This is a genomic window from Microbulbifer sp. THAF38 (assembly GCF_009363535.1).
Lineage (GTDB): Bacteria > Pseudomonadota > Gammaproteobacteria > Pseudomonadales > Cellvibrionaceae > Microbulbifer.
The window spans coordinates 3,619,714-3,677,384 of the sequence record NZ_CP045369.1; the positions used below are offsets into that span (position 1 = coordinate 3,619,714).

52 protein-coding genes and 1 pseudogene (2 of these 53 only partly in view) are annotated in these 57,671 nt (G+C 51.4%); 18 read left to right on the forward strand and 35 right to left on the reverse strand.

The annotated features are described in order from the left end of the window. From FIU95_RS15670 to FIU95_RS15685, 4 genes are all read right to left on the reverse strand, one after another. Nucleotides 1–377, reverse strand: the 5' end (the start) of a protein-coding gene (locus tag FIU95_RS15670) for an aminotransferase class I/II-fold pyridoxal phosphate-dependent enzyme (protein ID WP_152454654.1). The gene continues 1,687 nt to the left of window position 1, outside the view; 377 of the gene's 2,064 nt are visible here — the first part of the coding sequence; the start codon lies at nucleotides 375–377; its stop codon lies beyond the left edge, outside the window. A gap of 227 nt (nucleotides 378–604) precedes the next feature. Next, entirely contained in the window at nucleotides 605–1,009 is a 405-nt protein-coding gene (locus tag FIU95_RS15675; protein ID WP_152454655.1) for an NUDIX hydrolase, read from the reverse strand. Nucleotides 1,010–1,083: 74 nt separating this feature from the next. Continuing rightward, nucleotides 1,084–2,199 (reverse strand): phospholipase A, encoded by a 1,116-nt coding sequence (locus FIU95_RS15680; RefSeq protein WP_253868684.1) that lies wholly within the window; start codon nucleotides 2,197–2,199, stop codon nucleotides 1,084–1,086. 315 nt (nucleotides 2,200–2,514) lie between these two features. Continuing rightward, nucleotides 2,515–3,240: a hypothetical protein gene (locus FIU95_RS15685; protein ID WP_152454657.1), complete on the reverse strand. Its 726-nt coding sequence runs from the start codon at nucleotides 3,238–3,240 to the stop codon at nucleotides 2,515–2,517. A gap of 624 nt (nucleotides 3,241–3,864) precedes the next feature. Between FIU95_RS15685 and FIU95_RS15690 the strand changes: the two genes are divergently transcribed. Beyond that, nucleotides 3,865–4,803, forward strand: coding sequence for a hypothetical protein (locus FIU95_RS15690; protein WP_152454658.1), 939 nt, complete (start codon nucleotides 3,865–3,867; stop codon nucleotides 4,801–4,803). Between the two features lie 106 nt (nucleotides 4,804–4,909). On the opposite strand, the gene FIU95_RS15695 is transcribed toward FIU95_RS15690, so the two are convergent. Genes FIU95_RS15695 through FIU95_RS15710 form a run of 4 tightly spaced genes read right to left on the reverse strand, consistent with a single transcriptional unit; the run spans nucleotide 4,910 to nucleotide 10,917 of the window. Then, entirely contained in the window at nucleotides 4,910–6,223 is a 1,314-nt protein-coding gene (locus FIU95_RS15695) for a lysine N(6)-hydroxylase/L-ornithine N(5)-oxygenase family protein (protein WP_152454659.1), read from the reverse strand. Nucleotides 6,224–6,225: 2 nt separating this feature from the next. Continuing rightward, nucleotides 6,226–8,040: an IucA/IucC family siderophore biosynthesis protein gene (locus FIU95_RS15700; RefSeq protein ID WP_152454660.1), complete on the reverse strand. Its 1,815-nt coding sequence runs from the start codon at nucleotides 8,038–8,040 to the stop codon at nucleotides 6,226–6,228. After that, nucleotides 8,037–9,017 carry a GNAT family N-acetyltransferase gene (locus FIU95_RS15705; RefSeq protein ID WP_152454661.1) on the reverse strand — a complete coding sequence of 327 codons (981 nt, stop codon included), beginning with the start codon at nucleotides 9,015–9,017 and terminating at the stop codon, nucleotides 8,037–8,039. Before FIU95_RS15705 ends, FIU95_RS15700 begins: the two co-directional genes overlap by 4 nt. Before the next feature lie 34 nt (nucleotides 9,018–9,051). After that, nucleotides 9,052–10,917 (reverse strand): IucA/IucC family siderophore biosynthesis protein, encoded by a 1,866-nt coding sequence (locus FIU95_RS15710; RefSeq protein ID WP_172975427.1) that lies wholly within the window; start codon nucleotides 10,915–10,917, stop codon nucleotides 9,052–9,054. A gap of 177 nt (nucleotides 10,918–11,094) precedes the next feature. On the opposite strand from FIU95_RS15710, the gene FIU95_RS15715 reads away from it, so the two are divergent. Further along, complete coding sequence (locus tag FIU95_RS15715) at nucleotides 11,095–12,312, forward strand: MFS transporter (RefSeq protein WP_152454663.1); 1,218 nt, start codon at nucleotides 11,095–11,097, stop codon at nucleotides 12,310–12,312. A gap of 71 nt (nucleotides 12,313–12,383) precedes the next feature. On the opposite strand, the gene FIU95_RS15720 is transcribed toward FIU95_RS15715, so the two are convergent. Both FIU95_RS15720 and FIU95_RS15725 read right to left on the reverse strand, forming a co-directional pair. After that, nucleotides 12,384–12,893 (reverse strand): GNAT family N-acetyltransferase, encoded by a 510-nt coding sequence (locus FIU95_RS15720; RefSeq protein WP_152454664.1) that lies wholly within the window; start codon nucleotides 12,891–12,893, stop codon nucleotides 12,384–12,386. 163 nt (nucleotides 12,894–13,056) lie between these two features. Next, nucleotides 13,057–13,275, reverse strand: a complete 219-nt coding sequence (locus FIU95_RS15725) for a hypothetical protein (RefSeq protein WP_152454665.1) — start codon at nucleotides 13,273–13,275, stop codon at nucleotides 13,057–13,059. A gap of 135 nt (nucleotides 13,276–13,410) precedes the next feature. Here FIU95_RS15725 and can point away from each other — a divergent pair, with 135 nt between their 5' ends. The 4 genes from can (at nucleotide 13,411) to FIU95_RS15745 (ending at nucleotide 17,394) form a co-directional block, all read left to right on the forward strand. Continuing rightward, nucleotides 13,411–14,067, forward strand: coding sequence for a carbonate dehydratase (gene can, locus FIU95_RS15730; protein WP_152454666.1), 657 nt, complete (start codon nucleotides 13,411–13,413; stop codon nucleotides 14,065–14,067). A 108-nt stretch (nucleotides 14,068–14,175) separates the two neighbouring features. After that, nucleotides 14,176–15,843, forward strand: coding sequence for an FAD-dependent oxidoreductase (locus tag FIU95_RS15735; protein WP_152454667.1), 1,668 nt, complete (start codon nucleotides 14,176–14,178; stop codon nucleotides 15,841–15,843). A 105-nt stretch (nucleotides 15,844–15,948) separates the two neighbouring features. Further along, nucleotides 15,949–16,461 (forward strand): flavin reductase family protein, encoded by a 513-nt coding sequence (locus FIU95_RS15740; RefSeq protein WP_152454668.1) that lies wholly within the window; start codon nucleotides 15,949–15,951, stop codon nucleotides 16,459–16,461. 201 nt (nucleotides 16,462–16,662) lie between these two features. Beyond that, nucleotides 16,663–17,394: a glycerophosphodiester phosphodiesterase gene (locus tag FIU95_RS15745; RefSeq protein WP_152454669.1), complete on the forward strand. Its 732-nt coding sequence runs from the start codon at nucleotides 16,663–16,665 to the stop codon at nucleotides 17,392–17,394. 157 nt (nucleotides 17,395–17,551) lie between these two features. Here the strand turns inward: FIU95_RS15745 and FIU95_RS15750 are convergent, their stop codons facing one another. Further along, nucleotides 17,552–20,173 carry a TonB-dependent siderophore receptor gene (locus tag FIU95_RS15750; protein WP_152454670.1) on the reverse strand — a complete coding sequence of 874 codons (2,622 nt, stop codon included), beginning with the start codon at nucleotides 20,171–20,173 and terminating at the stop codon, nucleotides 17,552–17,554. 376 nt (nucleotides 20,174–20,549) lie between these two features. After that, entirely contained in the window at nucleotides 20,550–22,100 is a 1,551-nt protein-coding gene (locus tag FIU95_RS15755) for a M20/M25/M40 family metallo-hydrolase (protein WP_152454671.1), read from the reverse strand. Between the two features lie 735 nt (nucleotides 22,101–22,835). Here FIU95_RS15755 and FIU95_RS15760 point away from each other — a divergent pair. After that, entirely contained in the window at nucleotides 22,836–23,465 is a 630-nt protein-coding gene (locus tag FIU95_RS15760; RefSeq protein ID WP_152454672.1) for a DUF2799 domain-containing protein, read from the forward strand. Nucleotides 23,466–23,788: 323 nt separating this feature from the next. Here the strand turns inward: FIU95_RS15760 and arfB are convergent, their stop codons facing one another. Then, nucleotides 23,789–24,196, reverse strand: a complete 408-nt coding sequence (gene arfB, locus FIU95_RS15765) for an alternative ribosome rescue aminoacyl-tRNA hydrolase ArfB (RefSeq protein WP_152454673.1) — start codon at nucleotides 24,194–24,196, stop codon at nucleotides 23,789–23,791. 437 nt (nucleotides 24,197–24,633) lie between these two features. Here arfB and FIU95_RS15770 point away from each other — a divergent pair, with 437 nt between their 5' ends. From FIU95_RS15770 to FIU95_RS15780, 3 genes are all read left to right on the forward strand, one after another. Continuing rightward, nucleotides 24,634–26,988: an autotransporter domain-containing protein gene (locus tag FIU95_RS15770; RefSeq protein WP_152454674.1), complete on the forward strand. Its 2,355-nt coding sequence runs from the start codon at nucleotides 24,634–24,636 to the stop codon at nucleotides 26,986–26,988. 142 nt (nucleotides 26,989–27,130) lie between these two features. Then, nucleotides 27,131–27,637, forward strand: coding sequence for a GNAT family N-acetyltransferase (locus tag FIU95_RS15775; protein ID WP_152454675.1), 507 nt, complete (start codon nucleotides 27,131–27,133; stop codon nucleotides 27,635–27,637). 214 nt (nucleotides 27,638–27,851) lie between these two features. Then, nucleotides 27,852–28,142, forward strand: a complete 291-nt coding sequence (locus FIU95_RS15780) for a DUF1540 domain-containing protein (RefSeq protein ID WP_152454676.1) — start codon at nucleotides 27,852–27,854, stop codon at nucleotides 28,140–28,142. 85 nt (nucleotides 28,143–28,227) lie between these two features. On the opposite strand, the gene FIU95_RS15785 is transcribed toward FIU95_RS15780, so the two are convergent. From FIU95_RS15785 to FIU95_RS15850, 14 genes are all read right to left on the reverse strand, one after another. Further along, a complete protein-coding gene (locus tag FIU95_RS15785) occupies nucleotides 28,228–29,943 on the reverse strand; it encodes an AMP-binding protein (protein ID WP_172975428.1) in 1,716 nt (571 codons plus the stop codon). A gap of 927 nt (nucleotides 29,944–30,870) precedes the next feature. Then, nucleotides 30,871–31,854: a lipoyl synthase gene (gene lipA / locus FIU95_RS15790; RefSeq protein ID WP_152454678.1), complete on the reverse strand. Its 984-nt coding sequence runs from the start codon at nucleotides 31,852–31,854 to the stop codon at nucleotides 30,871–30,873. Beyond that, the gene (lipB, locus tag FIU95_RS15795; RefSeq protein ID WP_152454679.1) at nucleotides 31,847–32,548 is read right to left on the reverse strand and encodes a lipoyl(octanoyl) transferase LipB; all 702 of its coding nucleotides are present in this window, start codon (nucleotides 32,546–32,548) and stop codon (nucleotides 31,847–31,849) included. The genes lipA and lipB overlap by 8 nt, the downstream gene beginning before the upstream one ends. Continuing rightward, a complete protein-coding gene (locus tag FIU95_RS15800; protein WP_152454680.1) occupies nucleotides 32,548–32,829 on the reverse strand; it encodes a YbeD family protein in 282 nt (93 codons plus the stop codon). Before FIU95_RS15800 ends, lipB begins: the two co-directional genes overlap by 1 nt. A 174-nt stretch (nucleotides 32,830–33,003) precedes the next feature. Beyond that, on the reverse strand, nucleotides 33,004–34,149 hold the full coding sequence (locus FIU95_RS15805; protein WP_152456418.1) for a D-alanyl-D-alanine carboxypeptidase family protein: 1,146 nt from the start codon (nucleotides 34,147–34,149) through the stop codon (nucleotides 33,004–33,006). Between the two features lie 366 nt (nucleotides 34,150–34,515). Beyond that, nucleotides 34,516–35,382 carry a septal ring lytic transglycosylase RlpA family protein gene (locus FIU95_RS21635; RefSeq protein ID WP_152454681.1) on the reverse strand — a complete coding sequence of 289 codons (867 nt, stop codon included), beginning with the start codon at nucleotides 35,380–35,382 and terminating at the stop codon, nucleotides 34,516–34,518. Between the two features lie 149 nt (nucleotides 35,383–35,531). Continuing rightward, the gene (gene mltB / locus FIU95_RS15815; protein WP_152454682.1) at nucleotides 35,532–36,542 is read right to left on the reverse strand and encodes a lytic murein transglycosylase B; all 1,011 of its coding nucleotides are present in this window, start codon (nucleotides 36,540–36,542) and stop codon (nucleotides 35,532–35,534) included. A gap of 43 nt (nucleotides 36,543–36,585) precedes the next feature. Further along, nucleotides 36,586–37,731, reverse strand: coding sequence for a rod shape-determining protein RodA (gene rodA / locus FIU95_RS15820; protein ID WP_152454683.1), 1,146 nt, complete (start codon nucleotides 37,729–37,731; stop codon nucleotides 36,586–36,588). After that, a complete protein-coding gene (gene mrdA, locus FIU95_RS15825) occupies nucleotides 37,724–39,616 on the reverse strand; it encodes a penicillin-binding protein 2 (protein WP_152454684.1) in 1,893 nt (630 codons plus the stop codon). The genes rodA and mrdA overlap by 8 nt, the downstream gene beginning before the upstream one ends. A 122-nt stretch (nucleotides 39,617–39,738) precedes the next feature. Beyond that, on the reverse strand, nucleotides 39,739–40,215 hold the full coding sequence (rlmH, locus tag FIU95_RS15830) for a 23S rRNA (pseudouridine(1915)-N(3))-methyltransferase RlmH (protein WP_152454685.1): 477 nt from the start codon (nucleotides 40,213–40,215) through the stop codon (nucleotides 39,739–39,741). A gap of 5 nt (nucleotides 40,216–40,220) precedes the next feature. Further along, nucleotides 40,221–40,598, reverse strand: coding sequence for a ribosome silencing factor (gene rsfS, locus FIU95_RS15835; protein ID WP_172975429.1), 378 nt, complete (start codon nucleotides 40,596–40,598; stop codon nucleotides 40,221–40,223). Further along, nucleotides 40,598–41,284, reverse strand: coding sequence for a nicotinate-nucleotide adenylyltransferase (nadD, locus tag FIU95_RS15840; RefSeq protein ID WP_152454686.1), 687 nt, complete (start codon nucleotides 41,282–41,284; stop codon nucleotides 40,598–40,600). The genes rsfS and nadD overlap by 1 nt, the downstream gene beginning before the upstream one ends. Nucleotides 41,285–41,317: 33 nt before the next feature. After that, nucleotides 41,318–42,601, reverse strand: a complete 1,284-nt coding sequence (locus FIU95_RS15845) for a glutamate-5-semialdehyde dehydrogenase (RefSeq protein ID WP_152454687.1) — start codon at nucleotides 42,599–42,601, stop codon at nucleotides 41,318–41,320. A 102-nt stretch (nucleotides 42,602–42,703) separates the two neighbouring features. Beyond that, a complete protein-coding gene (locus tag FIU95_RS15850) occupies nucleotides 42,704–43,279 on the reverse strand; it encodes an LON peptidase substrate-binding domain-containing protein (RefSeq protein ID WP_152454688.1) in 576 nt (191 codons plus the stop codon). Between the two features lie 195 nt (nucleotides 43,280–43,474). Between FIU95_RS15850 and FIU95_RS15855 the strand changes: the two genes are divergently transcribed. Continuing rightward, nucleotides 43,475–43,756, forward strand: a complete 282-nt coding sequence (locus FIU95_RS15855) for a peptidylprolyl isomerase (RefSeq protein WP_152454689.1) — start codon at nucleotides 43,475–43,477, stop codon at nucleotides 43,754–43,756. A gap of 245 nt (nucleotides 43,757–44,001) precedes the next feature. Here the strand turns inward: FIU95_RS15855 and FIU95_RS15860 are convergent, their stop codons facing one another. Further along, entirely contained in the window at nucleotides 44,002–44,649 is a 648-nt protein-coding gene (locus FIU95_RS15860; protein ID WP_152454690.1) for a 3'-5' exonuclease, read from the reverse strand. A gap of 462 nt (nucleotides 44,650–45,111) precedes the next feature. Here FIU95_RS15860 and FIU95_RS15865 point away from each other — a divergent pair, with 462 nt between their 5' ends. The 6 genes and pseudogenes from FIU95_RS15865 to FIU95_RS21810 all read left to right on the forward strand — a co-directional run. Beyond that, a complete protein-coding gene (locus tag FIU95_RS15865) occupies nucleotides 45,112–46,137 on the forward strand; it encodes an asparagine synthetase A (protein WP_216646261.1) in 1,026 nt (341 codons plus the stop codon). Continuing rightward, entirely contained in the window at nucleotides 46,134–47,024 is an 891-nt protein-coding gene (locus FIU95_RS15870) for a hypothetical protein (RefSeq protein WP_152454691.1), read from the forward strand. The genes FIU95_RS15865 and FIU95_RS15870 overlap by 4 nt, the downstream gene beginning before the upstream one ends. 42 nt (nucleotides 47,025–47,066) lie before the next feature. Beyond that, nucleotides 47,067–48,074, forward strand: coding sequence for a S66 peptidase family protein (locus FIU95_RS15875; RefSeq protein ID WP_152454692.1), 1,008 nt, complete (start codon nucleotides 47,067–47,069; stop codon nucleotides 48,072–48,074). Next, nucleotides 48,067–48,531, forward strand: coding sequence for an HIT family protein (locus FIU95_RS15880; RefSeq protein ID WP_152454693.1), 465 nt, complete (start codon nucleotides 48,067–48,069; stop codon nucleotides 48,529–48,531). Before FIU95_RS15875 ends, FIU95_RS15880 begins: the two co-directional genes overlap by 8 nt. 187 nt (nucleotides 48,532–48,718) lie before the next feature. Further along, nucleotides 48,719–49,114 carry an HIT family protein gene (locus FIU95_RS15885; RefSeq protein ID WP_152454694.1) on the forward strand — a complete coding sequence of 132 codons (396 nt, stop codon included), beginning with the start codon at nucleotides 48,719–48,721 and terminating at the stop codon, nucleotides 49,112–49,114. A gap of 16 nt (nucleotides 49,115–49,130) precedes the next feature. Beyond that, a pseudogene (locus FIU95_RS21810) lies at nucleotides 49,131–49,249 on the forward strand (peptidylprolyl isomerase); the annotation flags it as partial. Between the two features lie 77 nt (nucleotides 49,250–49,326). Here FIU95_RS21810 and FIU95_RS15895 read toward each other — a convergent pair. From FIU95_RS15895 to mpl, 4 genes are all read right to left on the reverse strand, one after another. Beyond that, entirely contained in the window at nucleotides 49,327–51,909 is a 2,583-nt protein-coding gene (locus FIU95_RS15895) for an RND family transporter (protein WP_152454695.1), read from the reverse strand. Nucleotides 51,910–52,027: 118 nt separating this feature from the next. After that, a complete protein-coding gene (locus FIU95_RS15900; protein ID WP_152454696.1) occupies nucleotides 52,028–52,303 on the reverse strand; it encodes a SelT/SelW/SelH family protein in 276 nt (91 codons plus the stop codon). Between the two features lie 21 nt (nucleotides 52,304–52,324). After that, nucleotides 52,325–52,951 carry a flavin prenyltransferase UbiX gene (locus FIU95_RS15905; protein WP_152454697.1) on the reverse strand — a complete coding sequence of 209 codons (627 nt, stop codon included), beginning with the start codon at nucleotides 52,949–52,951 and terminating at the stop codon, nucleotides 52,325–52,327. 29 nt (nucleotides 52,952–52,980) lie between these two features. After that, the gene (mpl, locus tag FIU95_RS15910) at nucleotides 52,981–54,369 is read right to left on the reverse strand and encodes a UDP-N-acetylmuramate:L-alanyl-gamma-D-glutamyl-meso-diaminopimelate ligase (RefSeq protein ID WP_152456421.1); all 1,389 of its coding nucleotides are present in this window, start codon (nucleotides 54,367–54,369) and stop codon (nucleotides 52,981–52,983) included. Nucleotides 54,370–54,650: 281 nt separating this feature from the next. Between mpl and FIU95_RS15915 the strand changes: the two genes are divergently transcribed. Next, complete coding sequence (locus tag FIU95_RS15915) at nucleotides 54,651–55,913, forward strand: 6-phosphofructokinase (RefSeq protein ID WP_152454698.1); 1,263 nt, start codon at nucleotides 54,651–54,653, stop codon at nucleotides 55,911–55,913. An 85-nt stretch (nucleotides 55,914–55,998) separates the two neighbouring features. Here FIU95_RS15915 and FIU95_RS15920 read toward each other — a convergent pair whose 3' ends face one another. The 3 genes from FIU95_RS15920 to FIU95_RS15930 all read right to left on the reverse strand — a co-directional run. Then, nucleotides 55,999–56,355 carry a VOC family protein gene (locus FIU95_RS15920; protein WP_152454699.1) on the reverse strand — a complete coding sequence of 119 codons (357 nt, stop codon included), beginning with the start codon at nucleotides 56,353–56,355 and terminating at the stop codon, nucleotides 55,999–56,001. Nucleotides 56,356–56,393: 38 nt separating this feature from the next. Next, nucleotides 56,394–56,765: a hypothetical protein gene (locus FIU95_RS15925; RefSeq protein WP_172975431.1), complete on the reverse strand. Its 372-nt coding sequence runs from the start codon at nucleotides 56,763–56,765 to the stop codon at nucleotides 56,394–56,396. Between the two features lie 258 nt (nucleotides 56,766–57,023). After that, on the reverse strand, nucleotides 57,024–57,671 hold the final stretch of the coding sequence (locus tag FIU95_RS15930; protein WP_152454700.1) for an ExeM/NucH family extracellular endonuclease. Its footprint extends 2,217 nt past the window's final position; 648 of the gene's 2,865 nt are visible here — the last part of the coding sequence; its start codon lies beyond the right edge, outside the window; the stop codon is at nucleotides 57,024–57,026.

Genomic DNA, 57,671 nt, shown 5'->3' on the forward strand with positions numbered 1-57,671 from the left:
GGTGTGCCGCCAGCGACATCACTCTGGGCCACCAGAAAAATATTGAGCTGGGAACGAAGTGCATGTATCTGGTCGGCAAGCATATCAGCGGCTTCCAGCCCCTGAGCATCAGTACCACCATCCACGATCATCGCTTGCAGGCGGCCTTCCTGCAGCGCCAGATTTTCAACCTCCGCAGGAACCACCGCCTCAAAAACCAGACCGAAGGGATTCTCATGCAGAGCTGCGGTATTGTTGAGGGCGCTAACCCAGTCTCCCGCTAATTTGCTGTCTGCGCTCACCAGCGCTACGTGGCATTCCAGCTTCTGTACGCTGTGCTTCAGGTTGCCCAATTCAGGCATCTTCATGTCCAAACCCATATTCTTATCCACCAGCATAGCCCGCAACTTCTCGAGGGCCGCTGCTTTAATTATTCAACTGTTTGATTTTATTAACTTTTATTAAGTCCCCCGGCAATAGCGGAGAATCTGGAGTTCTTGGGTAAAAAACCAGGGGGCAAATACTAATAGAGAGAACTAGGGAATTCCGCGATGTCAGTGCTTTTGGCGAAAATCGCCAAAAGCGTGCTGACCGACCAGATCTATTGCCAAGGAAGGGGATAAAGTTAGAACTTTGCGCTGCGAACAACGCCATCGAACTCGAGGCAGTCCCTGACTCTCTGCCGCTGCACCTCGGAGAGGCGCTCAAGGGGAAAATACGCTACCTCTGAGTGCTCACTAGATAGGGTGATGTGCCTTCTATCGGTGAAGCGGGCGCGAAAAATAAAAACATGGGAGTTATAAACCTTGTGGTAATAGACACCACTGAGGTATTCGATACCCACCTCCCGGCCCAACTCCTCACGGCACTCTCTCCGCAGGGCCTCGTGGATAGTCTCTCCCGGGTCCAGGGCGCCACCGGGAAGCCCCCAGCTGCGATTGGCATATGTTGCCAGCAACTGTAAGACTTCCCCCGCATCATTGGTAATCACCGCATGCGCGCTGAGTCGGTAACTGTCTTCAAATCCCATCGGTCCCTTCCCTGAACCACCTCTCCCTGAACCACCTCTCCCTGAACCACTTCTGACTCACCCTTTAACAGGGGCTAGAACCCCTGAGCCAGGGTGAAACCGAAGCCAAGAGTCTGCACTGACTCATCGTAGTCAATCAGGCTTTCTCCGTAACCGTTAAAGTAGCGAATATAGCCATCCACGCGGTCACCAAGGGGGAAGCCCCAGGTGAGCTCAAAGGCACCGTGGTTATCTGAGCGCAAATTGTTGCGCACCATAACGGCTATGGTGTGATCGCCATCCCGGTAACGCCCACCCAGCTCAAAATGCCCCATGTAATGCTCTATATCCGGGTTGTCATCATCGTCACGGTCCTCCGGGAGGCGATACCAGGGCTTGATGCCAAGGGAAAAATTATCCTTCTCAAACAGGAAGTTAGCGTATACCCGGTTCCAGCTTCGGGAATAGGGCTCATTGCGGCCATTGGACTGGTGATTGAAGGCAATCTGGTTCGCCACATTTTGCCAGCCAAACAAACTCCAATCATTGAGCCAGGTAAGAATCAATTCCGGTTCGTGGTTGGTTTCACGAAAGGGTGATGAGTTATCGGAGTTATAGGCCTGCCAAAAACTGCGGTTGGTGTAGGCCACACTCATAAATGAGGCACTGCCGAGAAAGCCCCGCCACACAGGTACCTGCACCGACAGCTGGAATTGCACCTCGATATTATCCAAGTCTTTGCCTTCACCTTCATAATCCGACAAACCGCCCTTCTCGGGAGACGGGTTATAGGTAAATGGCAATATATAGTTGGTCTTATGGGAGGCCAGCGTAAAGGGATTGCTGGCAGCATCGCGAATAGCTTGGGCACGGCCACCGAGCAGGACCTTATCCGTCGGCAGTTCCTCTGAGTACTCCTCCACCACCGGATCGACCTCAAAGAAATCCTCCTCCAGCCCCAGCTGAGCCCTGACCCGGTCAGCACAGAGCAAGCGAATCTCCCTCAGAGTGGTCTCGGCAGAAGAAATCAACAGTTGCTCTTGCAAACACTGCTCCTGCTGTTTTTCCGGTGCTTTATCCAGCTCCTTGAGCTCTACCTCTGTCTCTTCATCGATACTGGCCAGAGCGACATTAAAGGGTAACTGTGAAGTCACAACTAAGGCAATCGCCAGTGGCATCCCCCAACGGGAATTGGATTTGATAAAAGGCAAAATGGCTCCCCCATTAGCACAATAGTGACGCAAGCTTACACTGCGGTTCTGAAAAAATCCCGCCGTATAAATTTGTCAGTACTTTCTCAAAGACCTGTTACGGGCGGTTGACTAGGATGCCCACTGGAGACTAAAAGTTCAAAACACTGGGGAAGGAAGGCATTTTGGGATAATTTTCACGAGTCGTAGAAACCCTGAAATCTTATCAAGATGAATGAGACGTCAATCAATATTCATTATTCACTGGACTGATAATTCAGTTGTGTTCACAAACTTCAGCCTAAGTGAACACAACCACAGATAAGAGAAGGGATATTAAAAAAGCAGGCTGGTTAGACTGGGGGACCACTCCAGGTCTCTGAGCCGAACCTGCCACAGGCGACCAGTACTGGAAGGCCAATCATAACCAACCAGCAAACTGCGGTTATCGACATAGCAGTGCGCATCCCGCTCAGCTTCATCGCCCTGATAAATATAACCGCTAATATCCGAACCCAGGTCCTGGGTGCGCTGGCTAGCCTGGTCTCCGGCCATAATTCGTGCAGTGCGGTGACTCACTCTTGGGGACAATAATTTGCCCCGCTGGGAGGGATCCACAATATCCGGAGAAACAACCTCTAGGCCTGCTGGGTGTTTTATCAGTGTTTTCAATAGCGGCCCCATAAAAACTCGCATCAGAGGAAACAGCAGACGGTTATTACCACCCACCTGCAATTCCTGCGGGCCATTGGGCCCACTCCAGCTTGCCTTTATTTCATCACCTAAACGGGGAGAGTGCCCCTCAGGAGAGCATAAACGATACTGGGCAGTGACTTCGTCAACCTCATCGCGCCAGCTCACTTGGCACTCACTCACCAAACCATTACTTAAGAGCGCAAAGACCTCTATGCCGAAGCCCTGATCGCCCACCAGCCTCTGACTGACCAGAGAGCGGCGCCCCTGGGCGTCAAAGCCCAACTGCCAGCTGTCCTGTACGGGCATTTCGCGTCCGTCGCAGCTGTAGTGATAACGCCCTTGTGCAAGGGTTGAGTTCAAACGCATTACAGATTTCCTCCCTGCTCACTGCATGCACTAGACCAATGGTTCAGTACCCAAAAAGTATTGCACAAGGAGTATTGGGCACACCGGCTTTGGCACTTTATTCAGCTATATATTTATAGTTTTTTTAAGAGGTTATGATCACAAATAAGGGGTTTTAAAATAGATATATCCCAACGCTATCAAAACGAAGAACTTGAGGATTTACTGAGACTATTCAGCTCTCACCTAGACCATTTCCAGAGGAAATACAGAAATAATTGATGAAAAAATCAGCCTTTGAAAGAATTCGTTAATAAACTCCAAGTTAATGACAAGCTTGGAAACAGGAAAAACAATCTCAAAGGCCGAGCAGTGTTTTTAAACAATTGCTTTAATTGCGATTAAAAAACACAGAAGTTAAGTCCGACATTTACCACCAGAACCTGAAAGTGATTTTTCAGCCGTCATAAACGCTTTGAAGATCAGTCAGAAATCCTGAGTTAAAAAATAATATCGCGCCAATTTTTAGCGAAAAATGCCTGGACCTACCAAGCCATATTTACAAAGAAGGCTGGCTTTTCTTATTAAGAAACGGTATTAAAGAATAAATCTGATTCGACGATTCAATAAAAATGAGTAGCCGATATGCCAACCTTTGCCTACCAATCCATTAACTCTAACGCCAGTACCAATCGTGGTGTGAGTGCCTCCAATAGCCAACACTTCACTCGCGTCACCCACAATCACCAAGCTGCTCAACAAAGCCCCTGGTTTTTGGTAATGCCAACAGCCGAAAGCCTGGAACCCCACATTCCGATCTGTGGCCCAGCCCAGCTGGTTGCTCAAGCACCACAAGGTTATATGGCCAAAGGCCAACACAATAACGGTCAGTTTCTTAGCATGATTGAAGGTAAGGCGCGGCAAACCCACCAACATCTCTATCGCTCACTCAGGAAGCCTTGTGACCTGCTGGTATATGGCGAAATGGATGGAGCCCATAGCGAATGGGGTTCCATGCAGCAGCACGCAGGCGATTTGGTAGGATCAAGCTCTACCGGTAAAGCCTGTAACAGCTTTAGCGTTCATGCTGCCAATACCACTCAACACCAGATTCTGGGTTCGGGCATGGGCTGGATCGCGGTAAAGACAGGTAATGTGAATGCTGTATTTGTGCATGTCCCCAACAGCATTGCCAAAAGTGAAGGACAGGCAACATTGTTCTACCAAAATATTAATAAATTTTTATTACAACAAGGGCACGGTGCTATTGATCTCCTGATGGGAGATACCAACCAAGGCAGCAACAGCTTTACCCCATCAGTAATTAGCCGAGCAACAAACAATATATTTCGTGACGCTCACCCCGCTACTGAGTTGACGCCTTCGGACTCTTATCAACGCAGTTTTTCCGGCACCAATAGTACCGCTAGTCAAAAATATGATGTAGCTGTCTACAACACTGCAACCATCAAAATTGTTAATGTGGACTATCTATCTCAAAGCACGGTGGTCAGCATTAATGGAGCCAATAAAGCCGCTGCGGTTACTGACCATATGGGTATTTTTATTGACGTTGCCAAATGATACTTGGGACGATGATATTCAGAGGAAGGATTGTAGAAAAATAGTTCTTCCGTGACCGGCCTCTCTGGTGGGCACCAGAAGGTCGGTCACGGTTTCCCCTATAAACTTACGCTACAGCAGCTTGCTGAGTTTGAGGGGTAACCCATTTCATAAAGTTGCTGGTTTGCTGGTTGTCATACACAGCACTGCCATGCAAGTCATTCACCACTTGCGCAGCACGCCAGGACGATAGACTCAGCTGTGGTTCAGCAATTCCATGGCTGGTACGGCCCGTGCCAAGGAAATACAAACGGCGACCACTCTCATCACCGCTGAGTTTTGCCGCAAAGGCATCATCCAGTAACAAACGACCCTCTGCATCACGGGCGATATGTTCCTGTAAGGGCGCCAGGCAAGGGGGCAAAGCCTCGCAAAGGCCGGTGCACAAAATAACGATATCGGCATTTATCCATTCGGTACCGTCCGCCTCTCCCAGCAGGTGATTTTCCAGCTGCAACTGGTAGTCACCACGGTGAGACATATCCATCAGTTCGCGGTTAGGCATTAATGCCACTCGCTCAGCATCTTTTTCCAGGTGCACAAGGCGATAGAATAACTGGTAAAGCTCCTTGAGAGTCTCCGGGGAAATACCATCGGAAGCCAGCTTTTGCTCTGCGACAACTTCTTCACGACGCTGTGGGCTCAATTGACGGAAAACATCGACATATTCCGGGGTAAACCAGTCATTGGTAAACGGTGTCTCATCCAACGGCAAGTAGTTGCTGCGGCGGGACACCCAGGTTACCTGCTGCGGGCGACCCCAGTGTTTGCTCAGAAGATTAATAACCACTTCTGCACCTGTCTGACCGCCACCGACCACGGCTACACGCTTACCACTGACATCTGGATTCCGCAGGGCAATTTCCAGTGCATGGAAACAGTTGTCTGACAGGAATGGGCGACTGCACTCCGGGATATTCGGTTTTTTACCAGCGGCAACACATAAATTCTTGGCAAGCACTTGCTCGCGGCCATTGGGTCCATGTACATCCAGCTCAAAGTATTCACCATTATCCACTACGCTTTGGACACGGCTACTCATTTGAATGGAATCCAGGCGACGCGCAGCCCAAGCCAGGTAATCGGCAAACTCACGGCGAGTTACGGTGCGCTGCTCCGCATGCAGGAAGTCATAGAAACGCTTATTTTCCACCAGGTACGCCAGAAAGCTGCAAGGGTTGGTGGGATCGACCGGTGTCACCAGATCCTTCAGATAAGAAGTCTGCATCATAGCGCCCGGCAACATTAAACCCGGGTGCCAGGAGAATTCCGCTTTAGCATCAAAAAAGCGATGGCTCAAAGATTTGTTCCGCATTAGGGCGGCAACGGCCAAATTAAAAGGACCGGCTCCGATACCGGCGAGATCTAGGATATTACTCATAATTAAGCCTCTAAAGCGGAAGCGGTTTCAGGTTGGTTTTGTTGTGACTCTTGTTCAGCGAGCCAAAGTGGATTGGTCAGGTCTCCACCGACAATGGGGACAGGACGCTCGGCACTGTCATCGTAGCCCTGGCGCAAACGCACGCGATTAATACAGACACGTTCAATATGGGGACGGAATAAATTAAATTGCTGGAAACGCTCTGTCATATCAGCGTTATCCTGTTGCGCAGATTTTTGATAGCGGCGCAAAACCTTAGCTAAAACGCCGTAGAACTCCAGCTCACCCAAACCGATCTCTGTCATCAATTGGGCAGATAAATAGCGCAGCACTGTGACAAAGTGGCCAGTGAACAGGTCGTGAATAATATAATTCGCTGGCAACTGATCGAGGACCTGTGCCGCAGACTCTGGCAGGTCTGCACGGTCCGGGAACTCACCCTGGGCTAGGCGTAGGTCTCCCTGGAAATCTTTTAAAAGAACGCGCACCACTTTGTTATCGCGCAATACTAGTGTCAGATTTTGTGAGTGCGCCACCAGGCCTATGCCATAGCGGCTAAGCAGGTGATAAAGCGGCACCACCGTAGCGTCGAACAGGTGCGTGAGCCAGGCTTCTACAGAGAGACCGGAAGCCTCTATCAAAGCGGCAGCCACAGATTTACCGCCAGCATCTTTTTGCAGTAGCGCAGCCATTAAAAGGTGGCGCTCACCTTCTGCACACAAGCCCGCCGGACTCTGCCGCCAAGTGGCTCCCAGTAATTCACGGTAACGATAAGGCGTGCCCTCAACCGACTCTTGATGTGAGTGCGGCACATGTAGTCCGGCTACTTCCTGTAGAATCCCTGTACCGCGCAACTGCAGTTGCTCATCACGATCACAAAGTGACTGCATCCACTCTGATAATGCCGGCCCGCAGCGCATAAACTTGCCCGGAATCCCACGGTAGCAAGAAGTATTTAATACCGTTAACGGCAGCTTTACATGCAAGGCGCGCGGGCGCTCAAGGTTTGACAGAGTGCGCAGTGATACCTGAGGCAGGTAGCTATCGCCAAATTCACCGAGCAGGACCAGATCGCCGCGGAAAATTTGTTGTGCATAATGCTGGCGGATATGATGCTGCCACTGCCATGGATGTACAGGCAATGGCAAAAACTCTTGCCAGCTGACCCCTTTTTCACGGCAAGCACGATCCAGCTGCTGCAGCTGTGCCTCATCCAAGCTCTCAGCTAATAGCTGTGGCCAATCCCATTGCTCACTATTGCCACTCACGGCCAAATCCCGACGAACGGCTAACCATAAAAGCCGAACCCCCTGAGCCGCCTCCGTGCCGTAAGCATTAAATTCCTGTGCTCCCCAACCGATACGCCCTTTATTCACCATGGCCTTGGGGTGCCCATCCAACAGGCATTGCAATTGTTCATCTGGCAATGTGGCCAGAGCCTGAGCATCCAGCCCTTCGCGCTTTTGCAGTAGGACGACATCAGCAACCAGAGTATTGGCAAGTTCGTGCAATAAATTGCCCAGTGTGCTGGAAGTAGCCTCTAAATCTTCGCTAGCATCGATAAAAAACTGTGCCGCATCATCTGCAGGCAATGCCTGCCCTTCAAATTGCCGCTCGATGGTTTGCGCGTCAATCAACAGCCAGTCCCAAACTGTCAGCTGGCCCTTAAAGCTATAAATAACACCTGATTTAAGAGTCACAGAGTAACGGCCTGCACCCTCGTCCTTAGCGATAAGTGCCTGCTCGTAGCAGAGCTCCGCTAATGACTTTACCAACAGAGTCCTGTTGACCTGCTTCCAGTATTTATCCGTGCTCATACTCCCCCCATGCTCCGGAAAAATTCATCCCGCTTGCACATCACCAGTGCAGCGCGCTTGTGCGGAAAATCAAACTCTTTAATTTTTTTCCAGCCAAAGGTGCCGTTGATATACTTGAGTAAGGCGCGGTTATCTGCGCGCGGCTCTCCAACTAAACTTTCGGTGCGCGCATCGTCCAGAAACATAAAATGACTAACACCATTGAACCAAGCCTGGGCAAAGCGCCCGCCCAAAAAACGCTGGTTGCCAACTAACATATGCGCGCCGCGATCAAATGGCTGGCAGTCGTAGTAGGGTGCAATACGATCTTCGAGAGCCCAATAAATTTCAAAGTAGGCAAAGGGCTCATCGTCAAAGCAGGCAATTAACGGGTGCTTGTGGGGGTCCTGCATCACAGAGTCGATAAACTGTCTCTGTTTCTCGGCATCGCCCTCTTCCTCCCAAAAAAGCGCAACACGTTCCTGGTTCATCCAGTCCGTAAAACGCTCCAAATCCTCCTGGGGGTCCAGATGACGCAAACTAAAATCCACTCCCAAGGAGTGGAAGTGGCGACGGTAAACCTCTCCTTTTGGCGGTTCTGCACGGAGAGGGTGACGAACCCCCTGCTCATTCACCACCCACTGCAGTGGAAACTTGCCACCATTGTTGCCGCAATACCAAAGCTCGGTCCGTTGATAAAAGCCACTGCGGGATACACGGCTAACGACAGTACCTTCTTCAGCGATATCAATAGCTTGTAGTGCCGCATTCAGTGAAAAAAACCAGTCGAACCAAAGGTCCAACTCTGCCAGTTGATTATCACCGGACAGCAGAATAAAACGCGCAGTTTCTTGTCCGGGGGTATATTCAATCTGAAAATAATTTTCGCCACTTGAATGGCAACGATATCCGCCCGCAATAGTTTGCCATGCGCGCCCATCGGGGAGCTGACCGCGCTCCCCTGAAGAAATTTCAAGCGCAGCTGTTGAGCTGGTCATAATTCTTTCCTTTCAATTTTCATCGACACAGGTTTCAGGCTTCCGCAGTTTCAGCTTCTACTGCCGTTTGCAGTGGATTCACCATGGTGTGATAGATGGAAAGCGGGTCATCGGTGGTCGTTTCATTCATACCGATCACCGCACATTGAAAATTGCCCTTAGCCCAAATTTCATCGGCGGTGAGCAAATACTCCAGACAACTGCGGTCACGTCTCTGCCCCTCATAAAGCAATTGCAGGCGTTCACGCAACTGACGTAACAACGCATGCTCAGATAATAATCCCGCAGCGGAAAGCGCACAGATCAAACCAAAGCAGCTATTAACAATCAGGTAATAAACAAACAGGCGATTGGCCATCTCTTCATCAATGACATTCTCACTGTCCTGGGCCAGATCAGGCAAGTAAGGTTTAAGCAGTTCCTCGCCCAGACGGCTATAGCCACTGCCCTGGCAGTCTCTGAAATAACCTGCCACAGGCAGAGCACCATCGAATGACAAAATCAGGTTTTGCTGGTGAGCACCAAATAAAATGCCAAAATCGGCCTGGGCGATTAGCAAAGGTTCGATCACTGCATCGAGAAAAGCGTTGAACCAACGCTTGGTAGCGGCTTCTGTGGAAATTTTTTCCTCTTCAGCAAGACGCTGCACCAACTGTGCAGCCCGACAGGGATCACCATTGGGATGATCCTGGGTCAGAGTGGCCAGCAAGCAAGTATTTTCTGCAGAGGATTCCAGGAATGGGTTTTCCCTGAACATTACCAGGCTTTCTATAATCTGCTCGCCACTGCTATCCGCAAGCATCAGATAAGCGGGTTCCGCCAATACCTGAAAGCGCGGGTAGCGGCTGGCAAACTCCTGTCCCAGTGGCGTATTGCGAACTTTTAAAACTTCGAGACCGCGCACCATTTCTTTTGGCTGCAAGGTGCGCACCGAATTTGTCAGTCGCAAGCTGAGGGAAAACTTCAGCATATAAGGGCTTTTGCCACTATAAATAGCGCGCAGTGAGGAGGTCGCCCGCCATGGCTCACACCCTTCGCCCAGCTCAATAATTTTTCCGCTCGCAACTAACTCTGCAACACGAGGATCTTCACCGAGTTGACGCCACTGCCAGGGATGTGCCGGGATAGCTACAAACCCCTGCGGGGCTGCCGGAGCAGCATCTGTTGCACGGACCAGTTCGGCAAACTGCGCTTCACTGATTTCCGCCCCACTGGCTCCGCGTAAATAATCCGGGTCCACCCCCAACCACACCAGGGCAAAGCTATTGCCAAATTCTGGTGCAAAACGTTCGGCATCCTCATCGGTGAATGGATCACGGCTTTTAGGGGTCGGGTGAATAGAGTGGCCACACAAAAGTGCCTGCTCCGCCTCGGCAAAAGTCAACGGCTGCGTAAATAGCTTTTCAGTATCGGTTCTGCGTGCTGCCAGCGCCTGAGCCATGTTTTTTACGCTGGCCGAGACCCGGCGGGTAAACTGCACTCTCGACTCTGTGGTAGCGCCGGAAAAAAACGCGGGCTCCTGTGCAACCAGCTGTGCCGCTTCGGCTAGCTCAATAGCTTTGCTGGCGCCATCCGCAGTTTTCCATACCATAGGCAAGGCGAATTGATGCCTGCCACATTTACTGCGGTAAGAGGCATTCAACCAAAGTTCTTCACCACTGGCGGGCAGAGGAATACTCACCGCTGGCAGGCTGATGCCTTCGGGGAGTTGCTCGCCAGTCAGCTCATGCCAGACAGCACTATCCGTTTCCCGGATTAGCGCATTGAAGAAACAGTTGGCTGACATTCTTTCCGCAGCCATATTGACCTCGGTAAGCCCGGCAGTCATAACTGGGTTTTGAGCAAAAGCATCGCCATCAATGCAGCCGGCATTAGCCGCATCGGATTGAGGATTATTCATGGTGGTGATTCTTTTTTGAGCTAAATCTAAGTGAGAATGGTTTGCATTAGCCTTATGATGCAGGTAAATTTCTCGCACTTCAAGCCCGCTGCTAGAGAAATTATCTGGCTGTGAACTCATGCACAGGAAAGGGTCGCACTTTTTGTGCATTCTTATTTATTTGTTGTGGAGCCCCGGATGCGGAAACCCCAGAACCGCTCAAAAAATCACCAGTGTAAAATCAATATGGTGGTGGCCAGCCAGGGAGCCGCCCAGGTTGTCCTTCTGACTCAAATTCCGCTCATAGTCGAGCGCTGCGGCCTAAGCCTGGCCAGTATTGGGGGGCTTGTAGCCCTGGGGACTTTTTGCCTGATGATTGCCGGGCCACTCTGGGGGGAAATGGGTGACAGGATTGGCCGCAAGCCAGTACTACTCGCAGGCTTAACCGGTGCCCTACTGGCCCAGTGCCTTTTTGTTGCACTGCTAATAGCCATGTCCCAGGGATATCTTGACGAAGGCAACGCTCTTATCGCACTGGCGATCAGCCGAATTATTTATGGATTAAATGCCGCGGCCATCTATCCCTGCTGCCAGGCTTGGGCCATCGACTTGGGAGAAGCGGATAAGCGCTTATCCATTCTTTCAGGCTTGAGTGCGGCAGCCAATCTGGGACGAGGTCTCGGCCCCCTGCTTGCCCTGCCGGCACTTCTGGCTGGTGCACTGTGGCCGTTGGCCTGGTTAATCCTGTTACCGTTAAGTGCCCTGCTGCTAACTGCCGGATTACCCAAAGGCGAGAGTCATGTGCCGGAAGTACAATCCCCTGATAATTCTTCTCTTCCCCCCGGCGCTATTGCGCTTTTTGCCACCGCTCTGCTGGGTACCGTTAGTGTCGGTCAGCTACAGGTGGTTATGGGCCCTGCTCTTCAGGATCTCTATGGTCTCAGCGCTATGGGGGCTTCGTCGACCACCGCCGTATTGTTGGCTGCGGTGGCGATTTGTGGGTTCCTGGTTCAAGTGGGGTTGGTGCGAAAGCTCAAAGCGCCACAAGTGAGTTTTATGCTAGGAGTGACCTCCCTGTGCACGGGCACTATATTGCTAGCTAGTACTTTGGGTAGCCTGTTCGCCGCTGCCGGACTACTGATCTTTGTGGTGGGGGTCGCTTTTTTGGTGCCGGGCTACAGCGCGCTTTTAAGCCAATCGCAACAGCGTGGCGGCAGGCTGTTTGGGCTGCTGTCACTGATGCATACCGGTGGCTACACCATCGGCTTTGCTGTCGGTGGCTGGCTGTATGAGAGAGAACCACAGCAACCCTTACTTGGATTGCTGATCAGCGTCTCCTTAATCGCGCTTTTTGCCGTAGTCGCCAGCTTGATCGGCAAGAGGAAAAAACTGCAGCAGGCGCAATACGATTGTTAAATCTGTATCTAATGGATCGAGAGGAGGGGTGGCTAGATGCCCCCCCAAAACTTACCAAAATTTACTAAAGCTCAAAGGTACCGTTGCCAAAATTCTGCCTGACCAAATTCTTCCTCTAAGGTGTAGGGTTTGAAGCCCACCCTGCGGTAAGCATTCTTTGCCGCAAGATTTTTTTCCAACACCTCCATCGTCAGTTTGCAACACCCTCTCTTTTTTGCCTCTTGCGCCACAAAATCTATCATTGCGGCACAAACGCCCTGGCCCCGGGCACGCTCGCTAACGATAACATCGTGAATATTCACCAGGGGCAGACACGCAAAAGTCGAAAAACCAGTAAAACAATTCACCAGGCCTAAGGCTTTATCATCGTCATAGGCCAGTACACTGAAAGCACCGGGAAAATCCGCGAGTTTAGATACCAATTCATTGCGGCACTGCTCCGGTAATGGCCCCCCGCCACCAAAGGGATGACGGGAGTATTCTTCCATTAAAGTAATGATATCTTCAGCATGGCGGCGGTCTGAATAATTCGCCAGAACCACGTGAACTGCAGTGGAGGTCTCCTGGGTAACCAAGGCCATTTTTATTTCTCCGAAATTTTTTCTGCAGGAAAAGCGCGCAACGGCTCATTGGACCCTATGTAAACAAATTTCTGATAATTTGGCGATTAATACTCAAAATTTAAGTTGGTCGAGCTTTTCTGCTCATTTCTTTCTTTTCTGGAATCCAACAGAGAAGAGAAAATCAAACCAAGGGCTCCCTTTCCAGCTCTTGATTAAGTGGAATATCCACCTCGCCCGCAGCATCAACAACATCTGTCTCTTCAGAGTTAGAGAGGTAGCCACGCAAGCGGGTTCGCCGGGCCTGCAGCTGTCGCATACGCAAACGGTGCCGATCGACAAATCCAGAACGCACGGGTCTACGTTGTCGTCTGCTGGGACCCGAGTGATTTCGCCTCGCCATTATTCTTCCCTTTATAAGACCCAAACCTAAAAACTAGTCATCCTTGAGGTTAGTTCAAACCCCCTTGGCCCGCAGGAATAAAGTCGCTATCCTGCCAACATAATGTCCAATTGGTCATCTCAGGATACAACAGCATTGCACCCGCTAGATCATCTATTAAAAAATAACCACCACTGGTCCGAGGCCACCCGCAAGGAAAACCCGGACTTTTTCCTCAAGCTGTCTAAGCAGCAATCACCAGAATATCTTTGGATAGGCTGCGCAGATAGTCGCGTGCCGGCTAATGAAATTGTCGGCCTGCTGCCCGGTGAACTGTTTGTACACCGCAACGTCGCCAATGTAGTGGTGCATTCAGACCTCAACTGCTTATCTGTTTTGCAGTACGCCGTAGAGATTTTGAAGGTGAAGCACATTATTGTTTGCGGCCATTACGGCTGTGGCGGTGTACAGGCAGCCCTACACAACGAACAACTCGGTTTAATCGACAATTGGTTACGCCACATTCAAGACGTGCGCGACAAGCATCACACTCTGGTCGACCTATTCCAGGAGCAGCAGCGCACTGACCTACTGTGCGAGCTCAATGTCCTTGAGCAAGTCATCCATATCTGCCAAACCACAATCGTGCGCGACGCTTGGCGCTCAGGGCAGCCACTCTCCGTCAACGGCTGGGTCTATGGATTGAAAGACGGCTTGGTACACGACCTGGGAATATCCATTCGCCACCCCGGAGAGATCGCGGATGTGTATCAGAATGCGCTGGCCACTATTTCCCAGGGCAATAACGAATAGCAGCGCCCTCCTACAGTCTCCCTTATATTTGCCTAGGGTCTGTTAACAATAAGTACCCAACCCCGGCTGCCTTAACAGCCGGAGACTGCCAGTTAACGCGGGGGTGCCATGCCTAAATATCGCCAGTGGGAATGCCAAAACTGTGGCTGGATCTATGATGAGGCCAAAGGCTGGCCGGAGGACGGTATTGCTCCAGGAACCCGCTGGGAGGATATCCCCGAGGACTGGTGCTGCCCCCAGTGCGGTGCCAGTAAACAGGATTTTTCAATGCGCGAGCTGGGTACACCGGAAGGTGGCGCAGCTTCCCCTGAAACATGCCCTAGCTCCCCTTCGCCATCCCATAAAAGCACCATCACTTTTCGCATTTGGGAGTGCATGGTTTGCGGGTGGGTCTACGACGAAGCCCAGGGCTGTCCGGAAGAGGGCATAGCGCCCGGCACCCGCTGGGAGGATATCCCGGAGGACTGGTGCTGCCCGCAATGTGGTGTGGGCAAGGAAGACTTCGATATGGTGCTGGTATCTTCGGCACCGGAGCAAATAAAAAGCGACAAAGAGCCGAGCCGCCACAAAGCCTCCACCGCTCTTACGGAAAATCGGGGCCCACTAGTGATTATCGGCACCGGCCTGGCCGGATATAACCTGGCACTGGAATTCCGCAAACACGACCGCACCAGCCCCCTAATGCTGATCTCCAGTGACGATGGCACCTTTTACTCAAAGCCCCTATTGTCCGCTTCTCTTTCCCATGGCAAAACAGCCTCGCAATTATGCCAAGCCAGTGCCGAGGAAATGGCCCGCAGGTTGAACGCGCAAATTCTGGTGCATACCCATGTCATTTCCATATCTCCCCATTCCAGAGCACTGACCCTGCGGCAGGAAGCCGGGGGCCACACAGCAAACATGCATTACGACCGACTGGTATTGGCCACAGGAGCCCAGTGTCGCAAACTGCCAGCTATCGCTGGTGATGCCCACGCGCGGCTATTTCGAATCAATAACCTGACTGACTACCATCGCTTTCGCACCGCGCTCGTCGGGTGTCAACGGGTGCTATTGATGGGCGCAGGTCTCATAGGCTGTGAATTTGCCAACGATTTGGTACAAGCTGGCTTTAACGTAACGGTAGTTGACCCACAAGACTGGCCACTCGCCTCTCTGCTGCCAGAGGCCGCTGGTCGCGATCTTCAGGGGGTACTGAGTGATAATGGGGTGCGTTTTAATCTGGGCAGGTCCATACGTTCACTGAGTCACAGTACAAACGGCATTGAGGCCAAGCTCGATAACGGTAAAATATTAGAAGCTGATATTGCCCTGGCAGCATTGGGCCTGGAAGCCGATACCACTTTGGCCAAAACTGCGGGACTCAAAACTCAACGGGGAATTACCGTCGACCGAAGCTTACAGACCAGTGACCCATATATATTTGCTATCGGCGACTGTGCAGAACTGGAAGGCCACCAGCTCTTTTATGTCGCCCCTCTAATGACTTGTGCCCGCGCACTGGCGCTAACTTTAAGCGGTGAACCCTGCCCTGTATGCTATGGGGTTATCCCCGTTGCGGTTAAAACGACACTGCGCCCAACTACCGTATGTCCACCCCAGCTAGGTGCCGAGGGCAGCTGGCAAATTTCTTCTGACAATGATGGCGTCTGCGCCGAGTTTCGCAATCACCATGGAGAACTGCTGGGCTTCGCCCTAATAGGTGCCGCAATCGCAGAGAGAGAGCGGCTCGCCAGCGAATGTGCGCCACTTATGAACGATAAGTCATTTGAATAGCTGTATTCGAGCATCTTTCACTAGCTTGCGAGGCAAGACGCGCAATCAGTGCGCTTTTGCCGTAAAATGGTCGGCTAGCACAGTTTTTGTACAAGCAACCATCGTATGTCGACAGAAAGAAGCCCTATTATCACGCCCTCCCCTCAACAAAGCCGCCTGTTACGCGATACTCTGGGGCAATTCGCTACCGGAGTCACGGTGATTACCACCCGGGATTCAAAGGGCCAACCTGCGGGAATGACCGCCAACAGCTTTAATTCTGTATCCCTAGACCCCGCTCTAGTGTTGTGGAGTATCGACAAACAGTCTCTAGGCTATGAGGCCTTCACCACTCGCGAACACTTCGCCGTACACGTACTGCGCGCTGACCAACAGCACGTTTCCAACCTGTTTGCCGGTCGTGGGGCCGATAAATTTGGACAGATTCAATGGAAAGAGGGCCCCGATGGCATACCTCGGCTGGAAGAGTGCGCCGCCTATTTCCATTGCCGTCGAGCCCAATGTATTGAGGGCGGTGATCACACCATTCTATTGGGAGAGGTACTGGAGTTTTGCGCTTACGGCGGCGAACCCTTGGTTTTCCACCGGGGGCGCTACCGCGCCTTGGCTGGGGAATAGGAATCTATAGAAGGATTCCACAAGCAATTTTTCGAAGAGGGCCAAGGGCCCTCTTCCTTTATCCTGTTTCTATTCATTAAGTTTGTACAAAATATTTAGAATCCTACCAAAGTTAGCAGCCGATAAACTTTGGTACCCCAATCATCCCATCGTCATAATTCCATGACAGACTCAAAAAATTCTCCGGGGAGTTTAGCGACAGTGAATCCAGGCACTCTTTTTTGCTTCGCCCATCGTGGATACCAGCTTCGAGCCAGTGAAAACACGCTGCAGGCCATAAGCCAGGCTCTGGAATTAGCCATCGGCGGTATTGAAATTGATGTCTGGAATATCGGCGGACAATTGCTAGTTACACACGATAGGCGCTTGGGAAGGCTGCTTTCCGGCAACGAATTGATAACCGATCTTCACCCGGATACTTTACGTGAGCGTACCTTACCCTGTGGCAACAAAATTCCGACCCTACGGGAGGTATTGGAATTAGTCGGCAGCAGTGCCCAACTCAATATAGAGATCAAGGGCCCCAACTCAGCAGCGCTGATAGCGAAAGAAATCCGAATGTTCGTCAGCGACGAAGGAGCGAGCTTCGAACAATATATTGTTTCCTCTTTTGATCATCGCCAGCTGCACGAGTGCTTACATCTAATACCAGAGGTGCGCCGCGGTGTTTTATTCAGCGGTATTCCCCTGGATCTGGCCGCGAGTACAGAGCCTCTCAAAGCTTACTCATTACACACCTGCCTGGATTTTCTCGAGGCCGATTTGATCGCCGATGCGAAACGCAGGGGTTTAAAAAACTATGTTTTTACCGTTAACAACCCAGACGACTTATTACTGCTAGCCACCCAGGGTGTGGATGGTGTCTTTACCGATAAGCCACAAATAGTACTGGACTTCAATACGCAGGTTCTTGCGGGTACAAAATCCAGCTGAGGATTTCTCCCTAATGAGGGTGACGAATCGGCAACAAAAAACCCGGCATCCGCCGGGTTTTTTGTTGCCGATTTGAAGCTATGGAAAAGTTAGATTGGCAATGATCATCCTTTAAAGAAAACTAGGGAAACCGCCCCAATAAAAACACTCTGCCTCGTTAAAATTCTGCACTCGCACGCAGATACCAGAAGCCTCCGTTAAAACCAAACGGTGAAGTCAGAGCATGGCGTATGCCCAAGGATTGCATAGCTTCGTTTCTCTCACTATCCGGCTGTATATCGAAGATGTTTTCACCACCTATAGCTAATTTATAATTCTCATAGAGGGTAAAGGTTGCCTCTAAATCCACCAAAACTTCACTACCATAGCTATAGGTATCCGAAGCATCAGTTGGCCCAAACAAACCAGCGGTAGACTCCCAATCACCATAACGATTCAAACGCAAATAACCGCTGAATATAGCGCCAGTATCAATATCAAAAGTCAGTGTAGTGCGGTCACTGGGAACCTGATTTTCCAGATCGAAAACTCTGGAGGCATTAATAGTATTAGCAGCGACATTACTGACTTCCTGCTTATTGTGATTGTGACGTAAATCCACAACCAGTAAATTGCCTGCCAGCTCAAAGTCACTGGTAATGGCAATATCAATACCGGAAACTTCTGAGTCATATGCATTAGCAAAATAGTTAGCATTGCTGTCATTCAATAACGCAGCATCCTCCACCCCGGCATTCTGCAGCAACTCGATTTCTTCTGTACCGATTTTGTTATTTCGCAGTGCAAGGCGATCTTCGATATCAATATTGTAGTAATCAAGGGTGACGCTGGTATTGCTAAATGGCGAAAACACAGCCCCCAAAGTAAAACTGGTTGACTCCTCGGGGGTTAATTCCTTAGCCCCCAGAGCCATCGCTATCGGATGGTCCACCGGGTAGGTACCACTCGGAATTAAGTTACCGCTGGAGTCCGCCGTAGTGGTGACATTGAGGGTGTTCATCTGACCTGGCGTTGGCGCTCGGAAGCCAGTGTTCACAGTGCCACGCAGAGCCAAGTACTCATTAAGATCGTAGCGGGCTGAAAGCTTCCAATCGGAAGTAGAACCGAACTCATCATATTCCTCTAAGCGTAACGCCACTCCAAGCGTTAATGCATCGGTTACATCCGCTTCTAGATCGATATAAGCGGCAATACTCTCACTGCTATAACTACCTATAGCTTCTGAGGGGAAACCTTGGAACCCATCCGAGCCCACGCCAAAATACATCGCAGTGGGGCCTACTTCTGTAGATGCGCCATCACCGCCACCGATTGAATAAGTTTCTTCTCGCCATTCAGCACCAAAAGCGATATTCAATGGCGAAGCGAAGGCGGCGATATCGATGGGTTTCACAAAATCTGCATTGAGGCTGGACTCTTCCTGGGTGAGAGTACCAGGTTTAAAGCTAGTGGGTGACAATAACCCAAGGCTGGGGTTAATAGAGTCTTTTAAAACATATTCTACTTCGTTCTCTGCAACCCGAGCGCGCAGATCCCAGGTTAAACCATTCTGAAATTCTCCACGAGCACCCACAACAGCGGAAATATCATGAATTTCTGCCCCAAATTGCGGGTTGTAGCCACCGGGGAATTGGGTATAGATTGGGTTACGCAATACAAAGCCACTGGGACTGGAATCATCCGCTACTAGATAATCGGACGGATTTAAGCCTTGACCGACGATATAATCAATCAGTGACTGTGGTGCTGGATCTGGAATATAGTCGATACTTTCTGGATTACTGGGGTCATTGGGCATATCAACCTGCAAAGTACCCCGTGCGGTGAACTCGTATTCAGGATCTAATACAGGGCCACGATAAAAGAAGTCAGAAATAGTTTCATTCGTGGAATAACCGAAGTTTCCGTACAGTTCCACATCGTCGTTGATATCCAAACCGCTGTTGACAAAGAATTTTAAAGCCTCCACATCTGGGTCACCCCAGCGTTGGCCAAGGCCATCTAATGGCACCAGATTTTCACCAACTACAGAGCCCACAAACGCTGCATCTGGACGAGCAACACTTCGCCAGGTTTTATCTGCCTTTGAATATTCCACCGTGGCATTGACAAAGCCCCGATCAAAAAGGCTAAAACCTGCATTGGCGGCAAAAGAATTGCGGGTCCCATCTCCCTCAAAGTATTCGCCGGTCTGAGCGGACAGCCCAAAACCCTCGGCATCATCCTTTAGGATGATATTAACCACACCAGCGATAGCATCAGAGCCGTACTGGGCCGAAGCACCATCTCGCAGTACTTCCACCCGTTCGATAGCCATGGATGGCAGTGTGGAAAAGTCCACCGCCTGGGCCCCCTGGTTTACAGTGCCCAGAGGAGCGAGCTGCAAGTTCACCAGAGCAGAACGGTGCCGGCGAGTGCCATTGACCAATACCAAAGTCTGATCTGGGGATAAATTGCGCAGAGTCACCGGACGGATAAAAGCGGTACCATCGGCGATAGGAAAACGCTGGGTATTAAAGGAGGGAGCAATTTTTGCCAGGGATTCGGTGAGATCGAAGCCTGCTTGATCTACTAGCTCCTCCCCTCCCACAACATCGACCGGGGAAAGCGTTTCTGTTGGGGAAACCCCTTCCTTTCGAGTACCGGTAGTAATCACCTCTTCCATTGTACGATCATCGGTAGTCGAGGCTTTTTCACCTCGATCCTGAGCAAAGGTACTTGGAGCCGTTAGTGCGACAGCGATTGCCAACGATAATGGTTTTAGCAAATGGGTTTGCATATTGCCCGTCCTCTCTTCTCATTATTGATATGGACAGCACACCACCTGACACCCCAAGAAGTGATGCACAGTAATTTTCACACGCAAGTAAAATAATCGAGCGCTCTTTCTTATTAGGGAATAAGTCAGCTCGCCCCAATGATTAAAATTTTGGCCTCAACGCAAAAGCTTCTCAGCTGTTGGCATTTCCCCTCAGCTGATTAGACAACAGTTACTCAAGAAACCAAAACCCATGGCGTTTAAATTTATTTAAAACAATAGCTGACACACCCAGCTAGCAGTCATTACTGCCAGGTATGCCATTTCTCAGACTATAAGTAAAATCAAGAATGGAATTAAAGTGCCCAGGGTGAGGTTTACCCCGGGCGCTCGTTGATTATTGTGGGGTATAGGTGACATCCAACTCAAAACTAGAAGTCTGCCGGCTGTATCCGCGGACCATGATATAAGCCTCGCTATCACCAGTTGGCACTTGTAACGTGCAATTTTCAGCAGAACCATTGTCGTAGGGCCGACAGTCATAGTAACGCCAGGTTGGAGCAGCCCCAAATCGCACATATAAATCTGCGTCATATGTACCGGTCATATCCGCCACAAAGCTGGTGCCGGGTGTTACGCTAAACGGCCCGTAATGCTCTTCACCTCCTCTCGATACGCTACCGGAGAAACTTTCAGTTTGCTCCTGGCCGGGATCGGGATCTGGGTCTGGATCAGGGCCGGGATCATCACCAATCGCTCCCTTGGCTAACTCTGCCACATAAGCTGCCGCCAGCTTGCCAAACTTCACGGCATGGTTGGCATCGCCGCCGCTATTGGCCAGGGTGTCGTTGATAGTATGGATGTAGGGATTAGAACCATTAAAACTGGCCTCAAAAGGGAAGGAAGCCGCAAAGCCCTGGTCATGCCATGAGGCATGATCGGAACAGGCATAGCCACAAGTAGTCGTGCCAACACTGAGGTTACCCTGGTAAGTCTGCACCAGATCTTTCAGGAAAGCATTCTGTGAACTGTTTGTGTAATCACCAATAATATAGATGTCACTATTGGAGCCGTAATAGTTGGTCATATCTAACTGCATAACGCCAACCACATTTTTATTCTGGCTCTTATAGTCCGAAGCAATATCATCAGAGCCACGCAGGCCGACTTCTTCGGCCGCATACCCCATAAATGCCAGGGTTTTCGCCGGTTTATAGCCTGTTGCCACAATGGCATTCACCACATCGGTCAGGGTCGCGATACCCGAAGCATCATCATCAGCACCCGGCGCCCTGGTGCCCTCTCCTGTACTCCAGCCAACGGTGGAATCCAGGTGTGCTCCCAGCACCACGATTTCGTCGGGGTTTGTTTGCCCCTGAATCGTGAGAATAACGGAAGGCTGTGCCCAGCTATGGCTATAGAGCTGCACCGAAGCATCGCTGCGAGAGCTCGTCAAGGCCTGCCATTTGTCCCGGATCCACTCAGCCGCATCGACTCCTGTAGAAGTGGTGTAATAGCGATTGGTAAAGTTGGAAAGGCTGGTAATTGTCGTGCGAATATTTGCTTCAGAGATTTCTGCCTGCAGGGCATTCACAACATCCGCATTATCAATGGTGTAGCTGACAATACTCGACACAGTATTAGCCAGTGGGGAAAGCTGCGCATTTTGCGCCTCCTCTAAAGAATCATGCACCATAAAGCCACCACAACGATTGTGACTGTTATGCATTATTGTAGAAATATCGGATAAATTATCTTCATTTACCTTCAGTATGGTTATACCATTGCGCTCTCCTTGTGCATCTAGAGCCTCTTTAGCCATTAACGCACTGTTTTTTTTCAAGGATTGATAACCATCGCTGCCGATCGTTATCCATAACTCCTGCGCCAAGGTTGTAACGGGCACAACCAGCAACCCTAGTAGCGATGTACAAATCATTTTTTTCATTATCTTCTCCACATTGATTGATTCTCCCTGCGCAAGCCGGCAATTCCCCAAGAAATACAGGAAGACATCAAAGACTCATGCAAAATCCTTGCACAAACTGCAAGATTAAATACCGGCAATATTTAAAAAACCCACAAAAACTGACTTTAAAGACGCAACCTGACTCAAGAGGATATACTGCAAGACATATGGATTTATTTTTATTATTTAAATTTTGGAAAGCGCAGTGATTAACAGATATAAAAACTCAAAAAAAATCAAAAAACCAGTACCAACCAACGAATGGTACTTGAACAATTTAGCACCATTCCCAAAAAAACAAATAATAATTTTTAAGACTTAAGAGAACTTAAAAAACACTGGATAGGCAAGTATTGCTATTGGAAATATATAAAGAGAAAATCTAAGAAAAATGAAATCCAATAAGGAGATATTAGGAAAGACTCTCCCTTGACAGCCATAATAAATATAGTTAGATTAGTAAACCTTGTTTATCCTCCTGAGTACCCCCCTTTACCTTTGCATAAAAAGCGATCACCGCATAATTTGTTCTGTTCTCAGTTGTAGATACTCACAGTGTTGTTACGCCATGCCGATGAGATCTAGGTGCCGAACGACCATTAAGCGAATTAATGACTCCAACTGATGCAGATTGGCCTCTTATTGGTTTTCTTCAGCTCGCAGTCAGGTTGATTCCTGTAAACTGCCCTTTTCTCCCAATCACAGGAAGTAGCAGTGAAGCTAAGATTTGGAACCCTCTCTCTAATCACCTTTATCCTCTTGAGCGCTGGATGCGCCACCATGAGTGAAGATGAGTGTCATGTAGCTGACTGGCAGGCACTAGGTTATGAAGATGGGGCCGAAGGAAGAGCACTCAGTCACATGGGTAAGCGGCGGGAATCTTGCGCTAAGTATGGTGTTCAGCTCAATACCAGCACCTACCGTATTGGTCGGGATGAGGGCCTGGAGCTATTTTGCACAGAACTGCGCGGCTTTTCTGAGGGGCGCTCAGGGGAAAACTACGCCGGCGTCTGCCCAGCAGGCCTGGAAGGACTCTTCTTAAAGGGTTATGAAACCGGCCGGGACCTTTTTGTTGCCAAAAGTGCAGTAGAGGAAATAGAGGCAGCTATCCACGATCGGGAGCTTGAGCGCGAGCATCTATTAGATGATCTGACTGAATTAGGTACCCTGCTGGTGGGAGATGAGGCTACACGAGATGAGCGAGTTTCAATGCTAGCCGACATTGCGCGCTTTAAAGTACGCCACACGGAATTAGGACTGGAGATTGACGACCTGAGGTTCGAGCTGGCGCAAAGGCGTATGGAATACCAAAATTTGCTAGCTAGATCCCCCTACCCTCAATAAAAAACTGCATTTAACTGGGCAGAATAATCTGGCATCCAATTACATTGCGAATATTTCCTGGCCACCTGTAATAGATGCCAAGCAAGTATCATAGGGTTTTGAGTGCGCGATTTACTCTCTTTTCCTCTTCTACAAATTTTGGATGTGTAGCCTTACATAATTTATTTACGAATTTACTACGCTAGTAAGAGTACTTTTGTACATCACAAGTTAATACCGGCTCCTAGCGACGACAAGCTATCGATGGGTAATTGTCTTCAATTGCCCAGACTCGCTATACAAAAATTACTATAGAAAAGTTACCTAAAAAACCCTCTTCCGATTTAATCCTTGATCTTTCCTCGCATAGCTTTTACTTGCGAGCGGCGACTTTTGCTTTGCAGACGCCGCTCCTTTGCTCCCCGGCTGGGTTTCGTTGCTATGCGCGGCTTATGCACCCTAGATGCCTGTTCAATCAACTGTTGCAGGCGCTCCAGGGCATCCGTTCGATTCTTCTCTTGGGTGCGAAAACGCTGCGCCTTAATAATCACAATGCCATCGGCAGAAACTCTTTGGTCCCGCAACTGTAATAGCCGGGATTTTATTTCCTCTGGAAGTGAGGATTTTTTGATGTCAAAGCGCAAGTGAATCGCACTGGAGACCTTATTTACATTCTGGCCTCCCGCCCCCTGAGCACGGACAGCACTGATCTGCACATCAGCCGGATCGACCTTTAACCGGGCATTTAACATATTTTCAGATCCAAGATTGAGTCCATATCTACCAGGGAGAATACCCATATTTTACCGGAACTCCCGATTCATTGGGGAGAAATACCTTGCGGTACTCGGGTACCTGTCACTCAGGTGAAAACACTTGCCCTTCCTCAAAATAAATCGCACCATGCAGCGAGCGATTAAAAAGCTGTAGCGCATTTACCTAAAAACAATCATTCAGTACTATTGCGCCACTTTGTAGCGTGCCTCAAGGCCACCTCATGAAAGAGGTGACCAAGCAGCCAGCCACTTAACCCGTGACTTATTTTATTGTTCGGGTCAATCCGCTAGTATTGCCGAGCTTCCTTGAGGTACAGGAACAAAAAACAATAAAAGATGCACGCCCAGTTGTTTCCTCTGGATTCCTCCCGATGTTTCCGCGGGTGTGCGATTACCGCGACTAGGAGAAAACCATGCCCAACGCCAAGCGCAGCCTTGCGGCGGCTATTGCACTTGCATCCCTCACCAGCGTTTCTGCAATTGCAGAAGAATCAGCCTTCAGCCAGGTTATTGCTTTTGGTGACAGCCTCACTGACGTAGGCAACTACGATGTATTCACTAATGGTGGCGATGCGAACGATATCGCTATTAATATCCTGTCTCAGAATTTGGGGCTGAGCTCTTTAGCAGCATCCTGTGCTGGTATGCAATCCTCTCTTTGCCTTCCCAGTATTGACCCTGCACTGATGACTGACCCCGCCGAGCTTGAAGCAGATGTTTCTCTACAGGTTTTGAGTGGAACCAGCAACGCGGGAAGCGTATGGGCCGTTGGTGGCCATAAGGCTGCAGATGTACTGATGAATATTATCGGTACCGAGAGCTACATGACTTACCTTCAGGCAAATGGCTTGGACGCTGATGTCAATCGACATAATCTTCTCAGTGCCTTTATGCCGAAGGCAGGTACTGATGGCAGCCCAATCTATCCAGACCAACAATTAGCTGGTCTGCTAAAGCAGAAGCTCACTGAAGCTGGAACCTATGCGGCTATGGCAAAAGCTGCATTCGCACAAGGTGATTTGGCCGCCGCTGCCGGATATCAACAACAAGCAGAAGATGCCAAAGTTGAGGCTGATCAAGCTCTGCAGGAGTTAGGCACTTTTGGTAACCCTCACCCACTGGGTAAAGGTTACTTAGAAACTAGGATTAGCGCAGATACAAACGCCCTTTACTGGGTAAATGGTGGTGGCAACGATCTGCTCACAGGCTTCAAGAAAGTCTCTTCTGGTGATATGACCATGGAAGAGGCCACTGCAGAAATTGGCGTCGCCTCTGCAATGATGGCAACGGCAGCTAGCGCACTCTCTGGTGCCGGTGCCAACTATATATTGGTATCTAATGTTCCAGATATCAGCAAAACTCCAGCTATATATGCAGGCGTTTATGAGAAAGTTAACGCTGAGTTGACTCAAGCAGTTGCTGCGGGCCAAATGACCCAAGAGCAAGCTGATGCAGCTTTGCCTGCCGCTATTGATGAAGTGCTTATAGAGGCCAGCAAAGCCTCTGAAGCCTTTAACGCCAGCCTGCTAGCCCAAGCTAAAGATATCGACGGCGTGCTGATGGTGGACCAGGCTGGCCTGCTTAAAGTCGCTCTGAACAACGCCGGTCAACTGGGCCTGTCTGCCGAATTCGATCAAAGCCAATTCTGCTATGACGGCAGTGGCGGTGAATGCATCGAGCATCCTGTCTACGGTATTAGCCAGGACACTGCCGACGCTTCCAAGCTGATCTTCAACGATACCGTACACCCCACCCAGGTTGGCCAGCAGGTTCTCGCCGACTACTACACCGCTATTGTGAATGCCGCCCAAGTGGCCGGCCAGCTTCCGGACATTGGCGCCCAAGCTGCCCGCACTCATATCAACACGTTGGATGAAAATCTGGTTGGTGTCCGCTACAGCCAGGCTCAAACTGCGGTCTTCGCTGGCAGCGTTTTCGGTGATATTGACTACGACAACAGCTTTGCTGCGGATATGAGCGGCGATAGCAATGCCAATCTGATCGGTATGACCTACGCCCTGCGTAACAACCTGGAGCTGGGCTTCGCGGTTAGCCGCTCCGACATCGATGTGGATAATGCCCGTTCCGATATCGAGTCCACATCCACCAACTACAGCCTGTTTGGCCGCTTCCATCACGATGTCTTCTTCGTGGAAGGTAGCATGACTCTGACCGATGTAGACTTTGACCAAGCAAACCGCGCTCTGACCCTCGGCAACAGTTTTGCTTCCGAGCTGGAAGGGGATACCACCGGTGAGAACACTACTCTGAGCCTGACTGTTGGTGCCAACCTGTTCAGTGAATCCAGCTACCAGCTTGGTCCCTTCATTGGAGTCACCCGAGCTACCATGGAAGTTGACGGTTATACCGAGAAGGCTATTGAAGGCTTTACTTACACCGATACCCAAAGCAATGAGTACGACCCTCTGGGTATGAACTATGGCGACCAGGAGCGCGACTACAATACACTCCGCTTTGGTGCCTTCGCCAATAAGAGTTGGAACACCGTCAATGCTTACGCTCAGATTTGGTATGAAGATACCAACGGAACTGATGAGGACACCCTTGAGGTTGGCGTTAAGTCCATGGCAGGTAACATGAATGCTATGCCTAGCTACTCCAGCGTCGATCAGGGCCTCTTCGATGACGGCATGGGCCTCATCGCCGGTATTCGCTGGCAAGCGGCTGATTCTCTCGCTCTGAGTGCCAATGTGACCTCACGCCCAGCGGCTGAGCAAGCATCTGTCAATGTGACCTACCGCTTCTAATCCGGCTAGTGCTTCACAGCGTGCCCCCGCAAGGGGGCACAACTTTCTAGATACCCGTCCCTGCCCCTTCCCAGTACCCTCGCCAAACATAGCTTCCATAGGCAAAATAAACGCCTTAGGATCTCTCTGCACGACCAAATTCATGTTCCAACTAAATACGCCTAATTTAATACTGCGTGAACTCCGTGAGTCCGATGCTGAATTTATCCTTCAACTTCTGAATGATGCCGATTTTTTACGAAATATCGACGATCGAAGAGTCCGCAACCTGAAGCAAGCACGCCAATATATCCAAAGTGGCCCTATGGCGATGTATCAAGAGCATCAATTCGGCCTCTATAAAGTCTCACTTCCAGACGGCACCGGAGTTGGCACCTGTGGACTGATCAAACGGGAAGGACTCGAAGACGTGGATATTGGCTTTGCTTTTCTGCCGGAGTATCGGGGAAGGGGTTATGCACAGGAAGCCGCCCAAGCGATTATAGATTATGCCCGCGAGCAACTGGCACTGAAACGCATCGTAGCTATAGCGCGCCCCGATAATACTGCCTCTGTGAAACTTCTGGAAAAAATAGGCTTAAAAGCGGAGGGAAGAATTACTTTGCCTGGCGAAACCATTGAGTTGCTATTGATGACCTGGGAGGCATGAGATATCAGTAATTCGCAAAACCTATAAAAAATCTTTTTTATAGATTCGAGGGTAATTGAAACCATCCACCACACTAACAACAGTAAGCGCTAGTATTATTCGCCACCATACTGGTTAATTAGCAATGCTAAATACCTTATAAAATCTATGGTTTCTCATTGACAGAGGATGGGGCTGGACTAGTCTCCAACTGACTAACCAAGAGAAGACAGCCATGATTATCGCGACAGATATGCCTGAAGTGAGCAGATGTGCCGCAACTCAATGCGCATACAATGCCAACGACGCCTGCCATGCCAGAGCTATTACTATTGGTGAAGGCGCGGACCCGGATTGTGACACTTTCTTCACTAATTCCAGACACACCCGTAGTTCCCGCACCGCCGGTGTTGGCGCCTGCAAGATGGAAGACTGCAAGTTTAATGATGACTTCGAGTGCTCCGCAGATCGCATAGAGGTCGGACGCAATGGCAACTCAACAAATTGCCTGAGCTACACCCACTGAGCTGACTACTTTAAATAGTAAGCCCTAATAAAAAAGCCCGATAGCAGCTTGCTATCGGGCTTTTTTATTTAGAAATTAAGCCGCCTTAATCCACCGCCTGCAAATCCGGCTGAGTTTTTTGTGGAGTTAAAGTATCTCGAGATTCCCAAACTACCCCCTGGGTATCAGCATGTTGCTTAAACAACGGCTGATAATAGGATTCCAGTACTTTTCGCTTAATTTTAAGTGTCGGAGTCAGGAACTCATTGAGAGGGGTCCATTCCTCTTTACAGATAAAGATTGCACGAATTCGCTCATGGTGTGGTAGGCGTTCATTCACTGATTCGAGCACACGCCGAAGCTGTTCATTGACGTCAGCTCTCGGCAGCTTTTCCGCAGACTCTGACAGGGTTGCCAACATCACCGGTTGATCCATACCATGCCCCAACACACAAAGTTGTGCCAGAAGGGTTTCATTACCAAAATGTCCCTCCAACAAGCTGGGCTGGATAAACTTGCCTTTACTGGTTTTAAAGGTTTCTGAGATGCGACCGGTAATATGAAGCAGCCCCTTCTCATCGATAAAACCTGAATCCCCTGTGTGGTAATAACCATCACGAATAGCTTCAGCGGTTTTCTCCGGCTCTAAATAGTAGCCTTTCATCAGAGAGCCACTCTTGAAAAGAATTTCACCCTCATCAGAAATTTTTACCTCGCAACCGTGATATGGCTTGCCTACAGTGCCCGGTACCGGATCCTCACCTGGCATAACAAAGCAGCCATAGATAAAGTTCTCTGTCATCCCGTAGCCATCGGCTATCTGCATACCCATGCGCTCATACCAGCGCAGCAACTCGATAGAAATTGGCGAGGCCCCACTTACCAGCATTCGCGCTTGATCCAATCCGAGCCCGGCACGCACCTTATTTTTCAACCAGCTATTCAAGCCAGGGATGCGCAGTAATACGTTTTGCAGCGCAGGCGGAATCTTCTCATCGATTCCCTCCTTAAACTTGGTCCACAGCCTAGGAACCGAGAAGAACATAGTCGGCTTGGTACGCTGCAAGTCTTCCAGGAAGGTATCCAAGGATTCGGGAAAGTGGACTGGCGTACCCGAGTAGAGACAGTGGAATTCCACCAAAATTCGCTCGGCGGCATGGGCCAAGGGTAAATAGGAGAGCACACGGTCGCTCTCATTGAAGCCATAACCGCGGATCATATTAGGCACAACAAACACCACAGATGACCAGGTGTGCATCACACCCTTGGGGTTACCGGTAGTGCCAGAGGTGTACATGATAGTGAAGAGGTCATCCTCAGCAAAAACAGGACTCTCTTCATAACGCTCATTAGAAGCAATAACAGCTTCGAGTTCTTCATTACAATGTATTTCACAGCGCTGTATTGCCACAGAAGGTAGGGTGTCCGCAACCTCCTGTAGGGCGGCGTTGTTATCGGTCGCCCCACAAAATAGCAATTTCGATTCGGAGTGCTGCAAAACATAAGACATAGAGGAGGCGGATTGCCCCGGATACAAGGGCACGCTGACCATACCGGCGAGCATGATACCCACATCGACAATAATCCAGTCGGCACAGTTCTTACCGTGAATAGCAATGCGATCACCGGGTTCGAAACGGCTGCGCAGGTAGCCGGCGATACGCCTGGCCCTATCCATTACTTCACGCCAAGTATAGTCCTGCCACTGACGACGCTGCATCTGTCGAAGAAATACCGTCTCTGGCTCTTCTGCCTCTCTCTTATAGAGAAGCTCTAAAGGCTGCAGGCCCTTAACCTTCTCGTATCGCTCTTCCGGGGTCATCGCTTTCTCTCTCATTATTGTGTTTATAGTGGTTTGATACTGACCAGCACTGCAGGAACCTGTACTCAGGTACTCGCAACAGCTTAATACCAGATAACCGGCTCATTAGACCGCAAAAATGAATCACCTTTTTAGTGCGCTCTGACCAGCCCCTTTCTTTGAGTGAGAACTGCTACAGAAATGAGGGCCAATCCCGGCTTATCGTAATTATTTGGCCTAAAGTTACTGAATATGTCCTTCCAGTGCAATTCCCAGACGCCAAAGTAAGGTATACCACCCACACAAGAGTGTAGACTATATAGTCTAATCGCTGGGAAGGTTATATTGGTCCGCCTTTTTAAAAGATTAGGTAAAAAAGTATCTACAAATCCTTGATTTAAAGGTATACGCAAAATAAGAGTGAGCTTAGGGTTCTGCTATCTACCTCTGCCCTAAAAAGTGAAGTGTTTTATCCATATACACTCGCTCTAAATAAAAAATTACCTCAATACTGCCTAAACATTTCAACAAGCCTCTATCCGCAAACCCAGTGTATCGTTCCAGATTAGGGCAAAGCCTTTTCTCAGCCTTTAACTGAACCTAAAGATTTATACTTAAAAAAATAGTAAAAAATGCGGAAAACCAATTAACCTGCATGGTTGCTTGAGATAGGGGTACGGCTTAAAAAGATGGGCGAATGCCTCCAACACGCATCACCAGCACTGCGGATCTTTACCTTTTTCCACTGAAAATAAATAGGGTATCGCGAGTGAATAATTCCACAACAATCAAAAAAATTTTTTTGAGCTGGAAGTAACTGCCGAAGCCTTCAATATATTGAAAAAATATATACGGCGGAATTGAAAAGATAAAAGTGAGGGGAAACTAAATTAGATATATAAAATTATTAAAAAGGGGAAGCGCACTGCGGTCCCCCTTAATTCAACTTTAACTCACCTTCTCTCCGTGAGCCTGCTTATCCGCATGGTAAGAGGAACGCACCAGCGGGCCGCAAGCGGCGTGCTTAAAGCCGATTTGCTCGGCGTAGCGGCGGTATTCATCAAACTCATCGGGGTGAACATAGCGCTGCACAGGCAAATGTTCCTTACTCGGCTGTAGATACTGGCCAATGGTGAGCATATCAATATCGTGCTCGCGCATATCGTCCATTACCTGGAAAATTTCTTCCTTCTCCTCACCCAAGCCCACCATCAAACCAGATTTGGTCAGTACATCCGGGCGACGTTTTTTGTATTCCTGTAGCAGTTTTAGAGACCACTTGTAATTGGCACCTGGGCGGGACTCGCGGTACAAGCGTGGCACAGTTTCCAAATTATGGTTGAATACATCCGGTGCCTGCTTTTCAAGGATATCCAGAGCGATATCCATTCGTCCGCGGAAATCCGGGGTGAGGATTTCCACTTGTAAGTTCGGGGAGAGATCCCGTGCTTCGCGAATACACTCGGCAAAATGCTGGGCTCCGCCATCACGCAGGTCATCTCGATCTACCGAAGTAATGACCACATAGCGCAGACTCATCGCGGCAATGGCTTCCGCCAGATTCTTAGGCTCTTCCGGGTCCAGAGGGTTGGGCTTACCGTGGCCAACATCGCAGAAGGGGCAGCGGCGGGTGCAGATTTCCCCCATGATCATAAAGGTGGCGGTACCGCCACTAAAGCACTCGCCCAAGTTCGGACAACTGGCTTCTTCACATACCGTCGAGAGCTTTTGAGAGCGCAGAATACTCTTGATACGATCCACTTCTTTAGAGGCAGGCACTTTTACCCGGATCCAATCTGGTTTACGCAGCACAGTATCACTGGCAATGACCTTGACCGGAATACGCTCTACTTTATCGCCATCACGCAGTTTTTCCCCCTGCTGGAGGCGGCGGGTGCGCTTTACCGGCACCAGATCGGGTTTATCAGCCATTACTCAATTCCTGCTGTTCCGCGCTCAGTTGCGCCAATACGTTTTCTTCTAACGGCTGCCACTCCGCTGGGGGCAGCTCCAAAGTGCACAGTAACTCACGCACAAAATTCTCAGCTACCTGTTTCCAGGTAGGGACCTGCGGCAACAACTCGGCCATTTGCACCATTTGCATGCCGGCATAACCACAGGGGTTGATTCGAAGGAAAGGGGCCAGGTCCATATCGATATTGATGGCAATACCATGGAAACTACAGCCACGGCGTACACGCAGCCCTATGGAGGCAATTTTGTTGCCACTGCGCGGCCCTTCTAGCAGATAAACCCCTGGCGCATCAGCGCGGGGGGCGGCCGCAATCCCAAAGGTGGCCAGCATCGCTACGGTGGCCTTTTCCAGGGCAGTCACCAAATCGCGTACGCCAATTTTGGCGCGGCGCAAATCCAACAGTGGGTAGACAACCAGCTGACCGGGGCCGTGATAGGTCACCTGGCCACCGCGGTCTACCTGTACCACCGGAATATCGCCGGTATTTAACAGGTGCTCCGCCTTGCCGGCCTGCCCCTGGGTAAATACCGGTTGATGCTCCACACACCAAATTTCATCCGCGCTGTTTTCATCGCGAAGGTCGGTATATCGAGACATGGCGCGCCAGACAGTCTCGTAATCCCGCCGGCCAAGGTTGCGAACAATGGCCATCAAAGCACCATATGTACCGCAGGATGCACTTTCAGCTCTTCAAAGAGGGCTTTGAGCTGATCCTCACCGGTAGCGAGGATAAAGAAAGTCATAGAAGTAAACTTCCCCGTGCTGCTATCACGTAGGGTAATGCGCTCTTCATCAAGGCCTGGGGCATGGCGGCGCATGACTTCCAGCACGAACTGGTGCGCTTCTTCATTAGCGTCACGCACTACTTTGACCATGTAGTCTTCGCAAGGGAATTCTATCTTCGGGGGATTCTGATTGGGATCTTGACTCATACCACTCTCCGGGACCGGCCTATAGACATAGAGAAAAGCTTAGGTGCAGCCGGGCGGCGATTATACAGCGAGCGCAGAGCAGTGGACAGGGAATGGCGGAGGAACTGGTCAGAGATGCGGGCGAGCCGGCCAGGGAGGCAATCTTGCCACCCCTAGCCAGTCAATTGAGCAAATTTAATTGAAAAAGCCCATGACAAAGCGCTTGATGGAGTCCCATATACGCTTAAAGAAACCGGCGCGATCAACCTCTTCCGCAGCGACTGCTTTCACATCGGCAACCGTCTCGCCATCGAGAGTCACAACGACCTTACCAACTGGCTGGCCTTTCTCGACCGGAGCTTCCAGCTCACCGTCTACGATCAGATCCGCCTTGATACCCTCTTCACCACCGCGGGGGATAGTGACAAAGATATCCTTCTCAACCGCGATGCCGACGCTGGGCTCTTTACCGCCCCAGACACGCTCGCTCTGCAACACTTCACCCTGACCATATACCTTATGAGTCTGGTAGTAGCGGAAGCCGTAGGCCAGCAACTTCTGAGTTTCGGAGGCGCGCTTTTCATCGCTATCGGTGCCTACCACAATGGCAATCAGGCGCATGCCACGTTTCATTGCAGAGGCTACCAGGCAATAGCCGGCCTCTTCGGTATGGCCAGTTTTGATACCGTCCACGGCGGAATCACGCCACAGAAGACGATTGCGGTTGGGCTGGTTGATACCGGAGTAGCTGAAATACTTCTCAGAGTAGATATCGTAGTGCTCGGGGTGGTTGGTGATCAGAGCACGCGCCAAAATACTCAAATCGCGGGCAGTAGTCATATGCCCTTCTGCCGGCCAACCGGTGGCATTGACGAAGTTCGTATTTTCCATACCCAGAAGCTCAGCCTGCTGGTTCATCACCTCGGCGAAAACTTCTTCACTTCCAGAGACATGCTCAGCGAGGGCGATACTGGCGTCGTTGCCGGACTGGATAATCACGCCACGCATCAGGTCCATTACCGGAACCTGATCACCGACCTTAACGAACATCTTCGAGCCGCCCTTGCGCCAGGCTTTCTCAGAGATACGCACCTTGTCGTCTTCTTTGATACTGCCTTTGATCATCTCCTCCGAGACAATATAGGCCGTCATCATTTTGGTCAGACTGGCGGGTGGGACCTCTTTATCAGCCTCGTGTTCTACCAACACCTGGCCGGTATTGGCATCCACAAGCAGGTATGAGGTGGCTGCCAGCTGAGGCGGAGCCGGAATGAGTGATTGCGCCTGGGCCAGGCCCGCACAAAGCAACAAAAAAGAGCAGGCGATAATCCGTGTGATCATAGGTGAGAGTCTCATTAATCCTCGTGTTCGTTGGCTGGCTGTTAACCCATTACTTATTTTAAGCGATTAATTCACGGTAAAGGTTTGTCACCAAATGCCGCGAGCCAGTAATACATACAAAATACAAGAAAACTCGCGCCAATGCGCAGTATTTTGTGAACGGCCATTCCTGTGACCGTTGATTTCAGTAGTGGTCACTTACCACCGGGTAAAGGCCCTGCACTACATCTACAATTTAAGACTGGTTGCATAAGGCCTTTCAATAACCTGTAATAACTTCCGACAGCCTGTATAACATGTATAAATAGTACATCTCTACAAGCTTGAATATTCACCGCTCAGCCCGCTCGTTTTTGGAGCAAGACCTTACTCATACACTATCTGGGGGTCTCCCAGTTGATTCTCCTGCACCGCTTCCCGGGCATTGGCTAGGGCTCGCTGCTGGGAAATCGGCCCTATACGCACCCGGTAAAACTGCTTGCCACTGCGCTCAACCGGACTGACAGAAACAGGATAGTCAATTGCTGCCGCCAAGCGAGCTCGAACTTTCTCAGCTTGGGCTGGGTTACTGTAAGCCCCCACCTGCAGGAAAGTATTTTCCGGCAGTCGGATGCTTGCGTCCTGCGGCAGGCCTCCATTTACATCGCCGGCCAAAAGAGTTTCAGTGACGGGCGGCAGAGTGTTGGGGTCCAGCGCCTCAACTTCGACACGGGCAACGCCCTTATTCACATAGCCCAACTTCTGAGCGGCGGTATAGCTCAAGTCAATAATTCGACCGTGGACAAAGGGGCCGCGGTCATTGATTCGCACAATAATACTGCGCCCATTATCCAGGTTGGTCACCTTGGCGTAACTGGGTAAGGGTAGAGTTTTGTGAGCCGCGGACATGGCGTACATATTATATATTTCGCCATTGGCAGTGCGCCGACCATGAAACTTGGTGCCGTACCAGGAAGCCTTGCCACGCTCTTTATAGCCTTTGACCGCATTACGCACGTGATAGGTAACACCGTTGACCTTGTAGGGGGTTTTATTCCCGGCCGGTCCAATTGGCTCACGCACTGGTGTGGGTTCCGGTGTGGCAAGCATATTCACCGGTTTAGCCGGGCCGCTATCTTTGACCTTGTCAAAGTCTCGTTCGCCCTGTTTGGCTGGTTTGATTTGCGGGCCGCCACAAGCGACCAAAAACAAAGCGGCGAGTAAAAAGACTCGCCGTATATTGCGCTGAAACATAATCCCCCCGGCGCGCGGCAGCTTCAGGCTGCCGTCTCCCAGCCGCTGTTATCTATGACTGCTCAGTGAAACAGAAAAATTTCGATTACGACTACCGCCATTAGTTCCCCAATTCTGGCAAATTTTCTCGGGGATTATTCGTGTATTAGTTAGCTTTTTCCGCCACGTGCTTTGACGATTTCCTGGGCCAACTCATTCACCGCCATAGCGTAGAGGCGGCTGCGGTTGTAAGTGGTAATGGTGGAGAAGTTGTTGAGCCCCAGCCAATATTGTTTGCCCTGCTCTGTCTGCAGGGAGAAAACGATCGCGGGCATTTCCGGCGCAACCTGGCTGGTCGCATTAAAGCCCTTTTCCGCCAACTCACCGACAGTCCATTCGGGCTGCAGGGTATCGTTGACAATGGTCATATCCGCATTGGGGCGCGGGTTGGCCAACACGGTGGTTGGTTCGCCAGGTTTCCAGCCGTGCCTTGCCAGGTAGTTGGCGACACTGCCGATCGCATCGGTGGTGTTTGTCCAGATATCCACCTTGCCATCTTCACTGAAATCCACCGCATAGGCGCGATAGCTTGAGGGCATAAACTGACCAAAACCCATGGCGCCCGCATAGGAGCCCTTCAGTGCGAGGGGATCCATACCCTGCTCGCGAGTCAGAAGGAGATAATTTTCCAGCTCTTTGGTGAAGAATTCAGAGCGACGAGGATAGTTGAAGGCCAGGGTGGAGAGCGCATCTAAGACCCTGTAGCCCCCCATGTTGCCACCGTAGCGGGTTTCAATGCCGATAATCGCAACGATCATCTCAGCTGGCACACCGTATTTTTTCTCGGCCTCCGCCAGCGCCTCGGCATTCTTATCCCAAAAATCCACACCACCGGCAATACTCTGCGGCGTCAGGAAAAGCTTTTTATATTCATACCAGGGCTTGGCCTTTTCCGCGGGGCGCTTGATCGCCTTGAGGATGGAGTCCTTGCGCTTGGCATTACGCATCAATTCCTGCATCTCTTTGCGGTCAAATTGATGCTCTTGCACCATATATTCCACGAACTTTTGCGCACCGGCATTATCGCCGTGGCCGGGCTCCTGCGCACAGGCTGCCAATACCAGCCCCATTCCAATCAAAAGTCCCGAGGTCCACTTCAAAACCACCGCTCCTATCTTCATCTCGCGTCTCTACATCCAGTTTTTTATTTACGCCGCATGTCCATTAAAAATGCACCCTGCGTCGCTCGGTCCCTACGGCCATGAGAATACCGAATCCCGCCATCAAGGTAATCAGTGAGGTGCCACCGTAACTGATTACTGGCAAGGGTACCCCCACCACTGGCAACAATCCCGTAACCATACCAATGTTTACAAACACATAGACAAAAAAAGTTAGGGTTATACTCCCCGCCAGCAGGCGCCCAAACAGGTGTTGCGCCATAAAGCTAATATAGATACCGCGGGCAATCACCAACACATAGAGCAAAAGCAGCAGTAAAACACCGCGCATTCCCCACTCCTCCGCCAGCACCGCGATAATAAAGTCGGTATGGCTCTCCGGCAGGAAATCCAGCTGCGACTGGGTGCCCTGCAGATAACCTTTTCCATAGATACCCCCGGAACCGATAGCGGCTTTGGAATTGAAAATATTCCAACCGGCCCCGAAGCGGTCATCGTTGGGGTTCAGTAACGTGAGGATACGCTGGCGCTGGTAGTCCCTGAGTCCCCACTGCCAGATTGGCCAGGCGGAAACCACCAGGCCCATGGCCGCTGCCCCGATCATTTTCCAGCTCAATCCGGCCAAATAGAGCGCGAACAGGCCGGAGGCAGCGATCAGGATAGAAGTCCCCAAGTCTGGCTGGCGCACAATCAAAGCGGCTGGAATCGCCACAATGGCCAGAGCCCCTATAACAGTCACAAGAGATGGCGGCTGGGCGCGCTGATGCAGGAAAGCCGCCACCATCATCGGCACCCCCAATTTCATCACCTCCGAGGGCTGGAAGCGAAAGCCGGCAATCTCCAGCCACCGCTGAGCGCCCTTGGCGCCGGTGCCAAAGAGCAACACTCCCACCAATAGGGCACAGCCCCCCAGGTAAGCCCAGGGTGACCAGCGCCGATAAAAATCCAGTGGGATTTGCGCAACAATAAACATGCCGGTAAAAGCCAGACACATAAAAATAGACTGGCGTCGCACGTAAGTCATATCGCCGCCAGAGGCACTGTAGAGCACCCCCAGCCCCACTGCGGCCAGAACCAGCAACAGCACCAGTAGCGGCACATCGATATGCAGGCGCCGCGCCAAGCTCACCGGTTTTCGAAGGCTACCGTGGGCATCGGACAGCCGGTGGGAAAAATCTCGGCTAGCCATTATCCGCCCCCTCAAACAATCTGGTTTCCTGTGCCGTCTTCTGCTGGGTATCCGGGCGCGGCACCCACTCGGCAAATACTTCACGAGCCACCGGCGCCGCCACTTTGCCGCCGCCCTCACCGTTTTCCACCAGAACGGCCACTGCGATTCGAGGCTCATCCACAGGCGCAAAAGCGACAAATAAAGCGTGATCCCGATGGCGCTCTGCCAGGGCTTCTGAGTCGTAGCGCTCCCCCTGGGCAATGCCCACCACCTGGGCGGTACCGGACTTACCGGCAACACGGAAATTCAGCCCCTTGCCGGCACGTTTACCGGTGCCAGTTCTGTGGTTTACCACCGCTTCCATTCCCTCAAAGACCAGGTCCCAATTCTCCGGGCGCGCCTCCAGGTTATGTAAAATTTCCGCGGGTTGTTCCACACCGTTGATGCTTTTCACCATCTGTGGGCGATAGTGAGTGCCGCGGTTGGCGATGGTGGCAGTCATCACCGCCAGCTGCAGTGGTGTCGCCAATACAAAACCTTGCCCCAGAACCGCATTCAGGCTGTCACCGGGGAACCAAGGCATACCTCGCGCACCGCGCTTCCAGTCCCTCGAGGGGAAAAGGCCCGCACGCTCCATTGGCAGATCGATACCCGTCTTGGAACCCAAACCAAAGTGGGTAGCCATATCGTGCATGCCATCGATATGCCAGCGGTGGGCCATATCCCAGAAATAGACGTCGCAGCTCTGCGCCATAGCCTGAATCAGATCCACTTTTTCTCCATGCCCCCAGCGCACATGGTCGCGGTACAGACGCGGATCATTGGGCAGCTTGTAGAATCCCGGATCCTTAATTTTGGTATCTCGGGTGATCAATCCAGCCTCGAGCCCCCCTAATCCCATCAGCGGCTTCAGAGTCGAACCCGGCGGGTATTGGCCCTGCACGGCGCGGTTAAAAAGGGGCACATCGAGGGAATCGCTGAGGGCGCGATAATTGGCAAAACTGATCCCGGTCACAAACAGGTTGGGATCGAAGGAGGGTTTACTCACGAAGGCCAATACGCCCCCGGTATTCACATCGATCGCGACAACCGCACCGCGTTGGTCGCCCAAGGCATCAGAGGCCACCTGCTGCAAATGGGCATCCAGGTGTAGGCTCAGGTTCGAGCCAGGCTTGGGGTCCTGGCGTTCCAGCACCCGCAACACCCGCCCGCGTGCATTGATCTCCACATTTTCATAACCCACTTCACCGAGCAGGGTTTTCTCATAGGAGCGTTCCAGCCCCACCTTGCCGATACTGCGGGTACCGCGATAGAGGCGCACGTCCTCTTTGGTGAAATTGCTCAGGTCGCGATCACTAATACGCCCCACATAACCGACACTGTGGGCAAACAGATCCCCCAAGGCGTAGTAGCGCACCGACTCGGCTTCTACGGAGACCCCGGGCATACGGAACTGGTTGACACTGATGCGCGCGATTTCCTCTTCACTCAGGCGAAATCTCAGAGGTATCGGCTCAAACGGACGGCGGCGTCCCAGGCGCTTGCGAAATTTGGCCACATCGCTGTCGTCGAGGCGGATCAGGTGACCGATCAATTCGAGGGTCGCGTCCAGGTCCTTCACCCGTTCGCGCACGATGGAGAGGTTGTAACTGGCGCGGTTATCGGCCAGCAGAATTCCGTTGCGATCGTAAATCAGTCCGCGAGTCGGGGCGACAGGGCGCACCTGGATACGGTTCTCATCGGACTGGGTGCGGTAGTCGTCGTAATTAACCACCTGCAAGTTATAAAAACGCGCAATCAAAACTCCCAGCAGTGCAATCACGCCTACAATGGCCACCAACATACGGTTGCGAAACAGTCGCTGTTCCGTGTGCGGGTCCTTGAGGTGATGATCGTGGGGCATTGGCGTTTTTTAAACGATTATGACTGGCGCGGGAAAAGACTAATTCGGACTACATTACCACAGCGAGCGCGCGGAGAGAGAATCCCAGTTGGCAAATCTCTCCGCACTTGGTCTCAAATGTCCTATTTGTGATAGGGGTGGCCGGCAAGCAGTGTCCAGGCGCGATAGATTTGCTCAGCCAAAACGACACGCACCAGAGGGTGCGGCAGGGTCAAAGGCGACAGGGACCAGCGCTGCTGTGCCCTGCTCAAGCAGTCTGGAGAGAGCCCATCCGGGCCACCAATCAACAGGCTGACATTTTCCCCCAGCAGCTGCCAGTCGCGCAGCTGATCGGAAAGTTGCTCTGTGCTCCAGGGCTTACCTTTAACATCCAGTGCCACCACGTGATCACGCGGACCAAGGGCGGCGAGCATTGCCTCGCCCTCTTTCTTGCGCGCCTTTTCAATCAGCGCCGCGGAGCTTTTCTGGCCCCGCTGCCCCAGAGGGATCTCCACCATTTCCAGGGCAATTTCACGGGGCAGGCGCTTGGCGTATTCGGCATAACCCTCTTGTACCCAAGTGGGCATTTTGCCTCCGGCTGCGAGGATACGTACCTTCACCCTACTCAGCCCTGGTGGGGATCGCTGCCATCCGCCTCGTCGCGGGTATTCGGTGTCATAGACCAGAGTTTTTCCAGGTCGTAGAAATTCCGTACGTCTGCCAGCATTACGTGCACCACCAGGTCGCCGTAATCCACCAATACCCACTCGCCCTGTTCTTTGCCCTCAACACCGATCGGGCGCACGCCCTCTTTCTTGAGTTCATCGACCACATTGTCTGCCAGCGACTTCACCTGGCGACTGGAGGTACCGGTGCAGATCACCAGGTTGTCCATCACATCGGAGAATTCAGAAACATCCAAAGCAACAATGTCTTTGCCCTTGAGATCTTCCAGAGCGTTCAGCGCGATATCTTTAATATTTGTCATAACACCTTGATTCATTACTGGTCACCACTGGTGACCGATTCTGTATAGAGTTGATGGTCTTCAATATATTGCAACACAGCTGCTGGCAGCAAAAAGCGCGGCGATTGGCCGCTGCCCAGCAGCTTGCGAATCTGTGTGGCGGAAATTGGCAACAGGGTTTGCTCGCGCAAAACCAGGCGGCCGTAAGCGTGTTTGTGTAAATCGGCCACAGTGCCGGAATGCTGCTGTAGTAATTTCGCCAGTTCAGCATTACCACCCGGTTCACCCACTTCCGGCAAATGCCAGCCGGGTCTGGTCACCACGACCAAGTGAGCTAACTCCAGCAGCCGATGCCAGCGATGCCAGCGATGCAGGGTCAACAGGGAATCGGTGCCCATACAGAAACTGATGGACACTTGCGGCCCCAATTCCTCACGCAGTGCTTCGAGAGTATCCACCGTATAGGTATCACCGCCACGCTGCAGTTCCCGTTCATCCAGCTGCAATTCATCGCAACCCACCAGCGCCAATGCCAGCATTTCACTGCGCTGACGCGAGGAAACACCTGGGCTCTGTCGGTGACGGGGCTGGTGGCTGGGTAGCAGACGCATTTCATCGAAATCCAGAGCCTGGCGCAGCTCCAACGCCATACGCAGGTGGCCGAAGTGCACCGGATCGAAAGTGCCGCCGAATAAGGCAATGGTCTGCCGCTTAGTTGCCAAAATTACCTCTTTGTTGGCTGCCGAACCCGGATATTATCGGCGGATATGCCCGTCACCAAACACGATCCACTTCTGCGAAGTGAGCCCCTCAAGCCCCACCGGTCCGCGGGCGTGGATTTTATCAGTACTGATACCAATTTCCGCCCCCAGGCCGTATTCAAACCCGTCGGCAAAGCGCGTGGAGGCATTGACGATCACCGAACTGGCATCCACTTCGGCGAGAAAGCGACGGCTACGGCTGTAGTCCTGGGTCACAATGGCCTCGGTATGGCCTGAGCCATAGCGGGCGATATGGTCCATGGCGCCATCCATATCCGCCACAACACGGACAGCAAGAATTGGCGCCAGGTATTCCTCACTCCAGTCGCCATCACTGGCGGCGTTGATCTGCGGCAGTATCTCGCGAGTGCGCTCACATCCACGCAATTCGACGCCCTTCAGCGTATAAGCCTCGGCCAGGCGCGGCAGCATTCTCTCGGCAATGGCCTCGGCCACCAATAGCGTTTCCATGGCGTTGCAAACGCCATAGCGGTGAGTCTTGGCATTCAAGGCAATCTCAAAGGCCTTCTGCTCGTCAGCAAGATCATCGATATAAACGTGACAAACGCCGTGCAGGTGTTTGATCACCGGTACACTGGCCTCGCGGCTGACCCTTTCGATCAAACCGGTGCCACCACGCGGCACAATAACATCCACATAGTCGGGCATGGTGATTAGGGCGCCCACCGCAGCGCGATCGCTGGTATCCACCACTTGTACCGCGGTTTGCGGCAAGCCCACTTCACGTAAACCCGCACGGATGCAGGCAGCGATAGCCCGATTGGAATTCAGTGCCTCACTGCCGCCACGCAAGATGGTCGCGTTACCGGATTTCAAGCAGAGACTGGCCGCATCGATAGTCACATTGGGGCGGGACTCATAAATGATCCCCACGACACCAAGGGGGACGCGCATTTTGCCCACCTGAATTCCGCTGGGCCGATAGCATAAATCCTCAATTTCCCCTACAGGGTCCGGCAGATCGGCCACCTGTAACAGGCCCTCAATCATACCGTCGATGCGCTCATCATTGAGTTCCAGTCGATCAAGCAGCGCCGCATCCAGACCGCGCTCGCGTCCGGCCTGCATATCAGCCGCATTGGCCTCGGCTAACTGAAGGCGCTGGGCCTCAAGCTCAGCGGCTATAGCCTTGAGAGCACGATTCTTGGTCTCGGTATCGGCGCGTGCCATCACGCGAGAGGCCTCGCGGGCAGCTCGGCCCATTTGTTCGAGCTTGTCGCGGGTGGATTGCTGATCAGTGGTAGCAGTCGTGGTCACTTGGCTCTCCGTGCGAAATCCGGTCGGCCGCGCAGTATACCCCAGCGGCCGGGGGTTTAAACGGCATAAATATGGAGCTGCAGGAGGATTGTTACAGTCGGGTCACTCCCGGCTCCAACGATCCAGGTTCTCGGCGATATTGGCGAGACGCGCTAGCGGATCTTCCAAACCCAGCAGATCCACCCTGGCTTTATCTTCAAGAGGTAACAGCTGGGCCAGCTGCCAGGACAGCGCATCGGCGGAATCGACATTATCAAACTTGAGCGAGAGGTCCTTAGCGCGCTCCTTTAACTCCTCCAGCACTGCCAACAGGCCATCGCAATCGGCAGGTATCGGCCGGGGTGAGCTGTCTGGCAACCACTCCACATCGCCGAGCAAAAGACCGTCCTCAGCGCGCTCGGTATGATTTATGCGGAAACGCCGCCGTCCCACCACCTGCACATGCAGCAGCCCCTCCTCACCCTGACTCCAATCGACAATATGCACGTAGACCCCCAGGGGCCAAACAGAGGCATTACCCACCTCCCCGCCAGAGCGAATCAACACCACGCCAAAACCGCTCTCACTTTTTAGGGATTCGCTGACCAGATGTAGATAGCGCTGTTCAAAGATACGTAGTGGCAGGGCAACCCCTGGATATAGAGGCACACTTAGGGGAAAAAGGGGAATCTGTTGCAAAACGCTCTCTCGTCGGCTGTGTTTGAACACTAAAGATACCATTGCCAATAGGCTGACCGAGATGGCTGGTGATACGTTTTAACGCCAATCCGGCAAACTGAGACCTAAATTCACCCGTATCCCGACAATTGTCGGTGGCAAGAGCGGCTTGCAGCCATTAAGCTGCAGCGGTTTATCAACGAATGGAGACTATTCATGCCCAAAGCAACAGCCCGCCATATCTTGGTTCAGACTGAAGACAAGTGCCTGGAATTGAAAGACCAGATTGAGAATGGCGCCGATTTTGGCAAAATCGCCGAGCAATTCTCCCAGTGCCCTTCCGGCCGTTCCGGCGGTGACCTGGGCGAGTTCAGCAAGGGTATGATGGTACCGGAATTCGACAAGGTCGTTTTCTCTGAGGAACTGCACAAGGTACACGGTCCAGTGAAAACCCAGTTTGGCTACCATCTGCTGGAAATCACCAGCCGCCAGGATTAATTGCTAAAGCGCAATTAGCCCAAAACTATCAAGCGCCGGTTAGCTCAGTGATTATTGCTGACTGGTTGGCAAAAAAAATCCGGAATCCCTCCAAGGGCTCCGGATTTTTTATATTTCTGCCAGCCGGTGGTTGCAAACTACTTTGTCATACCAGAAGAGTACCGAGTAATACGAGCATCTGTTTGCATCATTCCCGCAATTGGAGGTTGCCCACAATAGGAGGCTGACAGAAGCGAGGCCAGCGTTTATATCTTGCGTAAAACGCTTTCCCTAAGCATGGCATCGCCCCCCAAAAGCTGGGCGATATTTCGACTATCATCTAATCCTGAATGCTGCCTACCTTTAAATTCAAGTCTCTCCAGCTGAAGAGCCCTGCTGAGGCCGACGCGCTGCCCCCTTTTCCGAGAGAATAGCTCTTTGATGTTTATATGAGGCAAATACTCCAAAGGGTTAGACAGCGCCTTGGCACCGGTCTCCATTTGTATTTGCTCAGCATCGAATGCTCCCCAGCTTCCCCATGCAGATAAATCATAGAGAGAAAGCCAATCACTAAACAAATTCAGTACCTCTGCCAGGGGCGGTGCATGATCAACTTCGTCCTGGAGAATCCCAGTTAAGTCGGTACAAAATGGGGTTAATTTGCTATGAATCGAAGGACTGACGTAAAACTGCCTTTCATCCAAGATGAGAAATGAGTCTCCTGACAATTTAGCAATAATGGCGCCCAGCTCGATAATTTCCATCTCTTCACGCGCTATAGCAGGTGCATCATTACAGGTGCATTCGAGATCGACGATCAGAATAGAGACTTGGCTTTTCATTAGAAGCAAAGATTTTTTCGACACACTTATAAGTAAAAAGGATACAGCCTTGCCTGCAAACTCAACATCCAAAAACTGCCAATAGATGAGTTTAAAAATAGCTTTAAAACGCCATGTATTTCTTCAGCCCACGGCACAAAAAACAAGCAGCCGACAATAGTGTTGCAGCCTAATAAAAACACTTCCGACTCAAACTGCAGGCCCCTTGCCTCACCGCAATACTCCACCTCCCCCCTCTAGCGCATTATCATTTTTGACTCACTAGAGAGATAAGCGCCCATTGACATCCAAAATTTACTCCATCGCCACTCGCACCACAAAGTAAAAATCCCGCACCCTAATGCCCGCACCCCTTACAGTAAGACTATAATTTTCCCCTTAATGAAAAGGGAAAAATTATCTACTCAATAGCGCGATCTTTTACAAAAATGTAGCGGAAATATTCACTAAACTTGGCACACCGCGGCAACACACAACCAGCACAGAAAATTCAACATCGTGTCGCAAAATATTTTTCTTTATGGAGCCGGGAAATTGGACACCGACAACCGTATAAATAGCTGGCAACCACCAGCGTTAGCGGACCCAGCCAGATATTTAAAGCTGACAGAGAACCCCTGGTTTAACCTATTGGTAGATCTGCAAGACATCATCACCCGAGAAACTGCAGCATTCTGGAAAAAACGGAGCATTGGAACCGTTCACCTGCCAGTGACCACGGGAAGCATCTCGAGCCCAAATGGATTGGGCAGCGATTCAATGCCTGTTCGCATTCAAATGGACGGCCATGAAACTTATTTGGCCGACTCTATGCAGTTCCACCTGGAGCTGTGCTGTCGAATGAAGCCTCAGGGGGTTTATTATTTGATGCCCTCTTTCCGCGGAGAGGACTGGGATACCACGCATTTATGTCAATTTATGCACAGCGAAGTAGAAATAAACGGCGGACTGCACGATGCCATGGCCCTAGCCGAGAGCTATATCCGCTCACTCTGTAACGCTATCCTCGCTGAACAGGCAGAACCTGTTCTGAATGCCGCCGGCAACTTAAGTCACCTAGAGGAATTAGCCTCAGGCAAGTTGGAATTCAAAGAGATTACATTCGATAAAGCTGCCGATCTACTTCGCGAAAAGCCTGGCTTGATACAGTCAACCAAATACGGTCGACATTTAACTCGAGAGGGGGAGAGGGAACTGATTAAAACCATCGGGCCTTTTGTCTGGGTTACTAAATGGGATCACGGTGTTGTTCCTTTTTATCAGGCGCTAGATAAAGATGGACACAAAGCGCTAAACGCTGATCTCCTATTCGGCTGTGGAGAGGTAATAGGTTGCGGTGAACGACATATCGATCACTTGGCCACACTCGAAGCCATGCAGGCCCACGGCATAAATCCAGAGCTTTATGAATGGTATACAAATATGAAGCAACAATGTCCAAAGCGAACGGCTGGATTTGGTATGGGCGTGGAACGGTTTCTTATGTGGGTCCTCAATCATGACGATATTCGTGATCTTCAGATCTTACCCCGTCGAAACGGATTCGAATTGACGCCATGAATTCACTGGATAACCAATCTCCAATTGGTAAAACCCTAGATCACAGCGACAACTTTACCTCGGAAAACAATACCCAAAAAATCCCGAAGCACTTACGCCCTATGTTTTTATTTGTAAATTCATGGATTGAGGAACAGGAGGGGCCGTTAACGGTATCTATTGGTGGAAGTATTGCTTCCTGTGAGGCCGATGTTTTTAGCGATCTAGACTTTACATTTATATTCTCCTCTAATCATGCACGCGATCTGGCCAAGATTCACTTCGAGCAATCTCTTAACAGACATTTTTCAATTTCAGTATCCTTTACCGCAGAACACGCAGGACTACCCAACCTACTTGTGTTCTACTCAACAGATAGCAACTGGGTAGTAAAGCTCGATGTGAGTTTTGAGACTTGCGTTGGGCCTCATTATTCCATTCCCGCGCCACAAATTTTCTTGCGCAAGGATATACCGGTCCAACTCAGCAAAAAAAATTACAACACCCCATTATCTGTGGAATATATATTGCGACGCTACTGCGGGTGGCTTTGGTTTACTCATACGAAAATCAAACGTGGTGAATATTTAGCCGCATGTGACTCCCTCGCTTTCACACGTAAACACGCAATTGTTCCATTAATCCAAATGGCCACGGGTACCAATTTACAAGGCGATAGGAGATTGGAAGAGCGATTACCCACTAGTTGGGTGGAGCAACTTCACCAGTCGCACCCCACAAGGCTTACGGAAGAAGATCTTCAGTCCAGCCAATTGACTCTTCATCAAATTTTCTTACGCGCACTTAAAGGAGCCAGACAGAATCACTTACTTATTAAAAACCCGCAGTACAAAAAAATTATCGATATTTTACGGCAGCAAGGATTATCCCTTGACTGGCCAAACTAAGATCTGCGGTACCCAACCCATGCCGTCACTTGTGTTGATAATATGACTATTGCGTTTCGCCCTCGTCTCACACCTGGAAAGGCAATCGCTGTTTTCTCACCGTCTTCCAATGCGGCTAGCAAATACCCAATCCGCTTGCAACAAGGTATTAAGTCCCTAGGTGCCGCGCTGAATGTCGAGGTTGTACTACCCGCACAAGTCACTTACTCAACGGGATTTACCGCCGGGAGTGCAGCACAACGCACACAAGTCCTAGAGGATTTATTACTGGACGACTCTGTTACAGCGATCATTTGTGCAATCGGTGGTTTTAATTCAGCAGAGATATTAGAGCACCTGGATGCAGAGGTCGTTCGCCGTCACCCTAAAGTGGTTGTTGGCAATAGTGACGCCTCCGCCCTACTCCTGGGCATCTACGCAATGGGTGGCTGGATCACCTACTTTGGCCCAGCAGTTTTACCGCAGTTCGGTGAATACCCTGATCCATTCCCTTTCACAGTTCACAACTTGCAAGCCGTTATATCCAATGAAACCGACCTTACGGAATTAGGTGATCCAAGAGCGTGGACTCAGGAATTTGCAGACTGGGGAAAGAATCCCCGTCAGCGACACTTGAAGACAGAAGGTAGTCAGCGGACTGTTTATCGAACAGGTAGTGGGAGTGGCATATTATTTGGTGGGAACATTGAAACACTCAATATGCTGATTGGAACTCCATACTTAAAGGTTCCAATGGATAGTATTTTTTTTTGGGAAGCACATGCTGAAGAGGCGCGCCTCGAACGAGTCCGACGGGCTTTAACTCACCTTCGCCAATCTGGTGTGTTCTCCCATGTTAGAGCCATGCTAATCGGCCGCTCCCCCCGATGTACAGAAGTTGCGGGGCTAACCTTAAAGGACATCGTACTTGAAGCCTGTGAGGATTATGATTTTCCGATTATTGCCAACCTAAGTTTTGGCCACACAGATCCCATACTCACTCTGCCAATAGGAGCGGAAGCCTATGTTGTTGCAGAACAAAGGGAAGAGGCTCGTATCACCCTTGTCTAATCTATCCTCTAAACAATCAGACTGCCCCTGTGGATATTGCTTTAACAGTTCAGAGGAAAAATCGCTGTTTACTGTATTCAAGAATGACTATGCAATTGCGATGGTACCAGAGCGACCCAGAATTCCAGGCAATGTGGTAATTATCCCCTATATTTATCACACTGACTTTACCTCTCTGAGCAAAAAGGAGTTTCACGGACTATTTCTCTGTGTCCGCGAAGCCACACTAGCGGTGGAAAGAGTTTATGACCCTGACGGCACAAATGTATGGTGTGACTGGGGTGATATCACAGGCCGATCTTATCAGCACTTGGTCTGGGAAATTGTGCCGAGAAATGATCGTAAGGAAGGCAGAAAATATCGCTATAAAGATATTCATTTGTGCCCCAAATGGACACAAGCACAACGTGCAGAAGAGGCAACACGGCTGAGAGAGGCCCTTCATCACTCAAGTTAATTTCTATACTTTTTTTAAATTTCAGAATAGCTCCTCGGTGTCTTTGGCTGTCAGTCTGGCTCGCAAAGAGGCTCAGCAGAGAAATCATGGATCGATTATTTGGTTACTCTAACTTACAACAATCTGCGTTGAGTTTATTGTGCCTTACACATTTCGAGTTCGAAGGCCTTGTCCATTATGCACTCTAATGCACTCCAATATCCCGCTGATTCAGGTCAGAAAGCATGCCTGCCTGGCAATCAATCCGCGACAACGCAGCAGAGGAGCACTACTGGTAATGCCTTTTGCTCACACTCACCATCTCACGGATTGTAATCCACAAGAGTTATCCGACATTAGTGATTTGACGCTAACTGGAATACATTTACTAAGGGAAACACTGGAACCTGACGGCATTCATACCTTCTGTAATTCCGGCATGGCAGCTGGACAGTCGGAAGATCACATGCATGTGCAAATCATTCCAAGATATGCTCAAGATCCATACTCTTTCGCACCCAGCGATGAAATACCTATTTCAAGCGACGATGAACTGATGAGCATTGCGATCAGTTTACAGAGGGGCAAGGAGAAGGTTAAGTAATTCTACTATTCATTGCGGCGGCGATCTGGGCGAGCTCAACAAGGTCATTTTCTCTGAGGCACTGCACAAGGTGCTCGGCCCGATAAAACCCGGTTTGGCTACCACCTGCTGGAAATCACCGGCCGTCAGGACTGACTCCCAGCGGGACAATCTGTCAATAAAAAGCCGGGCTATTGCCCGGCTTTTTATTGTTAGTTTTGTAGAGTGTCCCCTCAGGCCTTGGCCGCACCCTCTGGAATGTCTATCTCACCACTATCTACAGAACCGGCTCCCAGTGGCTTAACCATCACCAGCAGCAGTGGCAGTAACGTCAATGAGCCCAGCAGTGCCGCGGACATCGCCAAGGCGGTCAAGAGACCAAAGTAAATAGAAGGCACAAACTTGGACAGCGCCAAAATTGAGAAGCCGGCAATAATCGTGATGGCCGTGTAGAACATGGCACGGCCGATCGTGGCGTGGCTGCGATGCATGGTAGCCAGGTAATCGCCGTCTTTGGCAAACTCGGCGCGGAAGCGGTACAGATAGTGAATCGCGTGGTCCACACCAATTCCCACGGTAATCGCGGCGATAGTGATCGTCATCATATCCAGCGGTATACCAGCGAGGCCCATACCACCAAGCACCACACAGGCCGCCAACATATTCGGCACCAGCGCGATAATGGCGATCGACAGAGAGCGGAACAACACCAGGAACATCAGCAAGATGCCCACAAACACCGCACCCAAGGTCAGGATCTGGGACTTAAACAGGCTCTGCAGCATATTGTTGTAAAGCACTAGCAGTCCTGTTTGGTGGATGTTTTCCGGCGCTATGCCCATCTCGTTATGCGCGTAATCGTAAATGCGCTCGATCAATTCACCACGGCGCAGATTTGGATCTGTCTCCATCACCCTCAGGGTAATACGTGCCTGGTTGTGCTCTGCGGAGAGATAGGGATCTACCAATACACCGCGAATTTCCGGCGGCAGGCTGGTATTGGCCACTGCCAGTTCGAAATCATTCAGCTGGCCGCCTTTTAGATCCCGCGCCACCTTGTACAGGGTAGCCAGGGACTGCACCTTGCCAATCTCGGGTTGCTCTTCCAGGTAGTCGTGCAACTGCTCCAGCGTGGCGAGACCGGCTACGGTAAACCAGTAACTCTGCTGCGGGGCCGCTTCCTCACTGCCGAAGGGGTCTTCTTCGGAAGCGGCGAAGGGATCCTCCTCTAGCGCAAACGGATCGTCTTCCGCTTCCACGGCAAAGGGATCTTCCTCGCCCTCGAAGGCCACCGCCTCTTCTTCGGGTTTATCGAGGATGATATCCAGGGTTACAGTGCCGCCCAGGCGGCGGTCAATCACCAGCATCCCCTGATAAATTTCGGTGGAGTCATCGAAATAATCGATAAAGCGGTTTTCCACTTTGAGCTGAGACATGCCCACCACACTAACTACCGCAGCAATCAGGGAGACCCCCAGCACCACGAACTTATGGCGCTCGGCAAAGCTGGAGAAGCGCAGGGTGAAGGCATGAGAATTATCCTCACTCACTTTGCCCTGGCGCTTGGGCAGGATCATCAGAAAGCTGGGGATAATCAGGAAGGACAACACCAGGGCCAGTGTGACACCCATCGTCATCATCCAACCAAAGTCGATCACTGGGCGAATGCCGCTCACCACCAGTGACACAAATGCAACGATAGTGGTCAAGGCCGTGTACAAACAGGGCTTGGCCATAAACCGCACTGTCTGCAGCACCAGTGTCTCACGGCTCCAGTCGGGGTTTTGCGCAATATATTCGCGGTAGCGCACCGCTAAGTGGATGGTGATGGCCAGGGTGATAATCAACAGCAGAGCGACGAAGTTGGCGGAGATTACGGTCATACGCCAGTCGAGCCAACTGAGTAGGCCAAGAATCATCACTGCGGTGGTGACGCAGGTGAGCAGCGGTAACAGCACCCAACGGGGCTGACGGAAGATCAGTAACAGGGTAAGGATAATAAAGGCGAGGATGCCCAACCCGAACACCAGCAGATCGCTCTTGATAAACGAGATCATATCCGCGGTGATCATGGTGACACCGCCGAGGAAAAGCTCAGCGTCATCATCGTAACCGGCGAGAATTGCTCGCACCGTATCCACCCGCTGGTGGGCTTCCTGCTCTTGAACAGTGCGGTGTTCCAGGTAAACGGCACTCACCTCTTCCAGGCGCGCGGCCTCTTCCGGGCTCAGGCCCTCGCTATTGCGTTTGCGGCGCAAGGCATCGCGCTCGCGCACCAGTTCAATACCGCGGCTGTCCAGCGTCAGGTTGGCGAGCAGTGCCGTGGTCTGGCCGTCTGGACTCAGAATCAATTCTCGATAGATAGGGCTGGAGAGAAACTCCTGACGAGCCAGGTCCCGATCGGTGTCGGACTGGGACAGGGTGCGAATCTCATCGGTTATATCAGTTAGAGACAGTTTTGGGCTGTACAACAGCGGTACATCCAGAATGGACTGCACACTGGAAACGCCATCTACTCCGGCCAACTCATCACGCAGCCTGCCCAGCGCCTCCAGGGACTCATCGCTGAACAGGTCGCCATCTTTGTAACGGTAAGTCACTACCAGGAAATCACCGCTGGCGTAGCGCTCGGCGATCTCGCGGAAATAATCCAGCGATTTGTCTGCTTCCAGGGTGAGGGAGTCCGCCGAAGCATCGATTTTGAAGCGGGGCAGACCCATCGCTGCCAGCAGGGTGAGTAGGCCGATAACCACCAATACAGCCAGTGGCCGTTTGGTTACCAGGAATTCATAAGAGTTCTTCAGAGCTGACAGCATAGGTTTCCGCTTGTATCCAATAAATCAGTGGGCCGCAGTACGGCGCATATTTTGATCGCCTCGGCAGTGCTGGTGCAAATACAAAATTTGCGTTTACACGGCGCTATTGGAAATATTTTCAGGGAGTATCGATATGTCCCAGGTCGCGCTCGGGAAATAGCAGGTCCCGCACGCGCCGCTTGAGTTCTTTTGCTCCGGGAAAACCGCCATCGCGTTTGCGCTCCCAGATCAAATTTTCACCAATGCGGATTTCGAATATTCCTCCAGTTCCGGGTTGTAATGCAACCTGTTGAAGGTCATCCGCAAAAGTGTGAAGCAACTCTTGGGCCATCCAGGTGGCCCGCAACATCCAGTTGCATTGCGCACAGTAGTGAATAGTTATGCTCGGTTTCACTATTTTTTAACTCCCGGTGACCTACTCACCCCAGGGCGGTAATAACTTTTGTTCCACGCCCAGCTGGTCGAGTAGTCTCGCCACCACAAAGTCGACAATGTCCTCGACCGTGCGCGGTTTCTGATAAAAACCGGGGCTGGCCGGCAGAATCATCGCCCCCATACGGGTGAGTTTGAGCATATTCTCCAGGTGAATCTCCGAGTAAGGTGCCTCGCGCGGAACCAAAATCAGCTGGCGGCGCTCCTTCAGTGCCACATCCGCAGCGCGCTCGATCAGATTGTTGGAGGCTCCACAGGCAACCGCCGATAAGGTGCCGCCGCTGGCCGGGCAGATCACCATACTGGCCGACGCTCCAGTGCCGGATGCCACTGGCGAAAACCAGTCACGCTTGCCAAACAATTTCAACTGGCCCTCTTGAGCGCCGAAGCGATCGGCGAGAAAGGCCTGCAGTGTATCGTCGTCCCCCTCCGGCAGTTGCAGGTCGGTCTCGGTGTTGATCACCACCTGGGCCGCCTCGGACATCAACAGCCAGACGCGCACGCCGGAGGCGAGCAGGCACTGCAACAAACGCAGGCCGTATTGGGCTCCGGAAGCCCCAGTCATGGCCAGGGTAACGGTTTTATTAAATGTGGCTTGCTGCAAGATCACTTCCCCGATCACTAAAGTGCCGACTCTGTTCAGGTCGAATAGTTATATTTTTGCTCCAGGGCTCCGATCAAACGCTGATGGATACCACCGAAGCCACCGTTGCTCATCACTACTATATGGCTGCCTTCACCGGCGAGCTGAAGTACCGATTCGACCCCATTCTCGATAGTGTCAAAAATCTTGGCCGGCACCGGAGAGTGGTGAGCCACTTCATCCAGAGACCAATTCATGCCTTGGGGCTGATACCACAAGACCATATCCGCGCCGCTACAGGCATTGGCCAACTGGCCCTGGTGCACGCCCATGCGCATGGTGTTGGAGCGGGGCTCTATTAAGGCGATGATCTTGTCCTTGCCCACTTTGGCCCTGAGGCCCGTAAGCGTGGATTCGATCGCAGTGGGATGGTGGGCAAAATCATCGTAAACGCGGATACCCGCCACTTCGCCCAGACATTCCATACGGCGCTTTACGCCCTGAAAACGTCCAAGGGCAGAGGCGCTCAACTCCGGCACCACACCCACGTGACGGGCTGCGGCCATGGCGGCGAGACCATTGCGCACATTGTGCATACCGGTAAGATCCCACTCCACACGCGCCACTTCGGCACCCTCGAACAGCACACTAAAGCTGCTGCCATCCGCGGCAATATTCACCGCACGCCAGTCGCCCGCACTGATCCCCGGCTGATCCTCACTGGCAAAGCGCTGCACTTCACTCCAGCAACCCTGCTGCAATACCTGCTCCACATTATCTTCTGCGGCGCTGACAATCAGGCCGTTGCCGGGCACCGTGCGCACCAGATGATGAAACTGCCGCTGGATCGCCGCCAAATCGTCAAAGATATCGGCGTGATCGAATTCCAGGTTGTTGATAATCACTGTACGTGGGCGGTAATGCACAAACTTAGAGCGCTTATCGAAGAAGGCCGTGTCGTATTCATCCGCCTCCACCACAAAGAAGGGGGATTCCCCCAAGCGCGCCGACACTCCAAAGTTGCCTGGCACACCGCCGATCAGGAAGCCCGGCTGCATATCCGCCGCTTCCAGAATCCAGGCCAACATGCTGGCGGTCGTGGTCTTACCGTGAGTGCCCGCTACTGCCAGTACCCAGCGCCCGCCGAGGAAGTGGTCGCAGAGCCACTGGGCACCAGAGGTATAGGGCAAACCTTGTTCAAGCACCGCTTCCACGGCGGGGTTACCGCGGGACATGGCATTGCCGACAATCACCAGGTCCGGGGCCGGCGCCAGTTGAGCCGGGTCATAGCCCTCGGTAATTTGGATACCCGCCTGCTGCAACTGAGTGCTCATGGGGGGATAGACATTGGCATCGCTACCGGTGACCCGGTGTCCTTCGGCTACCGCCAATTGGGCTAGGCTGCCCATAAAGGTGCCGCAAATACCGAGAATATGGATATGCATGGCGAAAATCTGTACTCCTGGGGGTTGCGGCGCAAGCTTAACACGGCCAAACAGACCAGTAATTGCCAAATACCCCGTTTGCCATGCAATTTACTCGCTATTCCATTAGACTCCGCCCCCGCACAGATCGGCCTCACCCCCGTTAGGGTGGTAGGAGTTTTCCAGCTACGGCCGACACCCGATACGAGCTCCCGGAGTTCCCCACTGGCGCCGCCAAAGAGCGCTCGGCGGACAACCGGATCGGGTCACTTCCCAAGATCGCTATGAAATACAGGATAACCATGTCGAAGAAGAATGCCTTTTACGCGCAGTCCGGTGGTGTGACTGCCGTAATCAATGCCTCCGCCTGCGGCGTAATAGAAGCCGCCCGTGAAAACCAGGACAAAATTGGCAAAGTCTACGCGGGGCTGAACGGCATCCTCGGCGCACTGCGCGAGGAACTGATCGACGTGAGCCAGGAAAGTGTGGAAGACATCGCCGCACTGCGTCACACCCCCTCCGGCGCCTTTGGCTCCTGCCGTTACAAGCTGAAAAGCCTGGAAGAGAACCGCGCAGAGTACGAGCGCCTGATCGAAGTGTTCAAGGCCCACGATATCGGCTACTTCTTCTATAACGGCGGCGGCGACTCCGCCGATACCTGCCTGAAAGTCTCGCAGCTGTCTGAGACCATGGGTTACCCAATCCAGGCCATCCATATTCCCAAAACGGTCGACAACGATCTGCCGCTAACCGACAACTGCCCCGGCTTTGGCTCCGTAGCCAAATACGTTGCAGTTTCCACCAAGGAAGCGGCCATGGACGTAGCCTCCATGTGCGCCACCTCCACCAAGGTCTTTATCCTCGAAGTAATGGGTCGTCACGCGGGCTGGATTGCCGCCGCCGGCGCCCTAGCCCAGGAAGAGGAAGGCGATGCACCGCACATCATCCTGTTCCCGGAAGTGGCCTTCGATAAAGAGAAGTTCCTGGCCAAAGTGCAAAAGACCGTGGACGAAAAAGGCTACTGTGTAATCGTCGCCTCCGAGGGCGCCCAGTACGAAGACGGCACCTTCCTCGCCGATGCCGGCACCACCGACGCCTTCGGTCACAAGCAGCTGGGCGGTGTGGCACCGACCCTCGCCAATATGATCAAAAGTGAGCTGGGACTGAAATACCACTGGGCACTGGCCGACTACCTGCAACGCGCCGCCCGCCATATCGCCTCCGCCACCGATGTGGAGCATGCCTACGCCGTCGGTCGTGCCGCCGTGGAAATGGCGGCAGCCGGCAAGAACGCCATTATGCCGGCAATTATTCGTGCGGAAGGTGAAGAGTACAGCTGGTCTATCGCGGAAGCACCACTGTCTGAAGTGGCCAACGTCGAAAAATTTATGCCGAAAGAATATATTAGCGAAGACGGCTTCGGCATTACCGAAGCGGGACGCGAGTACCTGTTACCGTTAATTCAGGGCGAAGACTACCCTCCCTACAAAAACGGCGTGCCCCAATATGCCAAGCTGAAAAAGCAACTAGTAGAAAAGAAACTGGATACTGAGTTTAAATCTTAAGCGAAGATCTTATCGCCTAGAATAAAAAGCCCCCAACTAACAACGGGGGCTTTTTTATTGGGTGTGTTTCACAAATTTACTCTTACTATTCCATATCTGACCAAACCGCGAACTCATTGCCACTGGGCTCGGTAAAATGAAAACGTCGACCGCCGGGAAAAGAAAAAATTGGCTTAACCACATTACCGCCACAGCGCTCTACTTTTTGCAAAGTATCTTCTAAATCAGAGCTGTATAAAACTACCAGCGCTGCACCGTTTGCGGTTTTACTCTGCTGTTCGGCGAGGAAGAATCCACCATCGAGGCCTGCATTGGAAAATGCGATATATTCTGGGCCGTAATCGGTAAAACCCCAGGCAAAAGCCTCGGCAAAAAAATCCTTGGTTTTCTGTAAATCTTTGGATGGAAATTCTACATAATTAATTTTTTCATGAGCGTGCATCTTAGCTTCCCTTCCATTAATTGTGTGAGTTGTGGGATTTAGGTGGCTGGTTTAGCTGGAGTCTCCACCACCCGAAAACTGCCATTTGCTATTGCTAGCGGTCTGTCATTATGCACTATGACCGCTCGATCCAACATCAGGTCAAAATCCAACATCGCGTACAGTACAACACCACGACGCCCCTGGTAGACCTCTGGCCAGTAGATCAGTGTCGCCATACGCACCCCCATGGGTTCGTAACAATAACGCGCCTCTCCTACCAGCTTTCCCGAGGCAGTGACATAACAGCTGGAATCTGTGTCATAACTGACGATATGGGTGGACAGTTCGGGGAAATCCCCTTGCTTGGAATAATGGGTGCCAGTCCATTCCAGGCTCAGCCCGGTAAGACTTTCGTAGGTACGCGACATAAAGGATGCTGCCCTGCATTTCTATGTCTAACCATTATGGCTTCTCCGCCCAATTACAAAAGATGGGGATAGAATTTTTTCGGGCAATCAACAAACTGAGCAGGGAAAATAAAAAAGACCGCACCACCAGGGTGCGGCCATTCGCTTCTAGGGAAAAGCTATCAACTCAAAGAATCCTGGTGAAGCGACGACAGGGAACTCAAAACCCCAACGCCAGGGCAACCAGAATATTTATTATTAATCAAAAATTGACATATATCAGCGTGGCCAGGAAATTTTTACTAACTGGGAGGCGCTGTCTTCTGCACCCTCACTATCACTCACTGTGAGGGTAATTTCGTAATTGCCCGTTTGTGCGTAGCGATGTAACGCCCAACGTCCGTTGCGCTGCACTCCATCCCCAAAATTCCAGTGGTATTGCAGTTTGTTATCGCCACTGTATTGGCTGCGATCTTCCACCCACACCCAACGGAAAAAGCGATGCAGTTTAAAGTTGGCTTGCAGAGAAACGGTATCATCCTGCACTTCAACGATCTGCTCCTGTGTGGAGACCGCACCGCGATCATCTTCCACTTGCAAACGTACCAAATAGCTACCCGGTGCATCGAAGTTGTGACTGGGATTTTGCTCGGTACTGGTTACACCGTCACCGAAATCCCAAAGCCAGCTCAGCAGTTCACCATCCGCATCGCTGCTGCTGTCGATAAAATCAACCAACAACCCTTCGGATTCCCAACTAAATTCTGCCGTGGGTGCCAGGTTATCCGCACCCAGGTCCAGCTCGACGATTAAGGGATCGTGATCGGATGCGCGGAAAGGCCCAGTAGAATAGAGGTTTTCCTGCTGCTCGGCGCTCTTGTGCTCAATGTTGTAATCCAGCACCCGGGGTTCGTCCGCATTGATATG

Bases quoted from the DNA above. Each gene is read 5' to 3' on its own strand.
- FIU95_RS15675 (WP_152454655.1), bottom strand. From the start codon at position 1,009: ATGGGATTTGAAGACAGTTACCGACTCAGCGCGCATGCGGTGATTACC.
- FIU95_RS15685 (WP_152454657.1), bottom strand. From the start codon at position 3,240: ATGCGTTTGAACTCAACCCTTGCACAAGGGCGTTATCACTACAGCTGC.
- FIU95_RS15690 (WP_152454658.1), top strand. From the start codon at position 3,865: ATGCCAACCTTTGCCTACCAATCCATTAACTCTAACGCCAGTACCAAT.
- FIU95_RS15695 (WP_152454659.1), bottom strand. From the start codon at position 6,223: ATGAGTAATATCCTAGATCTCGCCGGTATCGGAGCCGGTCCTTTTAAT.
- FIU95_RS15700 (WP_152454660.1), bottom strand. From the start codon at position 8,040: ATGAGCACGGATAAATACTGGAAGCAGGTCAACAGGACTCTGTTGGTA.
- FIU95_RS15705 (WP_152454661.1), bottom strand. From the start codon at position 9,017: ATGACCAGCTCAACAGCTGCGCTTGAAATTTCTTCAGGGGAGCGCGGT.
- FIU95_RS15710 (WP_172975427.1), bottom strand. From the start codon at position 10,917: ATGAATAATCCTCAATCCGATGCGGCTAATGCCGGCTGCATTGATGGC.
- FIU95_RS15715 (WP_152454663.1), top strand. From the start codon at position 11,095: ATGCGGAAACCCCAGAACCGCTCAAAAAATCACCAGTGTAAAATCAAT.
- FIU95_RS15720 (WP_152454664.1), bottom strand. From the start codon at position 12,893: ATGGCCTTGGTTACCCAGGAGACCTCCACTGCAGTTCACGTGGTTCTG.
- FIU95_RS15725 (WP_152454665.1), bottom strand. From the start codon at position 13,275: ATGGCGAGGCGAAATCACTCGGGTCCCAGCAGACGACAACGTAGACCC.
- FIU95_RS15735 (WP_152454667.1), top strand. From the start codon at position 14,176: ATGCCTAAATATCGCCAGTGGGAATGCCAAAACTGTGGCTGGATCTAT.
- FIU95_RS15740 (WP_152454668.1), top strand. From the start codon at position 15,949: ATGTCGACAGAAAGAAGCCCTATTATCACGCCCTCCCCTCAACAAAGC.
- FIU95_RS15750 (WP_152454670.1), bottom strand. From the start codon at position 20,173: ATGCAAACCCATTTGCTAAAACCATTATCGTTGGCAATCGCTGTCGCA.
- FIU95_RS15755 (WP_152454671.1), bottom strand. From the start codon at position 22,100: ATGAAAAAAATGATTTGTACATCGCTACTAGGGTTGCTGGTTGTGCCC.
- arfB (WP_152454673.1), bottom strand. From the start codon at position 24,196: ATGTTAAATGCCCGGTTAAAGGTCGATCCGGCTGATGTGCAGATCAGT.
- FIU95_RS15770 (WP_152454674.1), top strand. From the start codon at position 24,634: ATGCCCAACGCCAAGCGCAGCCTTGCGGCGGCTATTGCACTTGCATCC.
- FIU95_RS15775 (WP_152454675.1), top strand. From the start codon at position 27,131: ATGTTCCAACTAAATACGCCTAATTTAATACTGCGTGAACTCCGTGAG.
- FIU95_RS15780 (WP_152454676.1), top strand. From the start codon at position 27,852: ATGATTATCGCGACAGATATGCCTGAAGTGAGCAGATGTGCCGCAACT.
- FIU95_RS15785 (WP_172975428.1), bottom strand. From the start codon at position 29,943: ATGACCCCGGAAGAGCGATACGAGAAGGTTAAGGGCCTGCAGCCTTTA.
- lipA (WP_152454678.1), bottom strand. From the start codon at position 31,854: ATGGCTGATAAACCCGATCTGGTGCCGGTAAAGCGCACCCGCCGCCTC.
- lipB (WP_152454679.1), bottom strand. From the start codon at position 32,548: ATGGCCATTGTTCGCAACCTTGGCCGGCGGGATTACGAGACTGTCTGG.
- FIU95_RS15800 (WP_152454680.1), bottom strand. From the start codon at position 32,829: ATGAGTCAAGATCCCAATCAGAATCCCCCGAAGATAGAATTCCCTTGC.
- FIU95_RS15805 (WP_152456418.1), bottom strand. From the start codon at position 34,149: ATGATCACACGGATTATCGCCTGCTCTTTTTTGTTGCTTTGTGCGGGC.
- FIU95_RS21635 (WP_152454681.1), bottom strand. From the start codon at position 35,382: ATGTTTCAGCGCAATATACGGCGAGTCTTTTTACTCGCCGCTTTGTTT.
- mltB (WP_152454682.1), bottom strand. From the start codon at position 36,542: ATGAAGATAGGAGCGGTGGTTTTGAAGTGGACCTCGGGACTTTTGATT.
- rodA (WP_152454683.1), bottom strand. From the start codon at position 37,731: ATGGCTAGCCGAGATTTTTCCCACCGGCTGTCCGATGCCCACGGTAGC.
- mrdA (WP_152454684.1), bottom strand. From the start codon at position 39,616: ATGCCCCACGATCATCACCTCAAGGACCCGCACACGGAACAGCGACTG.
- rsfS (WP_172975429.1), bottom strand. From the start codon at position 40,598: ATGAATCAAGGTGTTATGACAAATATTAAAGATATCGCGCTGAACGCT.
- FIU95_RS15855 (WP_152454689.1), top strand. From the start codon at position 43,475: ATGCCCAAAGCAACAGCCCGCCATATCTTGGTTCAGACTGAAGACAAG.
- FIU95_RS15870 (WP_152454691.1), top strand. From the start codon at position 46,134: ATGAATTCACTGGATAACCAATCTCCAATTGGTAAAACCCTAGATCAC.
- FIU95_RS15875 (WP_152454692.1), top strand. From the start codon at position 47,067: ATGACTATTGCGTTTCGCCCTCGTCTCACACCTGGAAAGGCAATCGCT.
- FIU95_RS15885 (WP_152454694.1), top strand. From the start codon at position 48,719: ATGCACTCCAATATCCCGCTGATTCAGGTCAGAAAGCATGCCTGCCTG.
- FIU95_RS15895 (WP_152454695.1), bottom strand. From the start codon at position 51,909: ATGCTGTCAGCTCTGAAGAACTCTTATGAATTCCTGGTAACCAAACGG.
- mpl (WP_152456421.1), bottom strand. From the start codon at position 54,369: ATGCATATCCATATTCTCGGTATTTGCGGCACCTTTATGGGCAGCCTA.
- FIU95_RS15915 (WP_152454698.1), top strand. From the start codon at position 54,651: ATGTCGAAGAAGAATGCCTTTTACGCGCAGTCCGGTGGTGTGACTGCC.
- FIU95_RS15920 (WP_152454699.1), bottom strand. From the start codon at position 56,355: ATGCACGCTCATGAAAAAATTAATTATGTAGAATTTCCATCCAAAGAT.
- FIU95_RS15925 (WP_172975431.1), bottom strand. From the start codon at position 56,765: ATGTCGCGTACCTACGAAAGTCTTACCGGGCTGAGCCTGGAATGGACT.